Here is a 57,671-nt window from a genome sequence, read left to right as displayed (position 1 = left end):
GACCGAGGCGGAAACGCTGCGTGATCCGCGCAAGCGGGCCGAGATCACCGAACGGCTGCTCATCGCCCGTGATCAGGCCGACCAACTGCGGCAGCGCTCCGCGAACTGGCAGGTCACCCTCGTCGATGGCAGCACCGAACTGATGGCCGACATCGAACACGACCTGCGACACCGGTTGCGCAGCCTGGTCCGTGATGCCGAGGCCGAGATCGCCGACACCGATCCGGCCCGCCGGTGGAAAGAATTCGGCAGCGATCTGGACGCGCGCATCTGCGAGGCCGTCGAAGAGAACTTCGTGATGGCGCACTACCGCTCGATGGAGCTGTGCGAGCAGGTGGCCGCGCGGTTCCCGGCCGACAATCGCACCCCGCCGCTGCCGGATCTGCGGCTGACCAACCCGGGGGAAGTACTCGAGCCGGTCGCACCGCTGGAACCGCTGGTGAGCGCGAAAGCCGGTGTGTTCACCCAACTGCTGACCGCCATGCGTGGCTCCTACGGTGGTCTGCTCATGGTCGGCCTGCTCACCAGCCTGCTGAAAATGCCGCTGGTGAACTGGTATTCGGCCGCCGCCGCGGTGCTGCTCGGTGTCAACGCGCTGTGGGACGACCGCAAGGCACGTAAGCAGCGCCGCCAGGCCGAGGCCAAGGTCGCGGTCGCCAGACTGATGGACGATGTCGTCTTCCAGGTCGGCAAGGAATCGCGAAACCGGCTGCGCGCCATGCAGCGCACGCTGCGCGACCACTTCACCGACATCGCCACCGACGTGCTGCGGGCGGCCGACGAGGCGTTGCGCACCGCGGAAGAGGCGTCCGGGAAGTACGGCGACCGCAGAGAACAGCGGATCGCCGACCTGGACCTACAACTCGGAAAGCTGCGCGGGTTGCGTTCGATCGCGGACGATCTCGCTCCGGTCTGAGCGCCGGGTTCGATCCGCCTGCGCTCGATTGGCTCGGCGTGATCAGCCAGGGTGACTTGCCGGTGTGTGCGCAGGCTGGAACCCACCGGTGTGCCGCGATTCCTCGGCCCTGATCACATGCATCACCGCGTTGATCAGCGCCAGATGGGTGAACGCCTGCGGGAAGTTGCCAAGATGGCGGCCGCTGCGCGAATCGATCTCCTCGGCGTAGAGCCGCAGCGGGCTCGCGTAACCGAGCAGCCGCTCGCACAGATGCCTGGCCCGCTGCAGTTCACCGATCTCCACCAACGCCGACACCAGCCAGAACGAGCAGATGGTGAAGGTGCCCTCCTGGCCGCTGAGTCCGTCGTCGGTGGTCTCGGTCCGGTACCGCAGCACCAGGCCGTTCTCGGTGAGCCGGTCGGCGATCGACAGCACGGTCGCGCGCACCCGATGGTCGGTGGGTGGCAGGAACCGCGTCAGCACCACCAGCAGCAGTGAAGCGTCCAGGGTGTCGCCGCCGTAGGTCTGGGTGAATACCCCGTCGGCGTTCACGCCGTTGGCAAGCACATCGGCCTTGATCTGTTCGGCGATGGCGTACCACTCGGCGGCGTGCTCGAACTGACTGTGCAGTTCGGCCAGTTTCGCGCCGCGATCCAGCGCCACCCAGCACATCACCTTCGACGAGGTGAAATGCTGTGGCTCGCCACGTACTTCCCAAATGCCGCGGTCGGGATCCTGCCAGTGCGCGATGGCCGCGTGCACCTGGCGTTCCAGTAGCGGCCAGAGTGTCTCGGGAACCTTCTGGCGCGACTTCACATGCAGATACACCGCGTCGAGCATGGTGCCCCAGATGTCGTGCTGGTCCTGGTTATACGCACCGTTGCCGATGCGGACCGGGCGAGCCCCGTCATAGCCGGAGAGGTTGTCGAGGGTGGATTCGGTGATCTCCCGTTCGCCACCGATGCCGTAAAGCACCTGCAGCGGAACGGGTTCGCCGTCGTCACCGGTGGTGGCGTCGTTCAGGAATGCGAAGAAATCGTCGGCCTCGCGGTCGAGTCCGAGCGTGTAGAGGCCCCACAGCGCGAAGCTGGAGTCGCGCACCCAGCTGTAGCGGTAGTCCCAGTTGCGTTGGCCGCCAGGCGTTTCGGGCAGCGAGGTGGTGGTGGCGGCCATCAGCGCGCCGGTCGGCGCGTAGGTGAGTCCCTTCAGGGTGAGCGCGCTGCGTTGCAGATAGTTGCGCCACGGATGGTCCGGAAAATTGCCGAGCGTGATCCACTGCCGCCAGGATTCGGTGGTCGCCCACATCTTCTGGGCTGCGTCCTCGAAGGTGCGGGGCGCGGGCAGCTCCGACCAGGTCAGGGCGACGAAGACCTCGTCGCCCTCCTTCATCCTGGTCCTGGCGCGGGCCTCACGGCCCTCCAATCCCAGTCGCAGATCGGTGGTCAGCACCAGCGTCGGACCCGCGCTCGGGTCGACGCTTCGCACCGCGGTGGCCTCCTCGTACACCTTGCCGGTGTACTGCCAGCTCGCCGTCGCGCTGTGGTAGTCGAAGGCCGGTTCGCAGCTCATCTCGAGCTCCACCGTGCCGTTCACACACTTCACCGTGCGCAACAGGATGTGCTCGGCATCCCAGTCCATCGGGGTGCGGCGATGAGTCTTGCTGCGCTGATCGTTGTTGTGCCACGGCCCGAGCACCAGGGCGTCGCGCACGATGATCCAGCCGGTCTCGGTCTGCCAGGTGGTTTCCAGAATCACCCCGCCGGGTAGATACCTGCGCGCGGCAGGCACGTTGACGCCGTACGGGCCGATCCGGAAGTGACCGGCACTGCGGTCGAGCATCGCGCCGAAAATGCTCGGTGAATCCGGCCGGGGCACGCACATCCACTCGACCGCGCCGTTGCTGGCGATCAAGCAGGTGGTCTCGCAGTCCGACAGAAACGCATAATCGTCGATCGGCGGAAAGGTGGCGTGGTGTTGTGACACCGACATCGCACTGAGCAACGGCAGGCCGTCGGGTTCATGGACGGTCAGATCATCGGAAGACGCCATACCTCATCTTCGTTCCAGCGCGGCCGGACGTCTACCGGCGGCGCTGCGGGCAACGTCCCGCGCTCGTTTACGGCTCGTTTATCCGCCGTGAGTAGGCTGTGGCTGTGCATGCGATTGCTGGTTGGTGGGACGGGTTCGAGCTATGGGTGGCGGGGTTGCCGTTCATCCCACAGTTCCTCGTTGTCCTGGTCGGTATGGTCCCGATCAGTTTCGCCATCGCCTACGGGCTCGACCGGCTACTGCGCGCCACTCTGCACGTACTCGGCCGCGATCGCGCCGTTGCGCCCGCCGTGATCGAGGAACCGCTCATTCCCGTGGCCGAAGTACGCGAGCCCGTGCAGAGCGGGGCCCGTTGATGCCACGCTCACGCGTCCAACTCGCCCTGGTAGCCCTCCTCATCCTCGTCCTCGTAGCCTGGCTGTTCACTCGTTAGGTATCCATTTACCGGGGCAGTGCTCGGCGCGTCAGGTGGGGTACCCGACTTGCTCTTGGATAGGTAGGCAACGGTTTCCAGCGTGGGGACTGGCTGTGGTTGCGTTGTCGAGCATTTGAGGGCAGGCTGCGGCTGAGCCCTGCACCACTGCTCACCCTCGTTCGAGCCGCCTGGCCTGCCGTCTGAGGACTTCGCCCTTGCCGTCTACTCGGCAGGCGGCGGGTTGTCCCGATCCCCGGTGCGCCAGTCGTTGAACCGCTTGCCGATCTTCGACACGGTCTCGCCGACCTCGTGGCCGACGGTGCTCACCGCAGAACCGACGTCCTTGCCCAGGTTGCGGACGGTGCGGATGAGCGGGTCCTCGGATTGGTCGAAGTTCTGCCGATAGGTGCGCGCGGCTTCCTTCATCTCCTCGCTGATCCTGGTGTTCTTATCGTGTTCGCGGCGCGGGTATTCGCCGGCCAGGACGCGGTTGTATTCGCCGGACTGGATCCAGCGGCGCAGCTCCGCGGCCCGTAGCACCGAAAACGGGTGGCTCTGCAACTCCAGGTTGAGTAGTTTCAGCACGCCGTCGCGCAGGTCGCCGGAGCGTTCGTAGTCGTCGGCTTGGGCGAGGAACGCGCCATGGTTCATCTCCTTGATCCAGGTGCCGCCCGCGGTCTTCATGTGCACCCGCACCGACGCTTCGACATCCTGGCCGCACAGCAACCCGGCTCGGTCGCCGGACAGCTCGGATTTGCGACTCCACTCCATCAGCGCCGCCACGATGGCGCGTAATGCCCAGCCGCCCACCGGCATCCAGCCGATGCTGGACGAAAGGCGCAGCAGATGCATGAGCATCGTGCGGTACACCGCGTGGCCGGACAGTGCGTGCCCGAGTTCGTGGCCGACGATGAAGCGCAGCTCTTCGGTGTCCATCAGGTCGATGAGCCCGGTGGTCAGCACGATGAACGGTGTGTCCATGCCGATGGTGAAGGCGTTGACGTGCGGGCTCTGCAATACGAACATCTCGGGTGTGGTGCGGGCGTCGAGGATCTCGACGCAGTCCTCGCGCAACTGATGCAGCGAACGGAACTGCCGCTCGTCGACCCGGACGGCGGTCGCCAGATACAGCAGCCGATGCTGGCGTTCCTGCAGCAACCCAGACATGGCGCGCAGTATCGTGTCGAATCCGGACAGCGAGCGCAACGTCACCAGGGCGGTACGGTCGGCCGGGTGCTCCCACGCGCGCGTGCTGATGCCGGGCAGCCGGGTGCGGACCCGATCGGGGCTGGTAGTCATGGGATGAAACCCCCCTCTTCCTGGAACTCTGTCTTTGCTAGCAGTCTGCAAGCAGTCGCCGAGACAATTCGAACTAGTGGCGCACGCTCTGCTACAGTCTGCCCGTGTCTTCGAGTGCCGTCCCGCAGGTCCGCCATGAACTGGCGTTGATCGCTGTCGGCAACCTCGCGGTCGCGGATATTCTCTGTCGCTGATCGGCGACCCGGGCACTTCTGCGCGTAGTTCCCCATAGACTGGCGTGCACCTTTTTCGCAGATGTGTCCGAACCCCGGCGGCCACTCAGGCCGAGAGCCGCGCCACTGCCGCAGGGCAGGTCTACCGATCAGCATCATCTCCTCCGTCATCGATCGCCGTGCCGGCAGTGACGGTTCGCAGGAAAGGTCCACCCCTGATGTCTCGCAAATCTTGGCTCTCGCCGCGCCGACGCTATGCCGCCGCCGCCCTCACCGCGATCGCGGCGGTTGCGCTCACCGCGTGCGGCGGTGGAGCCAGCGATACCGTTGGCGGAGGTGGGGCCGACGGCAGCGGCGGCACCCTGAACTTGTTCGCCTACGCAGTGCCCAAGCCCGGCTTCGACAAGGTGATCCCCGAGTTCAACAAGACCGACAACGGCAAGAACGTCCAGATCCAGCAGTCCTACGGCGCCTCGGGTGACCAATCGCGCAAGGTCAAGGACGGCGCCGAGGCCGACATCGTGAACTTCTCGGTGGAGCCGGACATCACTCGCCTCGTCGATGCGGGTTTGGTGGACGCGAGCTGGAATGCCGACGCTACCAAGGGAATTCCGTTCGGTTCGGTCGTCGCGATCGTGGTCCGCAAGGGCAACCCGAAGGGCATCAAGGACTGGGACGACCTGTTGAAGCCGGGCGTCGAGGTGGTCACTCCGAACCCATTCAGCTCCGGTTCGGCCAAGTGGAACCTGCTCGCCCCGTATGCGGCCAAGTCCGACGGCGGCAAGAACCCCCAGGCCGGCCTGGACTACCTGAGCCAGCTCATCTCCCAGGAGCACGTGAAGGTGCAGCCGAAGTCGGGCCGTGAGGCCACCGAGACCTTCCTGCAGGGCACCGGTGACGTGCTGCTCAGCTACGAGAACGAGGCACTGTTCTCCGAGCGCAAGGGCGACCCGATCGAGCATGTCGTCCCGTCCAACACATTCAAGATCGAGAACCCGGTCGCGGTGCTGAAGAACAGCAAGAACCTCGAGAAGGCCACCGCGTTCCGCGACTTCCTGTTCACCCCGGAGGGCCAGAAGGCTTGGGCACAGGCCGGATTCCGCCCGGTCGACCCTAAGGTCGCGGCCGACTTCGCCACGGACTTCCCGACCCCGCAGAAGCTGTGGACGATCGCGGATCTCGGTGGCTGGAAGACCGTGGACAAGGAACTGTTCGCGGCGAACACCGGCTCCGTCGCCGTCATTTACGACAAGGCCACCAAGTAGCTCGGTGATCTGAGACACACGGGATACTTGGCAACTGTGACAGACAGCAGCACCGCTGGGACCGGCACCACCCCCGGTCCCAGCGTTTCCGAAGACACGGACAACTCTGTCCTCGAAGGCGGGGACAAACCCGTCGTCCTCCCGGCCACGGATAAGCCCGCGCCGCGCAAGACGGGGCGCATCAATTGGTCCTGGCTGCGGGTGACCGGTTCGGTGGGCCCGCTCGGTATCGCCACCGCGGTGCTGTGGCTCAGCATCATCGTGCTGCTGCCATTGGCCGCGCTCACCGTCGCCTCCTTCGACGACGGCTTGGCCGGATTCTGGGACGCCGTCACGGCGCCGGTGGCGCTGGCGTCACTGCGGGTCACCATCTTCGTCTCGGTGATCGTCGCGCTGATCAACGTGGTGATGGGGACGCTCATCGCCTGGGTGCTGGTGCGCGACGACTTCCCAGGGAAGGGCATCGTCAACGCACTCATCGATCTGCCGTTCGCGCTGCCCACCATCGTGGCCAGCATCGTGCTGCTGTCGCTCTACGGTCCGCAGAGTCCGATCGACATCCATCTCAACGCCACGCAGCCCGGCTTGGTGGTTGCCCTGGCGTTCGTGACCCTGCCGTTCGTAGTGCGCTCGGTGCAGCCGGTGCTCATCGAGGCCGACCGTGAAGTCGAACAGGCCGCGCTCTCGCTCGGTGCGGACAACTGGACGACCTTCCGCCGGATCGTGTTGCCCACGCTGGGGCCCGCGATCATCAGCGGTGGTGGACTGGCCTTCGCCCGCGCCATCGGAGAGTACGGCTCGGTGGTGCTGATCGGCGGCAATATTCCGCGTGAGACGCAGATGGCCTCGCAGTACATTCAGCAGCAGATCGAGATCGACCGGCCGGTGAACGCGGCCGCGGTGTCGGTCGCCCTGCTGGTCATCTCATTCGTGTCACTGCTGGTGCTGCGGCTGTTCGCGGAGCGCAGTGTGCGCAAGGAGCAGGAGGCACGATGAGACTGTCTGCGCTGTCGCGCATTTCACTGCGGACCGTCGCGCTCGGGTACCTGCTGATATTGCTGGTGCTTCCGCTGGTGCTCATCCTCTGGCGCACCTTCGAGAACGGTATCGGCGCGTTCTTCGACTCGATCACTACCCCGGCCGCGATCTCGGCTTTTCAGCTGTCGATGCTCATCGTGGCGATCGTGGTACCGGTGAACGTCGTGTTCGGGATCGTCACCGCACTCGCGGTGGTGCGTGGAAAGTTCCCCGGCCGCAATCTGGTTCAGAGCATCGTCGATCTGCCGTTCGCGGTCTCTCCGGTGGTGGTCGGCGTGGCGCTGATCATGCTGTGGGGCGCGGGCGGCTGGTTCGGTGGCGTCGAATCGCTCGGCTTCAAAGTGATCTTCGGGCTGCCCGGCATGGTGATCGCCACTATTTTCGTGACGCTGCCGTTTGTGGTGCGCGAGGTCGAACCGGTGTTGCACGAGATCGGTGACGACCAAGAGCAGGCCGCGTCCACCCTCGGCGCCTCCCGGTGGCAGACGTTCTGGCGGATCACGCTGCCCGCGATCCGTTGGGGCCTCACCTACGGCGTGGTGCTCACCGTGGCGCGCTCGCTCGGCGAGTTCGGTGCGGTGATCATGGTGTCGTCCGGCTTCCCCGGGGTCTCGCAGACCCTGACGTTGTTGGTGCACGGCCGATACATCAACGACCACAACACCTTCGGCGCCTACAGTGCCGCGACCCTGCTGATGGGCATCGCGCTCGTCACCCTCCTCTTGATGACTCTGCTCGACCGCAAGCGGGGCACCAAATGATCGCCTTTGCCGGAGACAAACAATGATTACCGTGACCAATGCGAACAAGAACTACGGTTCGTTCGCCGCCCTCGACGATGTCACCATCGACATCCCCTCCGGCGAACTGACCGCACTGCTTGGGCCATCGGGTTCGGGCAAGTCGACGCTGCTTCGGTCGATCGCGGGGCTCGAATCGCTCGACTCCGGCGTCGTCGTCATCGCCGGACGCGATGTCACCAGGGTGGCGCCGCAGAAGCGCGACATCGGTTTCGTGTTCCAGCATTACGCCGCGTTCAAACACATGACCGTGCGCGACAACGTGGCGTTCGGGCTCAAGATTCGCAAGCGCCCCAAGGGCGAGATCGCCAAGCGGGTCGACGAACTGCTCGGCATCGTCGGCCTCGACGGCTTCCAGCACCGCTACCCGGCGCAGCTGTCGGGCGGTCAGCGCCAGCGCATGGCGCTGGCGCGCGCGCTGGCCGTCGACCCGCAGGTGCTGCTGCTCGACGAGCCGTTCGGCGCCCTGGATGCCAAGGTCCGCGCGGACCTGCGAACCTGGTTGCGCCGGCTGCACGAGGAGGTCCACGTGACCACCGTGCTTGTCACCCACGATCAGGAGGAGGCGCTCGACGTCGCCGACCGGATCGCGGTGATGAACAAGGGACGTATCGAGCAGGTCGGCACTCCGGAGGACGTGTACGACCGTCCCGCCAATGAATTCGTGATGTCGTTCCTCGGCGCCGTGGCCAGGCTCAACGGACACCTGGTGCGCCCGCACGACATTCGGGTCGGCCGCGACGCGAGCATGGCGCTGGCCGCGCACGAGGGCACCGCACAATCGGCGGGCGTCACCCGCGCGACCGTCGAACGCGTCGTGCACCTCGGATTCGAGGTGCGTGTCGAGCTGCGAAACGCCGCCACCGGCGACCTGTTCGCCGCGCAGGTGACCCGCGGCGATGCCGAGGCACTGCACCTGAACGAGGGCGAAACGGTCTTTGCCCGTGCCACCCGAATTCCGGAGTTGCCCGCCGGGTAAGTCGTATTTCGCCGCGGCTTCCGAAACTCGGTACGGGGGTTGCGCCTGCGCATCTGCTCCCGCACGGTGTCGAGGGATATCAGCTGCATTTCATCCCGAGCCCGGAACACAATTGATCGACCTGCGCTACGCCATCGGCGAATTCCTCTGCGCAGTCCAGTCGCACGTGCCCGACTACATGCACGTGCCGCGCCGGCAGCCTGCTCGAGTCACCCAGCGGTCGGCGTTCCCGACGCTGTATGCCCAGTGCAAGGAGCAGGCGGCGAAATGGTGTCGGAAATCATGACGGACCAGGCGGAGCCTGGCGCACACCCGTGCGGGAGTGCCTGTGGGGTATGAGGATTCAGCCCAAGGTAGGTAACTGGGTCGGTGCTGTGTTGTTGCCGGGTCGGGCGGTGCCGTCGATACTTCCATTCGTTCCCGCGCACGTAATCGTCCGCGAATTCGAGTGGGAGCAATCAGGAATTGTGCGTTTTTTCTCGATGGCCGTACGGCGAGGAATGACGCCCGGACACGCGGTATGGACGGCTGCAATCAATGCGCTCATCCGGGATTCGTAGCGGGCGATCGGAGGTCGGTCCTGGAACGTCATCGCATGTAGGAAGGCGTATCTATGGCCGACTGGGCGGTCTTCTCGACGGCTGGCAAACGCACCGGGCATTCTCGAATTTCGCCGCGCCGTAAGGAAATCCGGCTGCGTGTCAGACAAGTGGCGTAGCGCGGCAGGTGAACGGCGATCGGTGCTTTATCTATGCGACCGGTGTCAGTGCAGGCGGCGTGCGGACAACTGTATGTCCGGTGGTTGGCAGGCGGGTCGCCGAGTGGTTGCGTTGATGGGGTTCGAAGCGACTCGGCTCGGCAATGAGGTGGATTGCGATGGCGGTTGGTCTCGGTTTGAGCATCGGCACGGTGAACACGGTTTCCGCTCTGGCGGAGGAAGGTTCGGCCAAGGCTCCGCCGGGGCGACGCTCCGCCGCCGAGCGTTCGCCCGCAGTTACCCGCCGCACCACCCTCACCTTCGACAGCACCGGAATGGCGCGGGTCGGGATGATTCCGCGGCACGGTCGCGCCATCACCGAATTCGCCGATCTCACCCAGCGCACCACCATGCGGGCCCGGGTCGGGCATCGTGCCCTGTCGCGCGCGGACCTGGTCGCGGTGGTCGTCGAGTGTCTGATCACCGAGGCGCGCCGTGATCGCCGCGCGGTCGATGCGGGGATCGCGCTGACGCATCCGGCGGGCTACACCGACAATCAGGTGGCCGAGCTGCGTGTGGCGCTGGACGCTGTCGGCTTCGGATATGTGGCGCTGGTCGCCGAACCGGTCGCCGCCGCGACCTGGCTGGAAGCCGAACGCGGCCCGCTGATGCCCGGCCTGGCGCTGGTCTACGACTTAGGCGGCTCCACTCTCGACGTCACGCTGGTCCGAGTCGGCGCGGGCTGCCCGCGCAATCCGATCGTCGGTGTGCCGCTGCGCTCGCCGAAGTTCGGCGGCCGCGCGTTCGGCGCGCTGGTCGCCGAGCGGGCGGGGCAGGGTGTCGCCGCGGCCTCGCTATCCGGGGCGGTCACCGGCACGACCGCCGATCTGTTGCGCGCCGAGCATGTGCGCGGCTCGCTCGAGTTGGTGTACCGCTGTCTTCGCATGGCCGACGTGACGATGGCCGACGTGGACTGCGTTCTGGTGGTCGGCGGCGCGGCGCGGCCGGTCGAGGTCTCTCAGGTATTGGCGGGCGAATTGGCGCGCCCGGTGATCACGGCACCCGATCCGGAGCGCACGATCGCCGACGGTGCCGCGATCATGGCGCGGCGGACTGCCGTCGCTGTCGAGGAGGCGGCGGGTGGTCATCACGGGCGTAAGCACCGCAGGGCGACGACCAGAGCCCTGTTGTTGTCGCGGCGGACCAGGCGCAGGCTGACGAAGGTTGCCATCGCGGCGGGGATGTCCGCGGGCGGTGTCGCGCTCGCGCTCGCGTTGCCCGCGGATGCGGTAGTCGCGGGATTGTCGCAGCTCGGGGTGCGATAACGCGGGGAAGAGCGGCAAGGGCGGCGGGTATCCGGCTCGCCGCCGCGGGAATGCCGATTGTGTGCCGGGTTGACTGCCGTCTCCGTTGGTGTAACTATGGGAAACAGATAACTGGTCCCACGAGGAGAGGCAGTGACGACGATGTCTACAGCCGTGACGCCCGCAGTCGATCCCGATCTGGAGAAGGCGCAGGAGTACGCAGCGAAATTGCTGCTGCTCTCCGAGGGCTCGGTCAACAAGCACTTCGACCCGTTCGAGGACATCGACTGGGACAACCCCGACTTCGCCGCGAACGCGGGCGAGGAGCGCTGGATTCTCCCGATGTCGGGCGACGCGCTGGGTCGGCACCCCTGGTACCAGGCGCTGCCCGAGGATCGGAAGATCGCCATCGGCAAGTACCGCCAGGCCAATGTCGCCAAGGTCGGTCTGCAGTTCGAATCCATCCTGATCAGCGGCATGGTGACGCACAGCTTCGGGTTGCCCAACGGTTCCCCCGAATTCCGCTACTGCTCCCACGAGATGATCGAGGAGCACAACCACACCCTGATGTTCCAGGAGATGGTCAACCGGATCGGTATCGACGTCCCAGGTATGGGCCCGCTGGTGCGCAAGTTCAAGTACATCGGCGCTCCGGTGGCCGGGCTGTTCCCGAATCTCTTCTTCATGGCCGTGCTCGCTGGTGAGGAGCCGATCGACCACATTCAGAAGGCAATCCTTCGTTCGGGCGAGGAAGTGCACCCGATCATGCGTGGCGTGATGGCCATCCATGTCGCCGAGGAAGCGCGGCACATCTCGTTCGCGCACGAATTCCTCAAGCGGCATGTGCCTGAGACGAACCCGGCCAACAAGCTGGTGCTCTCGATCGCCATGCCGATCGTCATGTTCATCTTGGGCCGATCGATCTACACCCCGCCGCGCTCGTTCTTCAAGGAGTTCGATATCCCGGAGAAGGTGCGCAAGGAACTGTTCTACGGGGCGAAGGAATCCAAGCAGGAGTTCAGCGACTTCTTCGGCGATGTGCGCACGCTGGCCAAAGACACCGGCCTGATGAACCCGATCGCCAAGGCTGTCTGGAAGCTGCTGAAGATCGACGGCCACACCACCCGATACCGTTCGGAGCCGTTGCGCGCGGTCAAGGCTGCCTGAAGTGCCCTACGTCGTCACTCAATCCTGTTGCAGCGACGCGTCCTGCGTCTACGCGTGCCCGGTCAACTGCATCCATCCCACGCCCGACGAACCGGACTTCCTGACGGCGGAGATGCTGTACGTGGACCCGAAGGCGTGCGTGGACTGCGGTGCGTGCGCCAGCGCCTGCCCGGTCGACGCCATCACCTCATCGAAGAAGCTGACCGAGGAGCAGAAGCCGTTCATCGAGATCAACGCCGACTTCTACCGGCAGGCGCGGCCACGGCCGCTGCTCGCTAAGCCGGTGCCCGCGGCCGAGATCCATACCGAACGGCAGCCACTGCGGGTGGCGATCGTCGGGTCGGGGCCGTCGGCGATGTACGCGGCCGACGAGCTGCTGACCCAGGCCGACGTGTCGGTGACCGTCTTCGATCGCCTGCCGGTGCCCTACGGGCTGGCCCGCCACGGCGTCGCGCCCGACCACGGCAAGACCAGGCAGGTCAGCGAGCTCTTCGACGTTATATCGGCGCAGCCCGGTTTCGGGTCCTACCTGAATGTCGAAGTGGGCAAGCATGTTTCGCATGAGGAACTGCTCAGGCACTTCCATGCGGTGATCTACGCGGTCGGTGCGTCCTCCGATCGCAAGCTCGGTATTCCGGGCGAGGGGTTGGCGGGCAATGTCTCCGCCACCGACTTCGTCGCCTGGTATAACGGGCATCCCGATCATGCGGGCGACACCTTCGACCTGTCGCGGCGGCGGGTCGTCATCGTCGGCAACGGCAATGTGGCGCTCGATGTCGCGCGCGTTCTCGCCAGCGATCCGGAGTCCTTGGCGGGCACCGAAATCGCGCCGTACGCCTTGCAGGCGTTGCGGCACAGCAAGATCGAGGAAGTCGTCATCCTCGGCCGCCGCGGCCCTGCCGAATCTGCCTTCACCGTCCCGGAATTCGTCGGTTTGCTCGGTGCCGACGTCGATATCGCCATCGAGGGTGAGCTGCCCGAAGCGACCGAGGGTCTGCCCTACCAGGTCGAGCAGAAGCTGCGGCTGCTGCGCAGTGTGGCCGACCGTCCGTTCGGCGCTCGCAAGCGGATCGTCTTCCGTTACCTGGCGGCCCCGACCGAGATTCTCGGCACCGACGAAGTATCCGGTATCGAGGTCGGTCGCAACAAACTCGTCACCGATGCGGACGGCCGCGTGAGTGCCGTACCGACGGGGGAGACCGAAAGGCTTGCCGCCGGACTGGTGCTCACCTCGGTGGGCTATCGCGGTGTCGCGTTGCCAGGCTTGCCATTCGACGATCAGGCCGCGGTGATCCCGAACCTGAACGGTCGCGTCCTGCACGAGTCCGGCGGACCGGTGCTATCGGGCGCCTACGTCACCGGCTGGATCAAGCGTGGCCCTACCGGCTTCATCGGCACCAACAAGTCCTGTGCGCAGGAGACGGTGCGGCAGCTGGCCGACGATTTCAACGCCGGTGTGCTGGGTGAACCTCGCAGCAGTGCCAAGGAATTCGATCGCCTGGTACGAAGCCGCCAGCCAGCGGTCCGGATGGCTGGAGCAGTAGCCCGGCCCGGCCCGGTCCGTCGTCTGTTGGCCTGGGCCTGATCCAACTGCGTCCGGCCGCGCCCGTTACGCGGTAGGGTCCTCCGAGACGGTAGTCGGCACCTCGGCTTCGGTCACGCGATGAGGGCGTGTTCGAACCGAGGCGCCGCGCCTATATACGGAGCAGTGTTGTCTACCGTGCCGTGAACCCACCATCGATGGCCAGGGCCGCGCCGGTGACGAAGCTCGCTTCATCACTGAGCAGGTATGCGCAGAACGAGGCGATCTCGTCGGGCTTGCTGATCCGGCCGAGGGGATGCAGTGCGGCAATGGCCGCTTCGCCTTCGGGGGTCGCGCCCATCGAGTTGCGGAAGGCAGGCGTGTCGATCGCGCCGGAGACGATCGCATTCACCCGCACACCCTGCTCGGCCGCCTCCAGCGCCACCGCGCGGGTCAGTCCGACCACGCCGTGCTTGGCCGCTACATACGGAGCTACCTGGCCCATGCCGACCACGCCGAGGTTCGAGGCATTGTTCAGGATCGCGCCGCCGCCGGAGGCGACCAGCGCGGGAACCTGGTGACGCAGACCGTAGAACACGCTTGTCAGGTTGAGCTCGATATCGGCGCGCCAGCCCGACTCATCGATGTCGGAGACCGGACCGAAGGCGTTCACCGCGCCCGCGTTGTTGAAGGCACCGTCCAGGCGGCCGAATTCTGTCAGCGCGGCCTGCGTCAGGCGGGCCACGTCATCCTCGACGGTGACATCGGTCGGTACGAACAGTGCCCGGCCACCCGCCGCACGAATGTCGGCGGCGACCTGCTCGCCCGCGTCTTTGCCACGTGCGCCGAGCACTACCGCCGCGCCTTCGGCGGCGACGCGCAGGGCGACAGCCTTGCCGACTCCCGAGCTTGCGCCGGTGATGAGCACGACCTTCTCCGCGAACCGTGTAGACATTCTCTCTAATTCCCTTCTAGTCCTTGGCATTTCATTTCGGATCAGGTCAACCGCCGGATCTTTGTCCCGGCCGGTCGCCGCATCGCTGTATCCAGTCAAGTCGGGGCGAGAGCGTCGTGCTGGCGGAAAACGGTCGCCACATTTGATGTGTCATCTTTGATTGAACGGCACGCGCGTGCGCGAATTGTGTAGCACTGGCAATGGTTCAGTTACCGACCGGTCGGTGTGTGTTGTCCGGGTTTGATCGGTGACTGTCGAGCGATGGCGAGATGTCGCTCCGGGGATGCATCCGGGATCGCTGTGGAGTAGCGGAAACCGGCTTATCGCAGTCGGATTGCCATCGTTCAGGGGTCTAAATCCCACTCTCGCAGCCCGTCTACCTGGCAAAACCATGGATTGTCAACAGAAGCGAAATTTTCCATATCAATTCGGCATCCGTACTGGCCGGTAAGCAGTTAACCTGTGGGGGCTGTTTGGAAGACGACCGCGGCCACATGGATCTCCTGTGTGATGGACGTGGTCACGGTGCGTTGACGGGATGGCGAATGACTACAGGCGTGGGCTTCAGCATCGGTTCAGTGAACTCCGTATCGGCTTCGGTGAGCGTGGAACGCTCCCGGCCATCGGTGCGCTCTCGGCGTTCGGCGGTGACATTCGACAGCGCCGGCGGCATCAGAATCGGTGGGATTCCCCAATTCACCATGGCGGTCAGCGATTTCGCCGATCTGGCGCGTGACCCGGAGCCGGTGATCGTCGGCGGCCAGATCTGGTCGCCGGCAAATCTGGTGGCCGCCGTGGTGAACGGCTTGATCGATGCGGTCGAGCCGACAGCGGGCGCCGTATCGACCTATCCGGCAGTGTATTCCGATAAACAGGTCGCGCTGCTGCGGCAGGCGATGGATCTATCCGGGGCAAGGGATGTGCCGCTCATGCCCGAGCCGGTGGCGGCCGCAGAGTGGCTCGAGCGCGAGCACGGTCCGCTCCAGCCCGGCTTCGTGCTGGTGTACGACCTCGGCGGCACCTGTCTGGATGTCACTGTCGTCCGGGTCGGGCCCGACTGGGAAGAACACCCGATGGTGGGAAAGCCCATGCGCTCCTACGACTTCGGTGGTCGCCCGCTTGGGTCGATGATCGCGCGATATGCACACGGCGTCGCCCCCGACCGGTCCGCGTCGCTATCGTTGATGTCGATCGTCGACATCGACGGGTTGCGTATCCAGCACATCCGGGACTCCTTCGATGTGGTGCGGGCATGTGTGGAGTCGACCGGCCTCACCCTGTCCGACATCGGGCGGATCCTGCTCGTCGGCGGCGCAGCCCGCGCCGCGGAGGTCGCGCGGACGCTCGCCGAACTCGGTCGCCCCGTGGTGATGTCGGCTGATCCTGGTCAAGTCGTGGCCACCGGCGCCGCCTATTACGCCGCGCGCACTTTGGCCCCCGCCGTCACCGGAAAGCATTTCGTCCCGCACCCCACGGTGTTCTCCAGCGCCGCAGTCGCTTCCGCGATCGCCGTGTCGGCGGTGACGGTGTTCGGCGGGCCGGTCGATACCGGATTGTCGCCAGCGCTCGAGCGATTGCCCGGCATCGATGTCCCCGCCGACGCGTTGCTGTACGAACCCAGCGGCGACATGCTGCTCGACAGCCTCTGGAGAAGCGGGGGAGTGACAACCCGGTCCGTCGCCTACACCCCCTCCGGCCTGGCGATCGCGCCCGCCACCAGGTCGACTCGGCTCGGCCCGACCATGGCCGAATCCGGCCCTCGCTCCCGATCCCACCAGGATCCGCGATCCTGCTGCGACACCGCGCAATCCAGAATCGGCACCTATGCCAACCCGGCGCAATTCATCAACCCACTGCCCTTCTTCCCCGCACCGCTCAACCTACCCGGGGTATCACCCGTCATTCCCCGCATCAGCTTCCCGGCCGACTTCCCCGGTGCGACTCCCGCTCCCGCCCAGCCCGATCCGGCCCCGGCGACCCCCGACGCGACCACCACCCCTGCCGCCGGAACCGACACCGCAGCCACCCCCGGCACGGAAACCCAGTCCGGTGGCGCTACCGGGACGCCAGCCGCTGGTGGAACCACCGACACGCCCGCCTCCGGCGGCACATCCGGTTCTACCTCGGGTGAAACATCTTCCGGAGGTAGCACTTCCGGAGGCGGAACCACTGATACAACCTCGGGCGGCGGCTCCTCCGGCGAAGCCTCGTCCGGAGGGTCGGCGTCCGGCGGACCCGGCGGCGGCGCGTCCTCAGGCGGCTCGGCGTCCGACGGTGGGTCGTCGGGCACATCGGGTGGTACGCCCTCCGGTGGTGCAAGTTCGGGTGGTGCAAGTTCGGGTGGTGCAAGTTCGGGTGGTGCGTCCTCCGGTGGCGCATCGGCCGGTGGAACATCTTCTGGCGGTGCCTCGTCGGGCGGGGTTTCCGGCGGAGCCTCGTCCGGTGGAACCTCCTCAGGTCGCTCGTCCTCGGGCGGAACCTCCTCCGGAGGCGCCTCCTCGCCAGGCGGAGCTTCGCTTGGTGGTGCCTCGTCCGGCGGTGCGTCCTCAGGCCACTTCGGCGGCTCAGGCGGTTCCGGTGGTTTCGGCGGCGGCGCGGGTGGTTCCGGTGGTTTCGGCGGCGGTGCGCGCGGCCGCTGATCAAGGCCGCTATCGCTCCCGACCATCCCTGCGGTCGTCAGCATGATCGGCTATCGCTGAGGTCGTCGGAGCCACCGAGTGCGTCGAACCGATTACCCGACATGAGATCCGGCGTCATTGCCTGATTCGCTGGTGCCGCAGCCTTTCGCTACTCCGATCGGCTGGTGCCCGTCTGCGCAGCGGCTGGTGGCGGGTAGGCCGAGATATCGGTGTTCGCCGAATGGGTGGCGATGCGCGACAGCACCGGCATGCCGCTGGCTCGGCTCCCCACCTCGGATGGTCGGGGACCGGTCTCCTAACTGGGATGGCTATTCGGTTGCCGAGGCCAGGGGCGATATCGAGCTTTTGCGCAACTCGGCAGTGCCGATGATCGCGAGGTGGCGGGTGTCACCGAGGCTGACGACCTGGCGGTTGTGGAAGTAGTCGTCCTCGCGGAGTTCGGTGATGCTGCCGGAAGCGGCTTGGAATCGGGCATAGCCGAGTGATTCGATCGGGATCTTGGTCCATGACGCCACGGCGAATGTGATTGCGCCGCCGTGTGTCACGATGACCTGGTGTTCGCAGTCGCTTTGTGCGATCGCGTGCATTGCCGCGTAGATGCGCTGCGCGAATGCCGCCATGGTTTCCGATCCCGGTATGCCTTCATCGTGTCGCATCCGCTCGCCGACAGCGGGCGGGGGTACGAACCGCTGCTTCAGCCATTCCTGGGACATGCCTTCGGCCTCGCCGTAGGACTTCTCGCGCAGTCTTCGGTCGAGGACCGGACGCACGTGGAGTAGATCGCCGATGACGAGAGCTGCCTGCGCGGCCCGTTGCAGATCCGACGAGAACAACTCCACATCGACCTGTTCGGGGATCTTTGTCCGTAGGGCCTCGGCAATGGCAGCCGCGGCGCGTGAGCCTGCCGGGGTGAGCGGCGAGTCGTACCATCCACCTACCAGTCCCTCGACGTGGTGTGTCGACTCCGGATGCGCGATGACGTAGATGGTTCGCACTGACCTGTCTCTCTCGACGGGGAAGCCTGCTAGTGGGCCGACCATCATCGCACGCTCGTCGGCCGTCATATCAGAATGTATCGACGAGGGTGAAAGTTACGTTCGCCGTTGATGTTCGGGATGTCCTCTCATCTGTGCGGAGCACTACGATTCCGTCCGCGTGACTTGCGCCGGTGTCGTGTCCGGTCTGAGATCGGATGACGTACATCGTCGTACCGATGCACAATGGGCTGGTGGTTGTAGTCGGGGGACCCCAGCTCATCGCGCTGGATGTGGACGGGACGCTGCTGCAGACGGGATCGCCGGTCACCGAGCGCGTGGCCGATGCGGTGCGGGCAGCCGTGGCGGCGGGTGCGCATGTGGTCGTGACGACCGGGCGGACGTTGCTGGCAACGCGCCCGGTGCTGGCGCAGATCGGCCTGATCGAAGGGCATGCGCTGTGCTCCAATGGTGCGGTCCACATCGATGTGGCGAGGGGCGAGCCGGTTACTGTGCAGGCATTCGACCCCGCGCCGGCCGTCACCGCGTTGCGGGCGCTGTTCCCGGACATGATCTTCGCCGTGGAGAAGGTTGGCATCGGTACCTGGGCCACCGGCATCAGCCCGGGCGCGTTCTCCATCGGTGAATATCTGCTCGTCGACGACGGTGAACTGAGCAGGGAGCCGACGCCGCGGCTGAACGGCTGGTGGCCCGAGGGCACACTGGACGAAATGCTGCGATTGCTCCGTTCGCTGGAGGTGCCCGGCGCGAGCTGGGTGCACGGCGAATTCGGTCCGTGGCTGACGGTCTCACGCCAGGGTGTCTCGAAGGGTTGGGCCCTGGAACGCCTGCGCACCTCACTCGGCATCCCTCTCGAGGCCACCCTCGCTATCGGCGACGGCTACAATGATCGCGAAATGCTGTGCTGGGCTGGACATTCCGTCGCGATGGCGAACGCACCCGACGAGATTCGCGGGCTCGCAGACGAAGTCGCCGACGACGTCATGGAAGACGGTGTCGCGCGGGTGCTCGAACGCTGGTTCCGCGACTGACAGACCGGCACGGACACCCTCGCGACGGAGGGCGGCAGCCAGCCGATTCCAGCCGAAAGATGTCTGTGCGGAAGGGTTCTGCCATCCCGCCCGCATCTCACTGGATGGCCTGCGTGGACACCTTCAGCCGGAAAAGTGTCCACGCGCCGGAGTCGGTTACGCGGGCCCGGTCTTGGCCAGCACCTCCATGTAGTGCGGGTTGCGCATCACGCCGAGCACATTGCCGAACGGATCGACCACGGAGGCCACGGCAAATCCCTGGGTGAGCTCGCGCACCGGCTGGTACTCCTTCGCGCCCAATTCCATCAGTCGGTCCAGCGCGGCCTGTAGATCGTCGACGGCCCAGTACAACACCTCGCCGCCCGGCTCGGTGGGTGCGCCCTCCGGCGCGAACTGCCGGTTGAGGATGCCGAGTTCGTGGTGGTAGTCACCGATCCGGAACTCGTAGTAGGCACCGGGCACGTGAAAGTACGGATCGACGCCGAGCAGTTCGGTGTACCAGTCCTTCGCGCCCTCGAAGTCCTCGGCCCAGTACGACACGGTTGCCATTCCACGCAGCATTTCGGATCTCCTTCGTCGGTGTTCATCTGCTTGTAGGAACCATCATCCAACCCAAAGTGCTCACGGAATGAGCACTTTTACGGGCAGAATGAAAAACATGCGAGCGGACAGATTGGTGGCGACCCTGTTGTTGATGCAGGCGCGCGGACGGGTGACGGCGGCCGAGATCGCCGAGGAACTCGAGGTCTCGGTCGCCACCGCGCGCCGCGACCTGGAAGCGCTCTCGGCGGCGGGGGTTCCGGTGTACCCGCAGATGGGGCGCGGCGGTGGTTGGTCCTTGATCGGCGGCGCACGCACCGACCTCAGCGGCCTGAACGAACCCGAGGCGCGCGCACTGTTCCTACTGGCGGGCCCGTCGGCCAACGCGGTACCCGAACTGAAGTCCGCGCTGCGAAAGCTGGTGCGCGCCCTGCCGCAGACCTTCCGCAACGATGCGCAGGCGGCGGCCGATGCGGTGGTCATCGATCCCGCGCGCTGGGGTGCACGCGATCCGGCGCGCCCGGAAATGGTCACCCTGCTGCAGCGGGCCGTCGTCGAACGCCGCAAGGTGCGCCTGGGTTACGACCGCAAGGGCGAGAAAACGCAGCGGCTGGTCGATCCGTGGGGCCTGGTCGACAAGGACGGCATCTGGTATCTCATCGCAGGTACCGATCGCGGTCAGCGCACCTTCCGCGTCGACCGCATCGTCGACGCGGAAGTCACCGACGAAACAGCCCATCGCCCTGCCGATTTCGATCTGTCCGAGGCGTGGGGTGACGTGGTCGGCGAGATGGAGCAGCGCAGGGCGGCCACGTCCGCGACCGTCCTGATCGCGGCGCCGTTGCTGCCTGTCCTGCGCAATCAGCAGGGCAGGCACTGCGTGGTGGACGGCCCGGTCGACGACGGTCGCATCCAGGTCCGCGTCACCGCGCCGACTCCTCGCATGATTGCCCAGCAATTGGCGGGCTGGGGCGCCGAAATAGAAGTGCTCGCGCCGCAATCGGTGCGCGACCAGTTGGCGGTACTCGGCGCCGAACTTGTCGATAGATATCGAACGTGAATCGTCGACCGTCAGAATGAGTCATTCACATCGAATCATCAATTGTTCGTCATCGACTCGTCATCGGCATTGCGGACCGGTGCCGTTCGGGGACGTGTGGCCCGCGATCGTTCAGCAGCCGACCGAGTGGAAAGGGTCCCCGCGCCGGTATTGCCCCGAAAAGAGTTGTGGCAGAACAGTTTGAAATCTGATCAGACGTCCGATACTTTGAGCTGTTCGGATCATCCTGAGCCGAACAGCAATTCGGAGACGTTCGATTCGATATCGGGGGTCGGGGAGAAATGAGAAAGACATGGTCCGTCGGACCTTTGTAAACAAGTTGGTTGCCGCAGTGATGCCGTTGGCGGTTGCCGTCGCCGTCGCCGGAGTGGCTTCGGCCGATCCGGTACAGGTTGCCCAGGCGCCTGCACCGGCCGTGCAGCTGGTCGCCGAGCCGGTAGTCACACCGGTGGCAGCCGGGATCCCGCTGGAAGAGATCGCGACCAACCCGGAAGCGACCAACCACGATCCGCTGGCGAACGGCGCCGCAGGCGGTGCCCTCGCTGGTGCCGCGGGTTCGGGAGTCCTCGCGGGTGTCGCGTGCCTGCCGGGCTTCATTGTCGCCGCGATCCCGTGTGCGATCAGCGGCGCGCTGAGCGGTGCGGTGTGGGGCGCCGTGATCGGCCTGCTGGTCGGTGCACTCGCTCCGGAGATGGTGCCGCAGGTGCTGCCCTGATTCTGGGGTCGAAGTAAGAAATGCTGGGCCGTGCCGGACGAAGTGTCGGGCACGGCCCAGTGTCGTTGAAAGAGCGCCGCTTCGGGATCAGCGTGCAGGTTCTTCGGTACGCGCCGACAGGTGATTGTGGAGTGCGCGCACCATCTCACCGGCTACCACGGCATATCCGCTCGTCGTGAAGTGGATGAGATCGGCGCTCATCAGATCAGGACGCAGCCGCACCGGGTGGTCCCAGAATTCCACCAGGATCGCGTCGTACCGTGCCGCCAATTCGCGCACCACATCATTGAGCGCAGCCATCCGGTCGCGCATCGGGCGCATCGGCAGCATTCGCTCGACCTCCCACACGTCTGCCAGTGTGAAGGTACAGATCTGAGCGTTGCTGCGGGCCAATGCGCCGAACAGCGCATCCAGATTCGTACGTAGTTCGTCGAGACTGCCGCCCTGCAGGAACAAATCGTTGCCGCCGCAATTGAGGTGCACCAGGTCGGGCTCGAAATCGAGGACCGGCTGCAACTGCTCGGCGAGCACCTGCGCGGTGGTGGCGCCGATCCGGCCGGTATTCAAGTAGGCCAGACCGGGATTCGACGACGAAAGCATCGCTGCGACGCGGTCGGCCCATCCTTTACTCTCATAGCCGGGGCTCGGATCGCCGACGCCTTGGGCGATGGAGTCACCGAGCACCGCGTATCGCTGCCACGGCGCATCGGCCAACAGACGGCGCGCTTCGTCGGCGGGCAGCAGCATCGGATCATTGGCTTCGGTACGGATATCGTTGTCGGTCAAGGTAACTCCCAAATCTCGATCGGTAGGTCCGGCGGCGTCTTCGGGTCGAATGCTGTTGTGCGGTACGCATGTTCCTACTGCGTGGCCGATACGGCGGTTGGCGTGCGACTGGGGATCGCGATGAGCAGCGACGCAGCGACGCCGATGCCCGCGCAGACGGCGAATACGGTGTGGAACCCGCCGAGCTGATCGCCGGGATGCGCGGCGAACACGGCGGCAAGTACCGCGATACCCAGTGCGCCGCCGACTTGCCGCGCGGTCAGGTTCATCCCGATTCCCGCGGCAAACTGTTGCGGTGGAAGGGAACTCGCCACGGCTGTGCCGAGCACCGTGACGACGATCCCGACGCCGCCACCGCCGAGCAATCCGGCGGGGATCCACGCCGACCACAGCGCCGGTGTCGTACCGAAGGCATCGGTACTCATCCATGCTGTGCTGGCGGTGTACATCAGCGCGCCGAGCACGCCGACCCAGCGGCGCGTCACGGGCGAGGTGATGCGACCGGCGAGGGTGGCGGTCACCATCGAAGACACCGCACCGACGGTCAACGCGGCGGCCGACTCGAGCACCGAGTACTCCCAAATCGCATCCAGGAAGAGCGGTCCCGTCAAGAGCCAGGCGAACATGGTCGCGCCGAACACGAAGGACGACGCGTTGGCCAGCGCATACGGCCTGCTCTGCCACAACTGGACGGCGATTGCGGGATTGTGATGGCGGATCGAGCGCAGCAGTGCGGCGAGGATCAGCAGGACGCCGCCGATCAGCGCGATCAGGGTGGCCGGTGCGGTCCAACCCCACCGCTGGCCCTCTGTGACCCCGGCGACAAGGCCGCCGAGTCCGAGCGCAATGGCGATCGTCCCGAGCGGGTCGGGCATGGCGCTGCCCGGCTGCCGTGTGTCGGGCACCGGAATGCGCAGACCGGGCACCATGAGCACGATCGCGACCGGAATGTTGATCATGAACACCGAGCGCCAGCCGAAGGCCTCGACCATGGCGCCGCCGATCGCGGGACCGACGACCGCGGCGAATCCTCCTGCGGCAGACCAGGCTCCGATCGCCGCGCCGATCCGCTCGCGTGGGGTGACACTGAGCACCAGTCCGAGCGCGGACGGCACCATGAGTGCCGCCGTCGCGCCCTGCAGCAGGCGACCGGCGATCAGCCATGTCGCGCTTGGTGCGAGCCCGCACAGCAGTGAAGTCAGCGCGAAACCGGCCATGGCGATCAAGAACAGTTTGCGCCTGCCGAGCGTGTCCGCGAACCGGCCCGCTGGGGTGAGCAGCGCCGCGAATGCGACAGCGTAACCGCTGACGATCCAGGTCAGCGTTGTGGTCGGGGTGCCGGGAAAGTCGCGGGCGATCGAAGGGAATGCGATGTTGACTACGGAGAGGTCGAGGAACGCGATGAACGCCGCGCCGCAGGCGATGAGGAGTGTGCGGGCGGCGGCGTTCGTGGTCGGCGGCTTGTCGATCCGTGCGGACACTTCGGTCATGGGGGAGATCCTTCAGCGGGAGAGTGCAAACAAAGCGTACGATCGTTCGTGCAACTAACGTACGACCGTACGTTCGTATTTGCAACCCCAGGTGGAACAATGGAACTCATGGCCGAGTCGACAACCCCTTCGGAACAGCAGTCCGGCACCGACCAACGCTTGGTCAAGGGCGCTCGGGCCAGGGCATCCATTGCCAGGCACGCCGCGGACGTGGCCTCCGTCGAGGGGTTGACCGGGGTCAGTATCGGCAGGCTCGCCGCCGATCTCGGCCTGAGCAAGAGCGGCATCGCGACCCTGTTCGGCACGAAGGAGGCTCTGCAGGTGGCCGCGGTGAAGTCCGCTCGCGAAGCATTCATCGAGCGAGTCATCGCGCCGACCATGTCGCACCCGCGCGGCCATGACCGCCTCCGTGTCCTGATCGACCTATGGTTCGATCACATCACCGACCCGACGTTCCCCGGCGGTTGTTTCCGCGTCGCCACGATTTCCGAATTCGACAGCAAGCCGGGCCCCGTCCGCGACGCCATCATCGACGATCGCCGAGACTGGATGGCGTTCCTGGCCAAGGAGATTCGCCGCGCCCAAGAGCAGGGTCATCTCGGCGAACGCGACGCCGATGTCATCGCCTTCGAACTAGAGGCCGTAGTCAGCGCCGCCAACACCGCCCAGCAGATGGGCGACGACTGGGGTGTCGCCACCGCCCGTGCCATCGTCGACAACCTCATGGGCGAGGCCGCGGACTGATCAGTCGAAATGAAGCGGGCGCCCAGATGGGCGCCCGCTCGAGGTTGGTTCAGTTGTGGTGAGTGAGTTGGATCGTGCGCCGCGCGGCGGGCTTTCAGTGCTGATGTGTGAGAGTAGCGGTCAGTGTGAAAGCGGCGGTGCGGACGGTGTCACCGTGCTTGAAGTCCAGGAAGAGGCGATAGGTTCCGGGGCCGGGAACAACTGTGTGGAAGGTGATTTCGGGTCCGGCCGGGGTGATTCCGTCGCCGGGTTCGCCGTTCGGGTGGACGTGGACATAGGCCAGATCGCCTGCGCGCAGCACCACGAGATGTCCGAAGGCGGCCAGGTAGGGCTGCAGATCGGTCACCGGCTCGCCGTCCTTGCGCACGGTGAGCGTGACCAGACGGCCCTCGCCGGGAACCAGGTCGCCCTCCAGCGCAACCTCATACCCGTCCACCACGAAGGTGCGAGCCGCCTCGGGCGTGGGCAGCGGCGCATAGTCGCCCGCGACCGCGAGATCCGCCCCGAGCGTGATCGTCCGCCCGAGAGCCCGCGGCGCGATATCGGTGAACACTCGATACGCGCCCGCCGCGGGCAGATTCAGCCGCACCGACCAGGTACCGTCGGCCGCACGCTCGGGATGCACATGCCAGAACCCGGTCAACTCGCGCTGCGCGACGATCAGATGCAGCTCTTTGTCGTGGATCGAGGTGTAATCCGTGACCACCTGTCCATCCGGCCCGACAATCCGGAACCTGAAGTCGATCTCACCGGGCAGCGCAATCGTGCTATCGAGCTCCAGCGTGTACCCATCCTGGGTGATCTGCAGTCCACCTGGCCCCGCCGCCGCGTGTCCCGCATGAGCGCCGTGCTGACCGTGCTCGCCGTGACCCGAGTGCTCGCCAAGACTCGCGTGACCCGAGTGATCCGCATCGCCCGCGTGAGCCGCGTGGTCGGCGTGCGTTCCACGAGTGACTCGGTTTGTCTGAACGGTGTTGGCCGCGTGCGCTCCGAGTGCAGCGTGACCGGCTTCAGTCGCATGATTCGAATGGTCGGACGAGCCCGCATGGTCGACGGGGGTGTGGTGCTGCGTGGTGTTCGCCTTGGTGCTCATTGCTCGGCCTCTCTTGCCTACATCCTTCGTTCCGACAACCAAAACATATACCCCTAGGGGGTATCTGACAATCCGGCCTGATGTGAGCTGCCTCACGTCAAATCGGGGGTAGTCGGCTACATCAACCGATCTCCGCCGCGCGGTGAGCCAGCTCGGTCAATCGCTGTGCCGGAGAACCAGCAGTCGGATCCAATGACATGGATGGAGGCTGACGAAGTCCGGCAAGGTGCTCGGCCGGCTCTTGCCACTGCCTGCAAACCCGCCAGACCTTCGACCCCGCCAAAGCCTTCGAACAACCTGCCGACACACCGACAGAACGTTCCGCCGACGCTATCCGCTCAGGCCGAAAGGTCGAGGGCCGCGGTGTGCGCTGTGGCGTAGCGATCCAGGATTACGTCGGCGAGAAGGGGATGGGCGCCAATGGTGTTCGCGTGCACGAGGTTTGGTTCGGCGGCGCAGAGTCGGTCGGTGAGGAGGCCGGGGGCGAGGAACCAGGGGGCGACGAGGACACGGGTCGCGCCGCGGGCTCGCAGGCGGGAAACCGCTTGCGTCAGTGAGGGTTCGGTGGTGGCGAAGCAGGTGGTGGTATGCCAGGCGGTGCCGGTTGTCAGCACGCGGGCCACGGTGGTGGTGCGGGCGTTCGCTTCGCGTGACGAGGAGCCGACGGCGGCGACCGCGATGCCGAGGCGGTTGTCGGTCGGGTCGGCGCCGGCGGTCAGCGCTCTGGTGCGGACCGCGGTGATCAGTCGGGCGTCGGTGCCGAGGACGTCGGCCTGGGTCAGCTGCAACTGTGGATGCCGGGTCCGCGCCGAGGCGAGCAGGCTCGGCAGATCGACCCTGGCGTGGAAGGCGCTGCCGAGCAACAGCGGCACCACGACCGCGTGCGTGTACCCCTGTTCGGCAACCTCATCCACGATCTGCTCCACGGACGGGGTGTTGAGATCGAGGAACGCCAGCCGCACCGTGAGTTCCGGTCGCGCGGCGGCGATCTCCGCGACGACAGCGGACATGGTCGCGGCCGAGCGTGGATCGCGGCTGCCGTGCGCGACGGCGATCAGCACGGGCGGTGAAGATGCCGTGATTTGTACTGCTGCTGGTGTGGGTGGTGATGCTGTGGTGATTCGTGCCGCCGCAGTCGGTGTTGCCGTGTTCGCGGTTGGTGGTTGGGCTGCCGTGACCTGTGCCGGTACGGCTGCGGGCATGCTGGTCCGCGCCGGCGCGGGGTCGAAAAGTGCTGGCGCGGACCACATGTCAGACTCCGGTTCCGACCTCGACCGTCGACAGCACGTCGCCGACCAGGCCTGCGGCCAGGGTGTTGCCGCCTGCGGGATCGATGAGCAGGAAGCTGCCGGTGTGCCGGTTCACGCGGTAGTCGTCGGCCGCGACGGGCTCGGCGACGCGCACGGAGATGCGGCCGATGTCGTTGAGTTCCAGCGACTCCGGGTTCGGGTCCGCGGCAAGGCGCTGCTCGTCGAAACGCTCCAGCAGGGCACCGACGATGGCCTGTGTGGTGCGGGTGCCGTGCTTGAGCAGCAGCCGGGCGCCGGGGCGCAGCGGCTTGTCGCCCAACCAGCACACGGTCGCGTCGAAGGCATCGATCGGCTCGGGGGCATCGGCGACGGAGGCGATGATGTCGCCGCGGGAGATGTCCACGTTGTCGGCGAGGATCAGCGTGACGCTGCGCCCGGTCTGTGCCACCGCGAGCTCACCGTCGGGAGTGTCGACCCGCTCGATCGTGGAACGGATACCCGAAGGCAGCACCACGATTTCGTCGCCGGGAGCCACCGAGCCCGCCGCGATCTGACCGGCATAACCGCGGTAGTCGGGGTATTCGGCGGTGCGCGGCCGGATCACGTACTGCACCGGAAAACGCAGGCCGAGTGAGTGCGCGCCCGAGCTGTCGGCGTCCACCGGAACCGATTCCAGATGCTCGATCAGCGAAGGCCCGTCGTAGTACGGGGTGTTCGCCGAGCGGGTGGCGACATTGTCGCCGTTCAGCGCGGAGACCGGGATCTCCTGCACATCCTCGCTTGACCACCCGAGAGTGCTGGTGAGCTGGTTGAACTCGGCGGAGATCTCGGCGAATACGCTCGCGGCGTCGTCGACCAGGTCGATCTTGTTCACCGCGAGTACCAGCTTGGGCACTCCGAGCAGCGCCAGTACCGCGGCGTGCCGACGCGTCTGCTCGATAACACCTTTACGAGCATCGACGAGCAGGATCACCAGCTGTGCGGTGGACGCGCCGGACACTGTATTGCGGGTGTACTGCACATGCCCAGGGGTGTCCGCGAGCACGAAAGACCGCTGCGGCGTAGCGAAGTAGCGGTAGGCGACATCGATGGTGATGCCCTGCTCACGTTCCGCCCGCAGCCCGTCCACAAGCAGCGAAAGGTCCGGGGTGGCAAGACCCTTGTCCACCGACGCGCGGGTGACGGCGTCGATCTGATCGGCAAGCACGGACTTCGTGTCGTAGAGCAGGCGTCCGACCAGAGTGGACTTGCCGTCGTCGACAGAACCGGCGGTGGCCAGCCTCAATAGGTCGGACATATCAGAAATAACCCTCTCGCTTGCGGTCTTCCATCGCGGCTTCCGACACTCGGTCGTCACCACGGGTAGCACCGCGTTCGGTCAGTCGGGAGGCGGCCACCTCGGCGAGGATCGCCTCGTTGTCGGCCGCCTCGGAAAGAATCGCGCCGGTGCTGGATCCGTCGCCGACGGTGCGGTAGCGCACCGAACGGGTCTCCAGTACCTCGCCGTCGCGCGGGCCGCCCCACACGCCCGGCGTCATCCACATGCCGTCGCGCTGGTAGACCGGGCGCTCGTGCGTGTAGTAGATGCTCGCCAGGTCGACATCCTCACGCGCGATATAGCGCCAGATATCGAGCTCGGTCCAGTTGCTCAGCGGGAATACCCGCACGTGCTCGCCTGGTGCGTGCCGCCCGTTGTACAGGTTCCACAGCTCGGGGCGCTGCCGCTTCGGATCCCACTGCCCGAAGGCGTTGCGCAGCGAGAAGATGCGCTCCTTGGCGCGGGAGCGCTCCTCGTCACGGCGGCCACCGCCGAACACCGCGTCGAAGCGGTGCTCGGCGATGCCGTCCAGCAGTGGAACGGTCTGCAATGGGTTGCGGATACCGTCGGGGCGCTCGGCCAGCCGCCCGTCGGCGAGATAGTCCTCGACCTTCGCGACATGCAACCGCAGGCCGTACTTCTCGACGATCTTGTCGCGGAACTCCAACACCTCGGGCAGGTTGTGCCCGGTGTCGACGTGCAGCAGTGCGAACGGCAGCGGCGCGGGCCAGAAGGCCTTCAGCGCCAGGTGCAGCAGCACCGTCGAGTCCTTGCCGCCGGAGAACAGGATCACCGGCCGCTCGAATTCGCCTGCCACCTCACGGAAGATGTGGATCGACTCGGATTCGAGCGCCGCGAGGGTGTCGAATTCGGTAATGCCAAGGGCACGTTCGGCAATGTTCGATGATTCGTTCACAAATTCACCCACGATGGTTTCGGTCATGACTGATGCAACCCGCATTCGGTCTTGGCGAGGCCGGCCCAACGGCCGCTTCGCGGATCGGAACCCGGCTCCGGCTTCCGTGTGCACGGAGCGCAGCCGATGGACGGATATCCCTCTTCCACCAGGGGATTGACGAGGATGCCGTGTTGTTCGATGTAGGCCTGCATCTCGTCGTCGGACCAGGCGGCGATCGGGTTGATCTTCACCAGGCCGAACGCCTCGTCGAACGAGATGAGCGGTGCGTTGGCCCGGGTCGGTGCTTCCACCCGGCGGATGCCGGTGACCCAGGCGTTGTAGCCGCCGAGCGACTTCTGCAGCGGCACAACCTTGCGCAGCCGGCAGCACTCGCCGGGATCGCGCGCGAACAGATCCTTGCCGAGCAACTGATCCTGTTCGGCCACCGAGTGTTCGGGCCGCACATTGATCACGTTCACGCCGTACACGGCCTCGACCGCGTCGCGGGTGCCGATGGTTTCGGCGAAGTGGTAGCCGGTATCGAGGAAAAGTACGTCGACACCCGAACGGACCTGCGCGGCAAGGTGAACCAGCACGCCGTCCTGCATGTTCGAGGCGACGATGTAGCCTGCGCGGTCACCCTGCGCGCCGGTCGACCCGGTGCCGAAATTGTCCTCGGTCCACCGCAGCAGCTCGGCGGCTGAAGCGCCGTCGAGCTCCGCGGCGCCGCGCTCGGCGATCGCCCGCAGCTCGTCCTCGGACAGCTTGTCCATCAATGGTGTTGTCATGTCAGATCTCCCGTACCGAGCCATCGCTCAGCTCTGCTCGATCGCCGCTGTTCGCTGCGCTCGTCACTTCAGGTCGGCCTCGTCGGCGCGAACCGCCCACTGTGCGAACCGTTCGCCGCCCTCGCGGTGCTTGATGAAGTTGCGCACCACCCGCTCGATGTAGTCACCGAGTTCGTCGCTGGTCACCTTGTGCTGGCGCAACTTACGACCGAATGCGCTGTCGAATCCGAGGCTGCCACCGAGGTGAACCTGGAAACCCTCGACGTGATTCCCGGTGCCGTCGTCGACCAGCTGCCCCTTGAACCCGATATCGGCGATCTGCGAGCGCGCGCACGAGTTCGGGCAGCCGTTGATGTTGATGGTCACCGGAACGTCCAGCTGTGCATTGAGATCCGCGAGCCGCTCTTCGAGCTCGGGCACCAGCACCTGGGACCGCTTGCGCGTCTCGGCGAAGGAGAGCTTGCAGAACTCGATACCGGAGCACGCCATCAGGTTGCGCCGCCACAGTGACGGACGAGCCTGCAGGCCGAGGGGTTCCAGCGCGTCGATGAGCTCATCGACCTTGTCGTCGGCGACGTCGAGCACGATCAGCTTCTGGTACGGGGTGAACCGGATCCGATCCGATCCGACCTCGGCCGCCGCGTCCGCGATCTTGGTCAGGATGGTGCCCGACACCCGGCCCGCGATGGGGGAGAAGCCGACGGCGTTGAGCCCGTTGCGCAGCTTCTGCACGCCGACATGGTCGATCGGTTTGGTCGGCTGTTCCGGCGCGGGACCGTCGATCAGCTTGCGCTTCAGGTACTCGTCCTCGAGCACCTGGCGGAACTTCTCGATGCCCCAGTCCTTGATCAGGAACTTCAGCCTGGCCTTGGTGCGCAGTCGGCGGTAGCCGTAGTCGCGGTACAGCGAGACAACGGCCTCCCACACGTCCGGCACCTCGTCGAGCGGCACCCACGCGCCGACGCGCTGCGCCAGCATGGGGTTCGTCGACAAGCCGCCGCCGACCCACAGGTCGAGACCGGGGCCGTGCTCGGGATGGTTCACGCCGATGAAAGCGATGTCGTTGATCTCGTGCACCACATCCTGCTGGCCCGAGATCGCGGACTTGAACTTGCGCGGCAGGTTGGAGTACTCCTTCTTGCCGATATAGCGGCGCACGATCTCGTCGATCGCGGGCGTCGGGTCGATGATCTCGTCCAGCGACTCGCCTGCCAGCGGTGAACCGAGCACCACGCGTGGGCAGTCGCCGCACGCCTCGGTGGTCTTCAGGCCGACCGCCTCGATCCGCTTCCAGATCTCGGGGACGTTCTCGACCTCGATCCAGTGGTACTGGACGTTCTCGCGATCGGACAGGTCGGCGGTATCGCGTCCGAACTCGGTCGAGATCTGGCCGAGGGTGCGCAGCTGCTCGACATTGAGCGCGCCCGCGTCGCAGCGGATGCGCATCATGAAGTATTTGGCCTCGAGAATGTCGATGTTCTCGTCGCCGGTCCAACTACCGTCGTAGCCCTGCTCGCGCTGGGTGTAGAGACCCCACCAGCGGAACCGGCCACGCAGGTCGCCCTTGTCGATGCTGTCGAAGCCTTGCTTCGAGTAGATGTTCTCGATCCGGGCGCGGACGTTGAGCGGGTTGTCGTCCTTCTTGGACTGTTCGTTCGGGTTCAGCGGCTCGCGGTAGCCGAGTGCCCACTGGCCCTCCGCCTTGCGGCGAACGGGCTTACCGGTGCGGGCGCGCGGTGCGGCGGCCGCGTCGGTGCGGGGACGGTCCGGTCGAACGCGTCGCTCGGAGGCCGGACGGTCCTGGCGTGCGTGATGCCCGGGCCTGGACTCCGGCGAAGGCTGATCGATCGGACCGGCGTCGGTGCTCGACGTCATGGGGTCGCTCCTGCGGGGTGGGTGAACATCCGTGCTGAGGGCGCCTAGGGGATGGCAGCTGGCGGAGTCAGCGGGGTTGGTAGGCGCTGTGCTGACTCACGCCTGCGGTGTCAGCGGGCCGATGTCATCGAAATCGGAAGATCGCCGGGGAGACCCGGGAATGCGCGCCGCTGAACTACCGGGGAGAGCCGGGCAGACAGCAGGCGCTACAGACGCGCTTGAAGTCGACGTGGCGACGTGCCACAAGTCGTACTCCAGATCCGCGCATGGGCCCATTGTGCCACGTCAGGATGGACGTTCCGACCGCGCGGCCATATTTCCCGCAAAATTGAGGGAAATTCCCTGGATCAACGATGGCAACTGTGATGGCTGTCATAGTTCGCATCGCGAATGCGGGCGGTGATGCGTCTGATTCGCCCATTGTGAGCGTTCGCACATCCCTTGACCTGAAGTTAACTCGAGGTAGCAAGCTCGGCTTCATGAGCACCGCAGCTGTCTACGCAGACATCGAAATCGAAGCGATCCGCCAGGTGGTCGCCACCATCCAGCACTCCCAGCAGAACGAACTCGTCGACGAATTCGTCGGCCTTTTCCGCGAAGACGCGATCTGGACCACCGGTGGCGGCAAACGACTGTTCGGCCGCGCCGCCATTGCCGAATTCACCGCCCAGGTCCTGCCCGGCGCAATGCGGACAGGCACCGCGACCTACGAGGTGGAGCACGTGCTGTTCATCCGCCCCGACGTCGCCGCCGTCAAGGTCGTCCAGCGCTACTTCGACGAGACCGGCCAGTTGTCCGGTCAGGGCTCGCCGATGTACGTCATGTCCAAGGAAGACGGCCACTGGCTCCTCACCGCCAACCAGAACACCGTCGTCGCCGACTCCTGATCCCGCTGAACGCCCCGCCGGCCGGCTCGACACCCGCACTCTCGATTGCCGCACCCCTCGCGGATGCCGAGAAGGGCTGCGGATTCCGGTAACGGGCGAGGATCCTCGGGTAGCCGCCGAGCGGTTGTCGGGCTGCCCGGGGGTGGGTGGCAGGTGGGAGGCGTTCACACTGGTGGGGTGAGTTCAGCTGCTGCCGTGACCGACGCCGAGACCTCTGACCTCGTGCTGCGTGATTTCGGGGGCGGCGCGTTCGGGATCTATGTTCACGTCCCGTTCTGTGCGACTCGGTGCGGGTACTGCGACTTCAACACCTATACGGCGGGGGAGCTCGGGACTTCGGCCTCTCCGGAGTCCTGGCTGGAGGGGCTGCGGGGTGAGCTGGCCACGGCGGCCGAGCAGTTCGCGGCGTTGCCGACAGCGACTCCGGATGTGGCCACGGTCTTCGTCGGCGGCGGGACACCCTCGCTGCTCGGTGGCGATGGGCTCGCCGCGGTGCTCGCCGCGGTGCGGTCGAACTTCACCCTCGAGTCCGATGCCGAGGTGACCACCGAGTCGAATCCGGAGTCGACCTCGCCCGAGTTCTTCGAGCGGATCCGCGCGGCCGGGTTCACCAGGGTGTCGTTGGGCATGCAGTCCGCGGCACAGCATGTGTTGAAGGTGTTGGACCGCACGCACACGCCGGGCCGGGCTGTCGCCGCTGCCAAGGAGGCACGTGCGGCCGGGTTCGAACACGTGAATCTGGATCTGATCTACGGCACCCCCGGCGAGCGCGACGGCGATCTCGACGCCAGCCTGGACGCGGTGCTCGACGCGGGCGTCGACCACGTCTCGGCGTATTCGCTCATCGTCGAGGACGGCACCGCCCTCGCGCGCCGAGTGCGTCGCGGTGAACTACCCGCTCCCGATGACGACGTACTTGCGTCGCGCTACGAACGCATCGACGCGCGACTGAGCGCGGCCGGCCTCACCTGGTACGAGGTATCCAATTGGGCCGCAGGCGATTCCGCACGCTGCCGCCACAACCTCGGCTACTGGGACGGCGGCGACTGGCTCGGCGCGGGCCCCGGCGCGCACAGCCACGTCGGCGGCGTCCGGTGGTGGAACATCAAACATCCTGCCCGCTATGCAGATACCGTCGCCCAGGGCGGTCTGCCCGCCGCAGGCTGGGAAACACTGACCGCCGACGAACGCCACACCGAACGAGTCATGCTCACCGTCCGCCTGCGCACCGGCCTGTGCCTTGCTGATCTCGAGCCGTCCGCGATGGAAGCCGTCGACCAGGTAATCGCAGCCGGACTGGCTGTCCGCGCAGTCGATCGACTGGTGCTGACCGATCGCGGCAGGCTGCTCGCCGACGGCGTTGTCCGGCAATTGCTGGGCTGATCGACGCACCCCGCGGCGTTCACGGGGCTTGTTGACTCGTCGGTGCCCGCGGGTCGCGGGTTGTGGGCGTGTTGGGTTGGTTGCACTATCACGGTTCGGTCAACCCGCGTAGGCTCCGAAGTAACCCAAGGAGTCTTATGCCCCCGGCACGACACATCACTCTTATTCACGAACAAAGCGACTTCGCCGAGGCGCGGGCCGCGGAAAAAGCAGAAACCGCGCGACAGAGCGCGATAGCGGCCAGGACGGTCGCCAGCCATTCCGAGAACGCCGAGGACTGCGTGTCCCTCCTGGCGATGCTCGGCTTGGACGCTCTTGCCGGCAAGCTCGCCAGGGTCACCGCCAGCCCCGAGCTCTAACTCCACCATCGGGTCGCCGAACGGGACATTGCCGAGGCCTTTTCTCGACTGCTACCTCGGCCATGTCCCGCCTCGATGCGGCACGACTCAGGGGACAGCGTCCTCCAGCGCTGCTCGACGCCATTCTCGTGGTGACATGCCGTAGGCGGCGCGGAAGCGACGCGCGAAATGCGACGGGTCGCGGAAACCCCATCGGCGCGCGACCATCGCGATGGAACGGTGCCTGGTGTCAGAGCGAGCGAGTTCGGCACGCACCTGATCGAGCCGCTGGCTGATGATCCACTGCTCGAGGCTGTATTCGGCGCTCGCGCAGATTTTGTACAGATGCCGCACCGACACGCTGTGCGCGCGGGCGATCTGTTCGGCGCTGAGATCGGGGTCGGTGAGGTTGCGCCGCACGTACGCGCGGATCCGGCTCAACATGATGTCGGCGGGGACCGCGCCACCGTCACTGCCGGTTCCGCTCGCCGAAAGCAGCAGTCCGCGAACGAGTTCGATACTGGCGCAACCCGATAGCGGCGCCGCGGGATCAGCGCTGAGCGAATCGGCGTCACGGGTCAGCTGGGTGATGTGGTTGGCGACCAGCCGGTAGTGCGGGCTCTGCTGAACGTGCGGGGCGGCCCGGCGGATCACCTCGACAGGCAGTCCGAGCTGGTCGAGCGGCACATGCAGGCATGTCGACGCGCCGTCTCCGCTCCATTGGAAGTCGTAGGGCGCATTGAGATCCATGACATGCAGCTCGCCGGGCGCGACCACGCGCTGGATCTCGCCCTGCTGGTAAAGCCCGTTGCCGCTCTGCTGTACGGCAACCGCCAGCACCGGCGCGGGCGTGGTCAGCACCTGTTTCGGCGTGCGGATGAGCTGGATGCCCGATGTCTGCGCACGGAAAACGCTGGCGTCGCCGAATTGCCACACATCGAACAGGGCGTGCACGTCGTCGTCCGGATTCTCGTGGATGACATACGACGGGGCCGATGCTTCCTGCATGGCCGTCGACACCGCGTCGGCCCGTTCCTCGGGTGCGATGGCGTCGGAATCGAATACCACTGCCATAGCGACCTCCATCCTGGACAAATCGTAATCGCCGCACGCGCATGGGCGTTTCGGCCGTGCACGCTGAGCCGAGGATCGTGCACACTGAGTCCGTTTTCGCGGTGCGCAGGACCCTACGCTGTCAAACAGGCGTCGACCTGCGTTGATTCCCGTGCCGGTATCGCGCTGGACTTCCTGACCAAGAACGGCTTGTCCGGTCGGGTCGAGGTCTGAATCCCTATTCCAACCCCACCAACAGGAGGACAACCATGCCTGCGATCACCACGTCCGATGGTGTCGAGATCTTCTACAAGGACTGGGGATCAGGCCGCCCCGTGGTGTTCAGCCACGGGTGGCCGCTCAACGGCGACGCCTGGGACAACCAGCTGAATCTCGTCGCGAACAACGGCTACCGGGCCATCGCGCACGACCGTCGCGGGCACGGCCGCTCCAGCCAGGTCTGGGATGGTCACGACATGGATCACTACGCCGACGATCTCGCCGCGCTCATCGAGGAGCTGGATCTGACCGATATCGTCCTGGTCGGCCACTCGACCGGAGGCGGCGAGATCACCCGATACATGGCACGGCACGGCACCGGCCGGGTGGCCAAAGCTGTTCTGCTCGGCGCGGTTCCGCCGCTGATGGTGCGGACCGAAGCCAATCCGGAAGGCACTCCGCTTGCCGCCTTCGACGACATTCGGGCCGGTGTCACCGCGGACCGCTCGCAGTTCTATCAAGATCTGAGCGTTCCCTTCTTCGGCGCGAACCGCGAGGGCGCGACGGTGTCGCAGGGTCTGCGCGACAGCTTCTGGCTGGCGGGCATGCAGGTCGGGATCAAGGGTGCGCTCGACTGCGTCAAGGCGTTCTCGGAGACCGATTTCACCGAGGATCTACGAGGTATCCAGGTACCGGTGCTGGTCGCACACGGTGATGACGACCAGATCGTGCCGATCGCGGCGTCAGGCGCGAAATCGGTGAAGCTGCTGCCCAACGGTCGGTTGCAGACCTACCCTGGTGCACCGCACGGATTGTGTGGCGCGTTCGAACAGACCTTCAATGCCGACCTGCTCGATTTCCTCGAAAACGGATAGGTGGGAACCGATGAACATCGCCCGTAGCCTGCGCGCCGGTCTGGTCGCGCTGACTGTCGCTCTCACGCCCGTCCTGGCGACCGCACCCGCGACCGCCGCGCCACTGCCGACGATCGTGCTGGTGCACGGCGCGTTCGCCGACACGACGAGCTGGGACGGTGTCGCGTCCCTGTTGCGCGCTCGTGGCTATCAGGTGGTGACACCGGACAACCCGTTGCGCGGCCCCGCCAACGACGCCGCGGCCGTGCAGCGGACCCTGGACACCATCTCGGGACCTGTGGTGCTCGCTGGACATTCGTATGGCGGGTTCGTCATCAGCAATGTGCACGACCCGAAGGTCGAATCGCTGGTCTACATCGCGGCCTTCGCGCCGGTGCAATCGGAGATCGCCCAACTCGCGCTGGATCCGATCCGCTTTCCAGGCAGCCGATTGCTGCCGCCGGTGCTGCAGGTCAAGGTCGTTGACGACCCCCAGGGCATCGCGGGCAAGAACATCGACGGTTACGTCGCGCCCGCCAGCTTCCATGAAGTCTTCGCCCAAGATGTCAGTGACGCGACTGCCGCCGACATGCTCGCCCACCAGCGTTCGATCGCCGTGGCCGCGAACCTCGAACCGTCCGGTCCGCCGTCCTGGGCCTCGACACCGAGTTGGTTCCTGGTCTCCGGCGGTGATCGCATCATCCCGCCTGCGTCCCAACGGTTCATGGCGAACCGGATGGGTGCTCGTACCAGCGAAATCGACGCGGCCCACGCATCGTTGGTCTCTCGCCCCGACGAAGTAGCGGCCGTCGTCGAAGCGGCCGCCGCCCGCTGAGCCTGGATAGGGAGTCAAGCGTGGCACACCGTGGCGAGGTTTCCGCCGCGGTGTGCCACTCTGCTCCGTCGGACAACGCTCCGTCGAAAGGCGATATGCGCTGCTGGAAGTGGTCGACACCGGTCGCGCCGGTGTCCCCAGGTGCGTGAACGGGCGCTCGGCGGCCTGGCAATTAGACTGGGTAAACAGCGAACCGGAATTCCGGCCGTGCCATCAGTGCGGGGCGTACCCGTGGACGAAGCGAGGAGGTGGGGCCGATGTCGAGCACCGAGGATCGGCGCTTCGAGGTCCTGCGCGCCATCGTCGCGGACTATGTCGCGACCAAGGAGCCGATCGGCTCCAAGACCCTGGTGGAGCGGCACAATCTGGGTGTGTCCAGCGCGACGGTCCGCAACGATATGGCGGTGCTGGAGGCCGAGGGCTACATCACCCAGCCGCACACCAGCTCGGGCCGCATCCCCACCGACAAGGGCTACCGGCAGTTCGTCGACCGGATCTCCGAGGTGAAACCACTATCGGGGGCCGAGCGTCGGGCGATCATGGACTTCTTGGAGTCGGGGGTCGACCTCGACGACGTGCTGCGCCGCGGTGTGCGCCTGCTTGCCCAGCTGACCAGGCAGGTCGCGGTGGTGCAATACCCGACGGTGTCCGCGTCCACGGTGCGTCATATCGAAGTCGTGGCGCTGAACCCCGCTCGGTTGCTGCTCGTTGTGATCACCGACACCGGGCGCGTCGATCAGCGTCTGGTGGAACTGGGCGCCCTCATCGGTGACGACGACCTGGCCGCACTGCGCGGCATGCTCGGTGGCGCGATGGACGGTAAGCGGCTGTCCGTGGCGTCGGCGGCGGTGGCCGAACTGCCTGAGCGGGCGCCGCAGCGGCTGCGAGACGTGCTGGTGCGAGTGTCGACCGTGCTGGTCGAGACGCTGGTGGAACATCCGGAGGAGCGCCTCGTCCTAGGCGGTACCGCCAACCTGACTCGCAATGCCGCGGACTTCGGTTTCCCCGGCTCGCTGCGCGCGGTGCTGGAGGCGCTCGAGGAGCAGGTGATCGTGCTCAAGCTGCTGGCCGCCGCGCAGCACCCCGGTACCGTGACGGTGCGCATCGGTGAGGAGACCCAGGTCGAGCAGATGCGCGGAACCTCGGTAGTGTCGACCGGCTACGGTGCGGCCGGCGCGGTGCTCGGCGGTATGGGTGTGCTCGGTCCGACACGGATGGACTATCCGGGAACGATCGCCTCGGTCGCCGCCGTTGCTCGGTATATCGGTGAGGTTCTGGCCGAGCGCTGAGGGGATCGGCGTCCGTCGACGGCGCTGCTACCCTCGAAATTTCGGCCGGATAAAGTTGAGTCCATCCGACTAATGCTGTTGCAAACCAAGGACTAGAGAACTCAAGTGGCACGGGACTACTACGGACTGCTCGGCGTCGCGAAGAACGCGACCGACCAGGAGATCAAACGCGCCTATCGCAAGCTGGCGCGCGAACTGCATCCCGACGTCAACCCCGACGAGGTGGCGCAGGCCAAGTTCAAGGAAGTGTCGGCGGCCTATGAGGTGCTGTCGGACTCCGAGAAGCGGCGCATCGTCGACATGGGTGGTGACCCGCTCGAGTCAGGCGGTGGTGGCGGCTACTCCGGCGCCGGTTTCGGTGGTCTCGGCGACGTGTTCGAGGCGTTCTTCGGTGGGATGAGCGGGTCAGGCAACGCACGCAAGCCGCGCGGCCGCGTGCAGCCCGGCGCCGATTCGCTGCTGCGGACCAGGTTGAGCCTCGCCGAATGCGCGGTCGGTGTCACCAAGCACCTGACCGTGGACACCGCCATCCTCTGCGACGTGTGCACGGGTGCGGGCACCAACGGCAATTCCAAGCCGGTGCGCTGCGAAACCTGTGGCGGTGCGGGTGAAGTGCAGTCCGTCCAGCGCTCGTTCCTCGGTCAGGTGCTGACCTCGCGTCCGTGCCCGACCTGTCGCGGCGCGGGCGAGACGATCCCCGATCCGTGCCACAAGTGCGGTGGCGACGGCCGCGTGCGGGCGCGCCGCGAAATCGCCGCGCCGATTCCGGCCGGTGTCGCCAACGGCATGCGGGTGCGGTTGGCCGCGCAAGGCGAGGTCGGTCCCGGCGGCGGGCACGCGGGCGATCTGTACGTAGAGATCGTCGAGCAGCCGCACGATGTCTTCGTCCGCGACAGCGACGACCTGCACTGCACCGTTCGGTTGCCGATGGTCGACGCGGCGCTCGGCACCACCGTGGTCATCGACACCATCCTGGACGGCCCCACCGAGCTCACCATCCCGGCGGGCACCCAACCCGGCGAGATATCGGTGCTGCGCGGCCACGGCATGCCGCGCCTGCGCTCGGGCGCGCGCGGCGACCTGCTCGCACACCTCGACATCGTGGTGCCGACCAAGCTCGACGCCAAGCAGACCGACCTGCTGCGCAAGTACAAGGGCACTCGCGAGCGGGAGCGCGCCGAGGTGATGTCGGCTCAGTCCGAGCACAACAGCGGCCTGTTCGCCCGGTTGCGGGCGTCCTTCAGCGGGCGATAGTCGTTGGCCGCCACGGTCTTCTACCTCGACGACATCCCGGAACCGGGTTCGATCGCGGTACTAGACGGCCCGGAGGGACGGCACGCCGCCACGGTGCGCCGGACCCGGGTCGGTGAGCCGATCACCCTCTCCGACGGCCGTGGCCTGCTCGCCGAATCGGAAGTCGTTGCGGCACAAAAGGACCGACTCGAGCTGAAGGTGCACAATCGAGTGCTGGCCGCACCGGCGTCGCCGCGCGTGACCGTCGTGCAGGCGCTGCCGAAATCGGACCGCTCCGAGCTGGCGGTCGAGCTGATGACCGAAGCGGGCGTCGACTCGATCATCCCGTGGCAGGCATCTCGCTGCATCGCCAACTGGGAAGGCAAGGCGGGCAAGGCCGTCGATAAATGGCGCGCCGCCGCCCGCACGGCCGCGCGCCAATCTCGCCGGGCGTACATCCCCGAGGTCGCCGACCTCCACCGCACCCGCGACGTCCTCGACGCGATTCGCACGGTGGTGGAGTCGGGCGGAATCGTGGTGGCACTGCACGAATCCGGCGTCGCCCGCTTCGTCGAGTTGCCCTTCGCCGGGGCCGCCGAGATCATGCTGATCGTCGGCCCCGAGGGCGGCCTGGTCGATTCCGAACTCACCACATTCGCCGACGCTGGAGCCGCGGTAACCCTGCTCGGCCCGACCGTCCTGCGCACCTCCACCGCCGCCGCCGTTGCGCTAGGCGCCCTAGGCGCCCTGACGCCCCGCTGGTAGTTGTGATGGCTTGGTTGCCCGGGGTGACCGGGTTGCCAAGGTGTACACCAGGACTGCGGCGAGAGCGATGAGTGCGGCGACGCAACCGGCCAGGCCGATCCAGCCGCACTCGGCGTAGGCGAAGCCTGCCGCGCCGCCGATGATGGCGCTGCCCAGGTAGTAGGAGAACAGGTACAGCGATGATGCTGCGCCTCGGTTTTCGGCCGCCATGGTGCCGACCCAGGCGCTCGCCACGGTGTGTGCACCGAAAAAGCCTGCGGTGCAGAGTAATACGCCCAGGATGACGGTGAACATGTGGTTGGGGATGGTCAGCACGAGCCCGAAGCCCATGGTGGCCACCGACGCGGCGAGCACCCGGTGCCTGCCGAGGTGATCGGCCGATCGTCCCGCGGCCGCCGAGGCCGCGGTTCCCGCGAGATACAGCAGGAAAACCAATCCCGTTACGGTTGCGGGCAATTCGAATGGTGGTTGCGTCAGGCGGTAGCCGAGGAAGTTGTAGACCGAGACGAAGCCGCCCATCAGGACGAAGGCAAGGCCGAAGAGCGCGAGTAGACCGGGGTGCCGCAGGGGAGTGCCGAGATCGCCGAGGACGGTACGGATTCCGGCGGGGCGGGCGACGAAGCCGCGGGAGGGTGGCAGCCCGCGCACGAACCAGATGGTGCAGGCGGCCGCTGCCACCGAAACAGCGGCTTCGGCCGAGCGCCAGGAGACCAGGTCGAGTGTGAAGGCGGGGATCAGCCGACCGGCCAGCCCGCCGATTGTCGTGCCCGCGACGTAGACGCCCATGGCGGCGCCGAGCCCTTCGGTCCCGATCTCCTCTGACAAATAGGCCATCGCGACCGCGGGCACTCCGGCCAGCGCGACACCCTGTAGCGCGCGCCCGGCGAGCAGCACATCGAGCGATGGGCTGAATGGAAGCAGTAGGCCGATGACGGCCGAGGTGACGGCGGAGCCGATCATCACCCGGGTCCGGCCGATCCGCGATGACAGCGCGCTCACCGGGACGATGGCCAGCGCGAGAAACCCGGTGGTGAGCGAAACCGCGAGCGCCGCGCGCGCGGGCGTGGCGCCGAACGCGCTGGACAGGCTCGGCAACAAGGCCTGAGCGCTGTACATCGACGCGAAGGTCGTCAGCCCCGCGGCGAACAATGCGGTGGTGATCCGGCGCTCGTGCGACGTTTCGGTGGCGGATACCGCGGTCGTGGTCATGGCTCCTCCTCGAGTCCAGGATTGCCACCCACCCTTATAAAGGGAAATGAATAATAATGAGCCTGTTGATGCATTCGGTGCATATAGGGAGGCGGGCCGTGCTTGGTGAGGATCTGGAGTGGTTTACGACACTCGCCGAATTGGAGCGGGTGGGCGTCGCCGCCGAGCGGCTGCACATCGCGCAGCCCACACTGTCGCGCATGCTCGGCCGGCTCGAACGCAGGCTGGGTGTGGAATTGTTCGACCGCAACGGAAAACGCATCGCGCTCAACGATTTCGGTCGGATCTATTACGAGCACGCGCGCCGCGCCCGCGCCGAGCTCGATGCTGCGGCGCACGCCATTGCCGATCTGGCCAACCCGGCGAAAGGCGTTGTGCGACTTTCTTTTCTGCATTCCTTCGGCGGCTGGTTGGTGCCGCAGCTTATCGGCGGATTTCGCCGTAATTCCGGCCGTGTCACTGTCACCCTGCATCAGGCGGCCGCGGAGGTAGTGACCGCGCAGGTGCTCGACGGCGAAGCCGATCTCGGCATTGTCTCGCCGCGTCCGACCGAAGCCGGTATCGGCTGGCGCAGTCTGCTACATCAACCGTTGGTGCTGGCCGTACCGGCCGACCACCGGCTGGCAGGGCGTCGGCAGGTCCGGCTCGCCGACGTCGCCGACTCGGAGTTCATCACGATGCATCCTGGCTTCGGCATGCGTCGAATCTTCGACGAAATGTGTGCCGCGGCTGATCTCCGTCCCCGCATCGCGTTCGAGTCGAGCGATCTCGTCACCGTCGCGGGTTTGGTGGCCGCTGGCCTCGGCGTCGCGGTACTGCCGCTCGAGGATCCGGCTCCGCTGCCGGGGCTGGTTGCCCTGCCGTTGGCCGACACGGGCTCGGCCCGGGATGTCGGGCTGATCTGGTCGGCGGCGGGCCCGACCTCGGATGCGGTGCGACGGTTCCGTGATTTCGCCGAGGATTGGGCCGTGCGCAGGCGGGGAATCCCATTACCACGGCGGTAATCGGGTGCCCTGTGGTAGCGGCTTATTCACTGTGTGTTGTCAGTGGGGCGCGTTAAACTTTCATCAAACAAAGCAGTCGAGACCGGAAAGCAGGCTGTAGCCACTTTTGAGAACACAAGGCGAGATCGGCGACCCATCCACATCCACGGCAGGCATCGGTGCCGGTGACGACGGTACGGGTCCCGCAGCACGCACCGTGCGTTCCAGCATCGAACTCGCTCCAGAATCCGTGTTCCCGTTCCTCGGTTCGGCTGATCAGAACCTGCGTGAACTCGAGCGGCTGCTGGATGCGGACATCCACGTTCGCGGCAACTCCGTGACCCTCACCGGCAAAGCGGCCGATGTCGCGCTCGCTGAGCGGGTCATCGACCAACTCATCGCGCTGACCGGCCGCAATCGGGTGGTAACACCGGAGGCGGTGCGGCACACCTTCTCGATGCTCACCGAGGGCGCCTCGGAGTCGCCCGCGGAGGTGCTGAGCCTGGACATTCTGTCCCGGCGCGGCAAGACGATTCGGCCCAAGACACTCAACCAGAAACGCTACGTCGACGCGATCGATGCCAACACCGTCGTGTTCGGCATCGGTCCCGCCGGTACCGGCAAGACGTATCTGGCGATGGCCAAGGCCGTGCAGGCGTTGCAGACCAAGCAGGTCAACCGGATCATTCTCACCCGTCCCGCGGTGGAGGCAGGCGAGCGTCTTGGCTTCCTGCCCGGCACGCTCAACGAGAAGATCGACCCGTACCTGCGCCCGCTCTACGACGCACTGCACGACATGATGGATCCGGAGGCCATTCCGAAGTTGATGGCGGCCGGTGTTATCGAGGTCGCCCCGCTGGCATACATGCGCGGTCGCACGCTGAACGACGCTTTCATCATTCTGGACGAGGCGCAGAACACCACGGCCGAGCAGATGAAGATGTTCCTCACCCGCCTCGGCTTCGGCTCGAAGATCGTGGTGACCGGTGACGTCACCCAGGTCGACCTGCCGGGTGGCGCCCGCTCCGGCCTGCGGATGGCCAGCGAAATCCTCACCGAGATCGACGATATCCACTTCGCGACGCTCACCAGCAGCGACGTGGTGCGGCACCGGTTGGTCGCGGACATCGTGGACGCCTACGGTCGGTTCGAGGAAGAGAACAGGCCACAGGTCGCTCCGCACTATGCGGGCAACCGGGCGCAGCGCCGCGCCGCGGGCCGCAACGATCGGCGATAGTCAGCGCACAACGGCCGACGCCACCTCGACGAGGCGGCGTCGGCCTTCTTGTCGGCCGTGATTTCGATGCGCCACGCAGCCTCCGGTCCGATCTCACAACCGCCGGGCCGTAGTCTTATCGGGTGAGTATCGAGATCGCCAACGAATCGGGTATGGACGTACCCGAAGAAGACCTCGTCAGTGTCGCGCGCTTCGCCATCGCCCAAATGGACGTGCATCCGGCGGCCGAGCTGTCGATGGTGCTCGTCGATCTCGACACCATGGCGGACCTGCACATGCGCTGGATGGACCTACCGGGTCCGACCGACGTGATGTCGTTCCCGATGGACGAGCTGGAGCCGGGCGGACGCCCCGACAGCCCGGAACCCGGTCCCTCCATGCTCGGCGACATCGTGCTGTGCCCCGAGTTCGCGGCGGGCCAGGCCCGTAAGGCGGGTCATTCGCTCGATCACGAACTCGCGCTGCTCACGGTGCACGGCGTGCTCCACCTGCTCGGCTATGACCATGCCGAGCCGGAGGAGGAGAAGGAGATGTTCGCGCTGCAGGCCCGACTGCTCGAGGAGTGGTACGAGAGCCTGCGCGAGGAGCAGCGCCGCGCCGAACTCGCCGCCCGCGACGCCAGGTTGCTGGGGAAGGCGGGTTTCACCACACCGGGTGACACGCTGGGCCCCGCGTGAATTCGCTGACCCTCATCCTGTTGGCAGTCCTGCTGGTTCCGGTGGGCGGCGTATTCGCCGCCGTGGACGCGGCGCTGAATACCGTCTCACCCGCCCGGCTCGACGATATGGTTCGCGTCGAACGGGCCGGCGCGGTCCGGCTGAGCCGGATCGTGTCCGACCGGCCCCGGTACGTGAATCTCCTTGTGCTGCTTCGTATCCTGTGCGAGATCAGCGCGACGGTGCTGCTCGCGGCGGCGTTGATCCCGCTGTGGCAGGACGATTGGGCGCTGCTGTTCACCGCCGTCGTGATGGTGCTTGTCGACTACGTCGTGATCGGGGTAGGGCCACGCACGCTCGGTCGCCAGCACGCGTACTCCATCGCCTTGGCCGCGGCGCTGCCCTTGCAGTTCATCGGCGCCCTGCTCGGCCCGGTGAGCAGGCTGCTGATTCTGCTCGGCAATGCGATCACGCCGGGTAAGGGATTTCGCAATGGCCCCTTCGCCTCCGAGATCGAACTGCGCGAGGTGGTCGAGATGGCCTCCGAGCGTGGCGTGGTGGCCGACGACGAACGCCGGATGATCCAGTCCGTCTTCGAACTCGGCGACACCCCGGCCCGCGCGGTGATGGTGCCGCGCACCGAGATGGTCTGGATCGAGGCCGATAAGACCGCGGCCCAAGCGATGTCGCTCGCGGTGCGCAGTGGGCACTCCCGTATTCCGGTGATCGGCGAGAACGTCGACGACATTCTCGGCGTGGTGTACCTGAAAGACCTTGTGCCGTACGCGGATCGGAGCAAGAAGGTGCATGTGCTCGATGCGATGCGCCCGGCAGTTTTCATGCCGGACTCCAAGCCGCTCGACAGCCTGCTCGACGAGATGCAGCGCAGACGCAACCATATGGCGCTGCTGGTCGACGAATACGGCGGTATCGCTGGGTTGGTGACCATCGAGGACGTGCTGGAGGAGATTGTCGGCGAGATCGCCGATGAATACGACACCGACGAGACCCCGCCCATCGAAGACCTCGGCGAGGGCCGGTACCGGGTGTCGGCTCGGCTGTCGGTGGACGACCTCGCCGAGCTCTACGGTCTGGAGATCGAGGAGGAGGACGTCGATACCGTCGGCGGCCTGCTCGCGCACGCGCTCGGCAGGGTGCCGCTGCCCGGCTCGAAGGCCGCCGCCCACGGCCTGTTGCTGCGCGGTGAGGGCGGCCCGGACGCCCGCGGTCGGGTGCGGGTGAACACCGTCGTGGTGCGCAAGGAAAAACCACCGAGCGACAAAGCCGAGACCGAGAAATCGAACGGCAGGCGCAAAGCCAACGGATCGGAGCGGGAGATCGTGCCCGATCGGGACCAGGATGGAGACAGCGATGACTGAATTGGATGCCGAGGACAGCAAACTCGTGGTTCTGGCGCGAGGTGCGTTGGGCCGCACGGGCGGCGCCAGCGGCGCGGCGATCCGCGACACCGACGGCCGGACCTACGCGGCGGGTGAGGTCGCACTGCAGTCGCTGCGGCTGACCGCACTGCAGGCCGCCGTCGCCGCCGCGATCTCCAGTGGCGCAGAGGGGTTCGAGGCGGCTGTGGTTGTCGGCGGCAGGTTCTCCGACGCCGGAGTCATGGCGGTCCGGGAAGCGTCCGCCGAGGCGCGGATCGTGTTCACCGACCGGGACGGCGCGGTCTTCGAGATCGTCGACGACGCCGACACCACCGAGGTGCACGGTGGCTGAATTCCGTTCCGGCTTCGTCTGTTTCGTCGGTCGCCCGAATACCGGCAAGTCGACGCTGACCAATGCGCTGGTCGGCTCGAAGATCGCGATCACCTCGTCGCGCCCGCAAACCACCCGGCACACCATCCGCGGCATCGTGCACCGCGAGCACGCCCAGCTGATCCTGGTCGACACCCCCGGTCTGCACCGTCCGCGCACCCTGCTCGGCCAGCGACTCAACGACCTGGTGCGCGACACCTATTCCGAGGTCGACGTCATCGCGTTGTGCATCCCGGCGGATGAGAAGATCGGCCCGGGCGACAAGTGGATCGTGGCGCAGATCAGGCAGATGGCGCCGAAGACCACCGTCCTCGGTGTGGTCACCAAGATCGACAAGGTGAGCCGCGACCAGGTTGCCGAGCAGCTGATGGCGCTCTCGAGGCTGCTCGGCCCCGACGCCGACGTAGTGCCGGTATCGGCCGTCAAGGGCGAACAGGTCGAGGTCCTCGTCGACGTCATCGCCTCGAAAATGCCTGAGGGACCGGCCTTCTACCCCGACGGCGAGCTCACCGACGAGCCCGAAGAAACCCTCATGGCCGAGCTCATCCGCGAAGCGGCACTCGAGGGCGTGCGCGACGAACTGCCGCACTCGCTGGCCGTCGTCATCGAAGAGGTGCTCCCGCGCGAGGAGAACGAGGACATGCTCGACGTCCACGCGCTGCTCTATGTCGAACGGCCCAGCCAGAAAGCCATCATCATCGGCAAGGGCGGAGCCCGCCTCAAAGAGGTGGGCACCAACGCCCGTCACCAGATCGAACACATCCTCGGCGTCCGCATCTATCTACACCTGCACGTGAAGGTAGCCAAGGACTGGCAGCGCGACCCGAAGCAGCTCGGCAAGCTAGGCTTCTGAAACACCCCGCAGCGCTGGGGGTTTGCTGAGCGCCGATCCATCTTGTCCGATGTGGCGGCGCGGGTGCGCTGCTATAGTCGGCCAGTGGTCGGCTGCTCGGTGGCGTACCCGGGGAATGGTCGGTTCTCGTCCCGTAGAGCAGCTCGATTGTGCTGCAAGTATTTCGGCAGGCTGCCGAACGCGGGAGGGAAATCTGGTGGGTGTGGTCGAGGGGCAGATCTTTGCCGGGTACCGCATAGAGGGTCGTTTGGGGATCGGGGGGATGGGCACGGTTTTTCTCGTGCAGCATCCTCGGCTGCCGCGCAAGGATGCGCTGAAGATTCTGTCCGACGCGCACGCGGACGAACCGGAATTCCGGGCCAGATTCCTGCGTGAAGCGGAGGTTGCCGCACGGCTGCAACACCCGAATCTCGTCGCCGTTCGCGATCGTGGCGAACAGGACGGGCAACTGTGGATCGCCATGCAGTACGTCGAGGGCACGGATGCGGCCGAATTGCTCCGGCGCGGATCGGGCGGTCTCGATCCGGAGCGCGCGGTGCGGATCGCCACCGAGGCGGCCAAGGGCCTGGACGAGCTGCACCGAGCGGGACTGCTGCACCGTGACGTGAAGCCTGCCAATATCCTTGTCTCAGAACAGGACGGCAGGCTCGACCGCGTGCTCGTCACGGATTTCGGCATCGCCCGTCCTGCCGACGATTCGCCGACGCTGGCGGGCTCCGGCGGGTTCTCGGCCAGTCTGGCCTATGCCGCGCCGGAGCAGATCGGCGGTGACCCGATGGATCATCGTGCCGATGTCTACTCCCTCGGCTGCACGCTCTACCAGATGCTCACCGGGGCGGTTCCTTTCCCGAGGGACAGCCCGGGTTCGATCTTGTACGCGCATCTCAACGAGCCGCCGCCGCGGCCGACGCTCACGAATCCCGAAGTGCCCGCTGGGTTCGATGCGGTGATCGCCACGGCCATGGCCAAGGACCCGGCGCGGCGGTATCCGAGCTGCGGCGCGCTGGCCGCCGCGGCGGCAGCCGCGCTGGCCGGTACCGAGCTCATCGACGGTGTCCCCGATCGAGGACACTCACCCTCCCCGCGACGGGACAGGTTGCTTGCGATCGGCGCGGCAACGATCGCCGTTGCGGCGGTAGCGGTTTCGGCACTGATCTGGATCGGTCGCAGCGGGTCCACTACGCCGTCGCCGACTCCGGCCGCGGCTCCCCCGATACGCGTGAACGCCGCCGAGTGGGGTGCGTACGCCTACGTAGTCCAGGCATTTCCCGAACTCATGCCCGCGTCGCCCGCCGCATCCGGCTATCAGGAGATCGCCAGCTGCCTTCCGATCGACGAGCGGGGGACCCCCGTTTCCTTCGATCTACCCGCGCCGAAAGCCAAATTGTTCTGCATTGGTAACAGAGACCCGGCCATGACGGTGTCCCTTGTATGCAACGCCGATCGGTCGCCCTTCCTCCCCGGACGCTACTTTGCTCGCCAGGAGGGCAATGAGGCCTGGACCAGGACCTCCGGCACGGGGCATGTGAACTGGGGCACCGACACCGGCCTCGACGGGAAACCTCAGGGCCGGTTGGAGGTGTACTTCGACGATTCGAGCCGAAGCTTCTGCGCGGTGCAGGTGATCGGCGGCGGGTCGGGTTCGGTACTGCGCAGTGATTGGTGGCCTGATGCGCCGCTGTGACGAGGTGAAGAGATGAACGCGCGCATCGGCAAGATCCGCGCCGCTGTGGCGCTCACGGCGGCCACGCTGGCTTTGGCCACCGGCTGTACCGCGCCGGGGAATCCGATACCGCGACTCCCCGACCTGAGCGCGCTCGATGTCGGCGAGTTCGGCCTCGAACCGCTCGCCGAACCGGCCAACGGCAATGAGGGGTACGGGCGAGCGCTGGAATCGGTGCGGCTGGCGGAGGTGATGGCCGATCCGCTCGAGGTGGATCCGACGCTGAAATTCTCCAGCGGAGGATTCGGCGCCACTCCGCTGCCGACTCCCGCCAAAGCTGTTGCCTTTCTGGCGGATCCAGTCCGCGCGGTGCTGCAGCGGAACGGGATGGTGGCCGGTTTCGCGGTCGGCGCCACCGACAAGGATTCTGGTCGCACTCCACCGGTAGGCAGTGCCCGCCTGCTGACCATCATGGTGTTGCGATTTCCGGACGCCGCGACCGCAACCAGGGCCGCGGAGGAGATCGATACCGTCGATGCCGCGGTGAATCCGGAGAATGTGGCGGTTGGAATTCCCGAATATCCGGCGGCACACGGGCATTGGCGTCCGAATGTGCCGACGCTCGCCGTCACGGTCGCGCACGAGTCGTTCGTCGTCAGCGTGCTCGCCGGTCTGACCGCGCCCGATCTCGGCGCACTCACCGCGGTGGCGCGCAAGGCATTCGCCGCCCAGCTGCCTCGGCTGCGCGATTTCGTCGCAACGCCCCGCGAGGAATTGGCCGCCATCCCGCTCGACCGCGACGGCATGCTCGCTCGAATGGTGCCGCATGCGCCAGGGCGATGGCCGTTTCCCGCAGTGAACTATGGGAGCGGACAGCAGGATGCGGGGTGGGATTCGGCGGTGCAGGGGACCGGTGTCGTGTACGGCCCGCGCGGCTCCCTGCTGTGGACCCCGGAGAAGAAGGCGAAGCCGGAGCTGATCGCGATCAACGGTCTCGATGTGCTCTTTCGGTTCCCGAACGTGACTGCCGCCCGCGAGAGCTTCACCGCTGTGGCGCGGAAAGACAAAGAGGATCCAAAGACCGGTGTGTCCATTCCGAGTCCGGCAGGGGTCGATGACGTCTCGTGCATTCAGGACCCGACGATGACCGAACCGGCGGTGTTTCATTTCATCTGCCGTGTTCTGTACGGCCGGTACGTCGCAACGATTTTCGGTCGGAGCTCGAAGTCGATTCAGCAGCGGGCCGCGGCACAGTACGCCCTGCTGGTGAACAGTGAGCGCGGCGAATGACCGAGATCATCACCCCCGGTTCGGTGTTCGCGGGCTACCGTATCGAGCGCGTGCTCGGCCGCGGTGGCATGGGGACCGTGTATGTGGGCGTGCACCCGAGGCTCCCGCGCATGGACGCGCTGAAGGTGCTGTCGGAGAATTTCAGTGCCGACGCGGAGTTTCGGGCACGGTTCGTCCGTGAGGCCGAACTCGCCGCTCGGCTGGAGCATCCCAATATCGTTGCGGTACACGACCAGGGTGTGGCGAACGGTCGACTGTGGATTGCGATGCAGTTCGTGGACGGGCCCGATGCCGCCGAGCTCATCCGCCGCGGTGCGGCCGAGTTGCCGCCGGAGCGGGTGCTGCACATCATCGGTGAGACCGCGCGTGGACTCGACGAGGCGCATCGGGCAGGGATGCTGCACCGGGATGTGAAACCGGCGAATATCCTGCTCGAGCCGAGGCCAGGGCAGCCGGAGCGCGTCTACGTGACGGATTTCGGGATCGCAAAGGCAGTAGGGGAAGCCACCGCGCTGACCGATGTGGGGTCGGTGCTGGCAACCCTCGCCTATACCGCACCGGAACAGCTGATGGCGCAGGCCGTCGATCATCGGGCCGATGTCTACGCGCTGGGCTGCACGCTGTACGAACTGCTGACCGGAGGGAAACCGTTCCCGCGCGCCACCGCCGTTTCGGTGATGCAGGCGCACCTCCAGGACCCTCCGCCGTGCCCGACCGCGGTGAATCCCGCGCTCCCACCGGCCATCGACAATGTGGTTGCCCGGGCGATGGCGAAGAACCCCGACGACCGATATCCCTCCTGTGGTGCGTTGGCGAACGCGGCGGCGGCCGCTCTGCGCGGCAGCGCGGACACTCCCACCTACCGAGTGAGCCGCCCGGTGCGTCGGCGGCGTCCCGTGCGCACCATCGCGGTCGCCGCAGCGGTCACCCTCGCCGCAGTGGCTTTCGTGAGTCTGTTTGTGTTGAGCCGGAATTCGGATGTAGCCGCGCCGAGCCCGAGTGCGCGAGGGACGACAAGCGCCGGGGCGGCCGCCTCGGCAACGACGGCGGCCGCCGGACCCGTGTCCTGGGGCAATTACAGCTACATAGCGCAAGCGTTGCCCGAACTCTTACCTGCTTCGCCATTCGACAGCGGCTATCAAGGCTTGCGATGTGTTGCGGCGGACAAGGACGACAATCCGGTCGATGTGAACCAGCCTGCGGCTGCGATCGGGACGATGTCGTGCACCGGGAATCGGGATCCGGTGTTGTGGATTCGGGTGGGCTGCAACGCGAATCGCAATCCGACGTACGTGCGTCCGTCCGTCGACAGTGCCCCCAGCGGCGACCAGCGATGGGAACGCGCATCCGGTCGCGGCCGGGTGCTCTGGCAGGACAGTGTCTACGCACAGGGTGGGTCGGCCGGTGTGTTGAAGATCGAATTCGAAGGTTCGACTCGAAACTTCTGTCAGGTGACCGTATTCGGCGGGAACTCGGGACAGGACCTGTACGACCGCTGGTGGCCCAGCGCGCCGTTCTAGAGCCCGAGGACGAGAGGAGACGTCGTGGATTTTGCCGAGGGCACGGTATTCGCCGGGTATCGCATCGAGCGCCGCCTTGGCGGCGATGGGATGGGCACGGTCTTTCTTGCACAGCACCCGCGGCTGCCGCGCAAGGACGCGCTGAAGGTCCTGTCCGATGTGCACTCCGGCGATGCCCGGTTTCGCGCTGCCTTCCTGCGCGAGGCCGAGGCCGCCGCTCGGTTGCAGCATCCTAATCTGGTCGCCGTTCGTGACCGGGGTGAGCAGGACGGCCTGCTGTGGATCGCGATGCAGTATGTCGACGGCGTCGATGTCGCGGAGCTGATGCGGCGTGATTCGGAGGGGCTCGATGTCGCACGTGCGGTCCACATCATCGGGGAGGCCGCGCGCGGTCTCGACGAGATCCATCGCGCGGGATTGCTGCATCGCGATCTGAAACCGGCGAGCATTCTCGTCGCCGCACAGTCCGATGGTCCGGACCGGGTGCTGGTGACCGGATTCGGAATCGCAAGGTCCGCCGATGATTCGACGACGCTTGCGGCAGGCGGTACGACAGCCACGCTTGCCTACGCCGCACCGGAGCAGATCAGCGGTGACCCGACGGACGATCGCGCAGATGTCTACGGCCTCGGTTGCACGCTCTATCAGATGCTCACCGGCTCGGTCCCGTACCCGAGGGACAGTCCGGGGGCAGTCATGTTCGCGCAGCTGAACGAGCCGCCCCCGCGACCCTCGCTCGAGAACTCCAAGGTGCCTGCGGGATTCGATGCGGTGATCGCCAAGGCGCTCGCCAAGGATCCCGCGGACAGGTATCCGAGCTGCGGCGCGCTCGGTGCGGCGGCAGCGGCGGCGCTGCACGGGGTGTACGCGGTTGCCGCCGCACCGAAGTCGGGTGCCGTCCATCCCGCGAGGTGTCGTGGTCCACTCCTCGGTGCGGCAGCAGTGGTGATTTCCCTTGTGATGGTTGTGGTTTCGGTGCTGTTGAACATGGACCGAGGCGAGCGGAGCGGCACCGCGTCGGCAGTGCCTGCCACGACCGCCCCCGATCCGTCGGCCGTGTCTTCGGCTCGATGGGGCAACCATGCCTTCGTCGTGGAGGCTCTGCGTGAGCTGCTACCCGCGACGCCCCTCGGCATCGGCTATCGGGAGCTGAACAGCTGCCGGCCTGTCGACAGCAGGGGTAAGCCCATTCCGTTCGGGGCGGCGACTCGGGTCGAGCGGCTGTCCTGTATAGGCGACCAGGATCCGATGGAGGCGTTGGACATCGAGTGCAACACCGACCGTTCGCCCATCGGACCAGGGCCTGCGGTCGAGCGGATCGAGGGGGAGGAGCGCTGGACGCGGCCCTCCGGCGCGGGCCGGCTGCAATGGGGCAACTTTACGAATATTTATGGAGATGTCTTGGGCGAGCTGGAAGTGTCATTCGAGAATCCGAATCGGAACTTCTGTCGGCTGCGCGTCGTCGGCGCCGAGTCCGGTGCTCAACTCCGCACCAAGTGGTGGGCCGATGCGCCGCTCTGACACGATTCGCGCGCTCGTAGCCGTACTGGTTGCGGCCACCGCACTCGCGGTCACGTCCGGCTGTGCGGTGCAGGGGAATCCGCTACCCGCGACGCCGGATCCGCGATCACTCGACATCGGCTCGAACAGCAGCGAACCGCTGGTCGAGCCGCGCAACGACAACGAGAGTTATGGGCGGACACTGGAATCCATCCGGATGGCCGAGGTAATGATCGATCCGGTCGAGGCCGACCCGGCCCTCGGCTTCGAAATCGTCGGCGGTATCGCTCCGCTGCCGACTCCCGCGAAAGCGACCCGATTCCTGGCGAAGCCGGTTCGCGCGGTGCTCGAACGGCATGGCATGCTCGCGGGTTTCACGGTCGGCGGCAGTGACAAGGAGGAACTCGACGCGCTGCCGATGGCGGGGCGGGCGCGCTTGCTGACGGTGTTGCTGCTGCGGTTCCCCGACGCCGCCGCGGCGCAGCAGGCGGCTCGCGAGATCGATGCGGTCGATGCCGCGGTCAGTCCCGACAATGTCGCCGTCCAGATCGCGGGCCATCCATCGGCACTCGGCCATTGGCGCCCGACCTTACCCACGCTGGCGGCCACGATCGCGCACGAGTCATTCGTCGTCACCATGCTCATCGGGCATACGTCGCCGGATCTCACCGCGCTGTCCGGACTGGCGCGTAAGGCGTTCGACGCTCAGTTACCGCGGTTGCGTGAGTTTCAGGCCACTGCGCCGGACAAGCTCGCGACCCTGCCGCTCGACCGCGATCGTATGCTCGCCAGGATGCTGCCGGAACTGCCTGGGCGATGGCCTTTTCCCGCGGTGATCACGAAGGCCTATGACAAGAATGCGGGATGGAAGGCCAGTATCGCCGTGACAGGTGTCGTATTCGGCCCGCGTGGCTCCCACCTGTGGAGCGAGCGTGGGAAGAATCTACCGATCGAACTGGTCGCGGTGAACGGACTGAACAGTCTGGTGCGGTTTGCCGACGCGCGTGCCGCCCGCACGTATATCTCGGATCACGCGAGCGTGGCGGACCCCGCGTTGCGGCCCGTGCCAGGACCCGAGGGGGTCATCGACTCGAGGTGCGCTGAACAACTCGACGTACCACCACAGCTCCCGCTGGGGTTCACCTGCGAGGTTATGTACGGTCGCTATGTCGCGCTGACTCGCGGCCGTGATCTGAAAGACGCCCATCAGCAGGCCGCGGCGCAACTCGCGTTACTGGTGAACGGCGAGTAGAGCGCATGGCTGGGATGTTGCTTCCTGGAACGGTTTTCGCCGGATACCTCATCGAGCGGAGGCTGGGCAGTGGTGGCATGGGCGCGGTATATGTAGCCAAACATCCGAGGCTGCCGCGTCGGGACGCGCTGAAAGTGCTGTCGGAGAACTTCAGTGCGGACGCGGAATTTCGGGCACGGTTCATCCGTGAGGCCGAACTGGCGGCCCGGCTCGATCATCCGAATATCGTTGCGGTGCATGACCGGGGCGTCGAGTACGGCCGACTGTGGATCGCGATGCAGTTCGTGGACGGGCCCGACGCCGCCCAGCTCATCGCCCGCGGTGCGGCCGAACGGCCGCCCGAGCGGGTGCTGCACATTGTCGGCGCGGCGGCGCGTGGTCTGGATGAGGCGCATCGGGCCGGGATGCTGCACCGAGATGTGAAACCGGCCAATGTCTTGCTCGAGCCCCGGCCTGGTCAGTCGGAACGGGTCTTCGTGACCGACTTCGGGATCGCAAGGGCCGCAGCGGAGACCACCGCGCTGACCGAAGCGGGATCGATCCTCGCGACACTTGCCTACGCCGCACCCGAACAGCTGACGGCGCAGGCGGTGGATCATCGCGCCGATGTGTATGCGCTCGGCGGGACGCTCTACGAACTTCTGACCGGCGTCAAGCCCTTCCCGCGCGATACGCCGACCGCGGTGATGCAGGCGCACCTCCAGGAACCGCCACCGAGCCCGACCTCGGTGAATCCGCTCTTCCCACCATCGATCGATGACGTGATCGCCCGCGCCATGGCGAAGAATCCCGACCATCGCTATCCCTCGTGCGGCGCCCTCGCGGCCGCGGCGTCGGCGGCCTTCGGGCTCGACCCGGATCAGGCCGCGCTCGATCCGCGGCCACCCGTTGCCGCGGGCCGCATGCGCAAGCGGGGCACGAAGTTCGCCGTCGCCGCCGGTGTCGCCCTGACGATTGTGGCGGTGGCCGCCGCGAGTGCTGTTGCGCTGACGAGGAATTCGAGCGGGACCAGGGCGCAGCAGAGTGTGGCGACGTCGACGAGCAGCACGACCGCGGCCACTCCGTCCACCAAGGCCGCCGCGGTGGCGTCGTGGGGTAGTCACAACTACATGGTCAAGGCGCTATCAGACCTGCTCCCCAAGACGCCTGCGGACAGCGGCTATCAGGGAATCCGATGCATAGCGGTCGACAAGGATCAGCGTCCGGTCGAGGTGGACCAGCCTGCCGGGCCGACAACCATACTGTCGTGCAACGGAGACCGCGACCCGGTGTCGATCCTCCGCGCGGAGTGCAGTTCCAGTCGGTCTTCCCGCGAGATCCGGCCGTACGCCAATGCTCCCGTCGGTGGCGATCAGCAGTGGGAACGCCCATCCGGCCGGGGCAGGATGATCTGGCAGGACGTCATCGACCCCGTCGGTCGGTCCGCGGGGGCGCTGCAGATCGGGTTTCAAGGTGGCGGCCGAGCATTCTGTGAGCTGCGGGTATTCGGCGGTACCTCCGGTCAGGATCTCGTCGACCGCTGGTGGCGGGACGCACCCCTCTAGTGCCGGGCGACAGGTCGGTTTCACCACCACAGATCGGGACGGTGCCGGTCCCAGCGCAGTTCTGATTCCAGTTGGGCCGCAACGGAAACGAGCATCGGCTCCGAGTTCGCGGTGCCCATCAGCTGGGCGCCGACGGGCAGGCCTGCGTCGGTGAAGCCCGCGGGGACGTTCACGCTCGGCCAGCCGAGGACGTTCCATGGCCAGGTGTAGGGGCAGGCGGCGGTGATGAGGTTGTTGGTGGCGTTCACACCGATGCCGTCGATTTCTTCGGCGCGGGGTGGTGGCGTTGCGGTGGTCGGGGCGAGGACGAGGTCGAAGTCGCGGAAGAAGCCACCGATTTGCTTGTGCAGCAACGGTTCCGCCTGACGGGCCGCGAACAGGGCCGGTCCGCTGAGTAGTTGGCCGAAGCGGACGTTGGCGCTGGTGCGTGAGTCGACGACAGCGCCTGGCATCTTGTCGTGCCGTTCCCGGATGCCCGCCATCGAGCGTGGCAGGAAGGTGGCGCCGATCATGACGCCGTAGTTCACGTCGGCGACGGTGACCGAATGGCCGAGCCCGCGCAGCGCGGTTGCGATGCCGTGTACGGCGGCTTCGACCTCGGGGTGCAGCGCAGTCTTGGTGGCGGTGAAGGGAATGCGCAGCGACAGCGCGATGCGCAGCCGTCCGGGATCGCGGCCGACCGCGTCGGAGACCTGCAGTGGGGCTGGGGTGTGCTTATCGCCGGAATGCGGGCCTGCGGCGAGGTCGAGCAGCAGTGCGGCATCGGCGACGGTGCGGGCGAGTGGACCGTTCACCGTGAGCCCGTAGAACGCTTCGGCCTCCGGCCAGGTGGAGATTCGGCCGCGCTGCGGCTTGATGCCGACGAGGTTTGTCCACGAGGCGGGGATCCGAATCGAGCCCGCGCCATCGGAACCCAGTGCGGCGGGCACCAATCCGGCGGCGACCGCGGCCGACGAACCGCCGGAGGAGCCGCCGGGCGTGTGCGCGGCGCTCCACGGGTTGCGGGTGTGCCCGAAGGCGGCGCCGCTGGTGAAGGGCAGCTGTCCGAGTTCGCAGGTGTTGGTCTTCCCGACGATCACCGCGCCGGCCGCGCGCAGTCGTCGAACCGATTCGGCGTCTTCGGTTTTCGGCGTGAAGTCGCCACCGCAACCGAATGCCGTCGGCGTACCGGCGATATCGGTGTCGTCCTTCACCGCGATCGGCACGCCGAGCAACGGAAGTCGTTCGCCCGCGGCCAGCCGCCGATCCGCCTCGGCCGCTTCGGCGAGCGCCGCTTCGCGCCGCACGATGCGAAAGGCGTTGAGTGTCTTCTGGCTTGCTTCGATGCGCTCGAGGACCGAGCCGACCGCCGCGGCGGAACTGACGGTGCCCCGTGCGATCGCGGCCGCGAGGTCGGCGAGTCCGAGGTCGCCGATCGGCGACCGGTCGGCCCAGCGGGCAGTCTCCGGCGGTAGTGGGGTGTGGTCAGATACCGCCATGTGAGCTCCGTCTCCTCGTTCTCCAGATGTGCACCGTAGCGCGCATCTGGTCAACCGTCCACATCGTCGCGGTCTGT

52 protein-coding genes (1 of these 52 cut by a window edge) are annotated in these 57,671 nt (G+C 66.4%); 35 read left to right on the top strand and 17 right to left on the bottom strand.

Annotation, left to right across the window (positions count from 1 at the left end; all coding sequences use genetic code 11):
• Positions 1-916, top strand: the 3' portion of a protein-coding gene (locus ACFQZZ_RS15815) for a dynamin family protein (protein WP_378680284.1). Its footprint begins 881 nt before the window's first position; only the last 916 of its 1,797 coding nucleotides appear in the window; its start codon lies off the left edge, out of view; it ends in the stop codon at positions 914-916.
• 42 nt (positions 917-958) lie between these two features.
• Here the strand turns inward: ACFQZZ_RS15815 and ACFQZZ_RS15810 are convergent, their stop codons facing one another.
• Positions 959-2,947 (bottom strand): glycoside hydrolase family 15 protein, encoded by a 1,989-nt coding sequence (locus tag ACFQZZ_RS15810; protein ID WP_378680281.1) that lies wholly within the window; start codon positions 2,945-2,947, stop codon positions 959-961.
• 104 nt (positions 2,948-3,051) lie between these two features.
• Between ACFQZZ_RS15810 and ACFQZZ_RS15805 the strand changes: the two genes are divergently transcribed.
• Positions 3,052-3,303 carry a hypothetical protein gene (locus tag ACFQZZ_RS15805; RefSeq protein WP_378680279.1) on the top strand — a complete coding sequence of 84 codons (252 nt, stop codon included), beginning with the start codon at positions 3,052-3,054 and terminating at the stop codon, positions 3,301-3,303.
• Between the two features lie 281 nt (positions 3,304-3,584).
• Here the strand turns inward: ACFQZZ_RS15805 and ACFQZZ_RS15800 are convergent, their stop codons facing one another.
• Entirely contained in the window at positions 3,585-4,661 is a 1,077-nt protein-coding gene (locus ACFQZZ_RS15800) for a M48 family metallopeptidase (RefSeq protein WP_378680277.1), read from the bottom strand.
• 104 nt (positions 4,662-4,765) lie between these two features.
• Between ACFQZZ_RS15800 and ACFQZZ_RS15795 the strand changes: the two genes are divergently transcribed.
• The 8 genes from ACFQZZ_RS15795 to ACFQZZ_RS15760 all read left to right on the top strand — a co-directional run bounded on the left by ACFQZZ_RS15795 (position 4,766) and on the right by ACFQZZ_RS15760 (position 13,669).
• Complete coding sequence (locus ACFQZZ_RS15795) at positions 4,766-4,855, top strand: Ms4533A family Cys-rich leader peptide (RefSeq protein WP_309546086.1); 90 nt, start codon at positions 4,766-4,768, stop codon at positions 4,853-4,855.
• A gap of 197 nt (positions 4,856-5,052) precedes the next feature.
• On the top strand, positions 5,053-6,099 hold the full coding sequence (locus ACFQZZ_RS15790; protein WP_378680273.1) for a sulfate ABC transporter substrate-binding protein: 1,047 nt from the start codon (positions 5,053-5,055) through the stop codon (positions 6,097-6,099).
• Between the two features lie 180 nt (positions 6,100-6,279).
• The gene (cysT, locus tag ACFQZZ_RS15785; protein WP_378680576.1) at positions 6,280-7,095 is read left to right on the top strand and encodes a sulfate ABC transporter permease subunit CysT; all 816 of its coding nucleotides are present in this window, start codon (positions 6,280-6,282) and stop codon (positions 7,093-7,095) included.
• Complete coding sequence (gene cysW / locus ACFQZZ_RS15780; RefSeq protein WP_378680271.1) at positions 7,092-7,898, top strand: sulfate ABC transporter permease subunit CysW; 807 nt, start codon at positions 7,092-7,094, stop codon at positions 7,896-7,898. Before cysT ends, cysW begins: the two co-directional genes overlap by 4 nt.
• 22 nt (positions 7,899-7,920) lie before the next feature.
• On the top strand, positions 7,921-8,916 hold the full coding sequence (locus ACFQZZ_RS15775) for a sulfate/molybdate ABC transporter ATP-binding protein (RefSeq protein WP_378680269.1): 996 nt from the start codon (positions 7,921-7,923) through the stop codon (positions 8,914-8,916).
• Between the two features lie 876 nt (positions 8,917-9,792).
• Positions 9,793-10,938, top strand: coding sequence for an Hsp70 family protein (locus ACFQZZ_RS15770; RefSeq protein ID WP_378680267.1), 1,146 nt, complete (start codon positions 9,793-9,795; stop codon positions 10,936-10,938).
• A 141-nt stretch (positions 10,939-11,079) separates the two neighbouring features.
• Positions 11,080-12,084, top strand: coding sequence for a diiron oxygenase (locus ACFQZZ_RS15765; RefSeq protein ID WP_378680265.1), 1,005 nt, complete (start codon positions 11,080-11,082; stop codon positions 12,082-12,084).
• A gap of 1 nt (position 12,085) precedes the next feature.
• Complete coding sequence (locus ACFQZZ_RS15760; protein WP_378680263.1) at positions 12,086-13,669, top strand: FAD-dependent oxidoreductase; 1,584 nt, start codon at positions 12,086-12,088, stop codon at positions 13,667-13,669.
• 130 nt (positions 13,670-13,799) lie between these two features.
• Here ACFQZZ_RS15760 and ACFQZZ_RS15755 read toward each other — a convergent pair whose 3' ends face one another.
• On the bottom strand, positions 13,800-14,561 hold the full coding sequence (locus tag ACFQZZ_RS15755; protein ID WP_378680260.1) for an SDR family NAD(P)-dependent oxidoreductase: 762 nt from the start codon (positions 14,559-14,561) through the stop codon (positions 13,800-13,802).
• A 578-nt stretch (positions 14,562-15,139) separates the two neighbouring features.
• Between ACFQZZ_RS15755 and ACFQZZ_RS15750 the strand changes: the two genes are divergently transcribed.
• Entirely contained in the window at positions 15,140-17,200 is a 2,061-nt protein-coding gene (locus tag ACFQZZ_RS15750) for an Hsp70 family protein (RefSeq protein ID WP_378680258.1), read from the top strand.
• 308 nt (positions 17,201-17,508) lie between these two features.
• Here the strand turns inward: ACFQZZ_RS15750 and ACFQZZ_RS15745 are convergent, their stop codons facing one another.
• Positions 17,509-18,195, bottom strand: a complete 687-nt coding sequence (locus ACFQZZ_RS15745; RefSeq protein ID WP_378680255.1) for a histidine phosphatase family protein — start codon at positions 18,193-18,195, stop codon at positions 17,509-17,511.
• Positions 18,196-18,392: 197 nt separating this feature from the next.
• Between ACFQZZ_RS15745 and ACFQZZ_RS15740 the strand changes: the two genes are divergently transcribed.
• A complete protein-coding gene (locus ACFQZZ_RS15740; RefSeq protein ID WP_378680250.1) occupies positions 18,393-19,226 on the top strand; it encodes an HAD family hydrolase in 834 nt (277 codons plus the stop codon).
• A 156-nt stretch (positions 19,227-19,382) separates the two neighbouring features.
• On the opposite strand, the gene ACFQZZ_RS15735 is transcribed toward ACFQZZ_RS15740, so the two are convergent.
• A complete protein-coding gene (locus ACFQZZ_RS15735; protein ID WP_378680247.1) occupies positions 19,383-19,787 on the bottom strand; it encodes a VOC family protein in 405 nt (134 codons plus the stop codon).
• A gap of 97 nt (positions 19,788-19,884) precedes the next feature.
• Here ACFQZZ_RS15735 and ACFQZZ_RS15730 point away from each other — a divergent pair, with 97 nt between their 5' ends.
• Both ACFQZZ_RS15730 and ACFQZZ_RS15725 read left to right on the top strand, forming a co-directional pair.
• Positions 19,885-20,826: a helix-turn-helix transcriptional regulator gene (locus tag ACFQZZ_RS15730; RefSeq protein WP_378680244.1), complete on the top strand. Its 942-nt coding sequence runs from the start codon at positions 19,885-19,887 to the stop codon at positions 20,824-20,826.
• A 292-nt stretch (positions 20,827-21,118) separates the two neighbouring features.
• A complete protein-coding gene (locus ACFQZZ_RS15725; RefSeq protein ID WP_378680242.1) occupies positions 21,119-21,541 on the top strand; it encodes a hypothetical protein in 423 nt (140 codons plus the stop codon).
• 87 nt (positions 21,542-21,628) lie between these two features.
• On the opposite strand, the gene ACFQZZ_RS15720 is transcribed toward ACFQZZ_RS15725, so the two are convergent.
• Complete coding sequence (locus tag ACFQZZ_RS15720) at positions 21,629-22,327, bottom strand: SGNH/GDSL hydrolase family protein (RefSeq protein ID WP_378680240.1); 699 nt, start codon at positions 22,325-22,327, stop codon at positions 21,629-21,631.
• Between the two features lie 74 nt (positions 22,328-22,401).
• Positions 22,402-23,817 carry an MFS transporter gene (locus tag ACFQZZ_RS15715; protein ID WP_378680237.1) on the bottom strand — a complete coding sequence of 472 codons (1,416 nt, stop codon included), beginning with the start codon at positions 23,815-23,817 and terminating at the stop codon, positions 22,402-22,404.
• A 108-nt stretch (positions 23,818-23,925) separates the two neighbouring features.
• Here ACFQZZ_RS15715 and ACFQZZ_RS15710 point away from each other — a divergent pair, with 108 nt between their 5' ends.
• The gene (locus ACFQZZ_RS15710) at positions 23,926-24,561 is read left to right on the top strand and encodes a TetR/AcrR family transcriptional regulator (protein ID WP_378680235.1); all 636 of its coding nucleotides are present in this window, start codon (positions 23,926-23,928) and stop codon (positions 24,559-24,561) included.
• Positions 24,562-24,655: 94 nt separating this feature from the next.
• Here ACFQZZ_RS15710 and ACFQZZ_RS15705 read toward each other — a convergent pair whose 3' ends face one another.
• From ACFQZZ_RS15705 to ACFQZZ_RS15675, 7 genes are all read right to left on the bottom strand, one after another.
• Positions 24,656-25,654: a hypothetical protein gene (locus ACFQZZ_RS15705; RefSeq protein WP_378680233.1), complete on the bottom strand. Its 999-nt coding sequence runs from the start codon at positions 25,652-25,654 to the stop codon at positions 24,656-24,658.
• 338 nt (positions 25,655-25,992) lie between these two features.
• Positions 25,993-26,715, bottom strand: coding sequence for a sirohydrochlorin chelatase (locus ACFQZZ_RS15700; protein ID WP_378680230.1), 723 nt, complete (start codon positions 26,713-26,715; stop codon positions 25,993-25,995).
• 190 nt (positions 26,716-26,905) lie between these two features.
• A complete protein-coding gene (locus tag ACFQZZ_RS15695; protein ID WP_378680227.1) occupies positions 26,906-28,201 on the bottom strand; it encodes a sulfate adenylyltransferase subunit 1 in 1,296 nt (431 codons plus the stop codon).
• 1 nt (position 28,202) lies between these two features.
• Entirely contained in the window at positions 28,203-29,183 is a 981-nt protein-coding gene (gene cysD, locus ACFQZZ_RS15690) for a sulfate adenylyltransferase subunit CysD (protein WP_378680225.1), read from the bottom strand.
• Positions 29,162-29,908 (bottom strand): phosphoadenylyl-sulfate reductase, encoded by a 747-nt coding sequence (locus tag ACFQZZ_RS15685; protein ID WP_378680223.1) that lies wholly within the window; start codon positions 29,906-29,908, stop codon positions 29,162-29,164. The genes cysD and ACFQZZ_RS15685 overlap by 22 nt, the downstream gene beginning before the upstream one ends.
• 63 nt (positions 29,909-29,971) lie before the next feature.
• Positions 29,972-31,783, bottom strand: a complete 1,812-nt coding sequence (locus ACFQZZ_RS15680) for a nitrite/sulfite reductase (protein WP_378680220.1) — start codon at positions 31,781-31,783, stop codon at positions 29,972-29,974.
• A gap of 175 nt (positions 31,784-31,958) precedes the next feature.
• On the bottom strand, positions 31,959-32,051 hold the full coding sequence (locus ACFQZZ_RS15675; protein WP_378680218.1) for an Ms4527A family Cys-rich leader peptide: 93 nt from the start codon (positions 32,049-32,051) through the stop codon (positions 31,959-31,961).
• Positions 32,052-32,262: 211 nt separating this feature from the next.
• Here ACFQZZ_RS15675 and ACFQZZ_RS15670 point away from each other — a divergent pair, with 211 nt between their 5' ends.
• The 3 genes from ACFQZZ_RS15670 (at position 32,263) to ACFQZZ_RS15660 (ending at position 34,412) form a co-directional block, all read left to right on the top strand.
• On the top strand, positions 32,263-32,670 hold the full coding sequence (locus ACFQZZ_RS15670; protein WP_378680216.1) for an SgcJ/EcaC family oxidoreductase: 408 nt from the start codon (positions 32,263-32,265) through the stop codon (positions 32,668-32,670).
• 222 nt (positions 32,671-32,892) lie between these two features.
• Positions 32,893-34,053, top strand: a complete 1,161-nt coding sequence (gene hemW, locus ACFQZZ_RS15665) for a radical SAM family heme chaperone HemW (protein ID WP_378680573.1) — start codon at positions 32,893-32,895, stop codon at positions 34,051-34,053.
• Positions 34,054-34,190: 137 nt separating this feature from the next.
• Positions 34,191-34,412, top strand: coding sequence for a hypothetical protein (locus tag ACFQZZ_RS15660; RefSeq protein ID WP_378680213.1), 222 nt, complete (start codon positions 34,191-34,193; stop codon positions 34,410-34,412).
• 87 nt (positions 34,413-34,499) lie between these two features.
• On the opposite strand, the gene ACFQZZ_RS15655 is transcribed toward ACFQZZ_RS15660, so the two are convergent.
• Positions 34,500-35,465: a helix-turn-helix domain-containing protein gene (locus tag ACFQZZ_RS15655; protein WP_378680210.1), complete on the bottom strand. Its 966-nt coding sequence runs from the start codon at positions 35,463-35,465 to the stop codon at positions 34,500-34,502.
• A gap of 248 nt (positions 35,466-35,713) precedes the next feature.
• On the opposite strand from ACFQZZ_RS15655, the gene ACFQZZ_RS15650 reads away from it, so the two are divergent.
• From ACFQZZ_RS15650 to ACFQZZ_RS15630, 5 genes are all read left to right on the top strand, one after another.
• Positions 35,714-36,538: an alpha/beta fold hydrolase gene (locus tag ACFQZZ_RS15650; protein ID WP_378680207.1), complete on the top strand. Its 825-nt coding sequence runs from the start codon at positions 35,714-35,716 to the stop codon at positions 36,536-36,538.
• A gap of 10 nt (positions 36,539-36,548) precedes the next feature.
• Positions 36,549-37,352: an alpha/beta fold hydrolase gene (locus tag ACFQZZ_RS15645; protein WP_378680205.1), complete on the top strand. Its 804-nt coding sequence runs from the start codon at positions 36,549-36,551 to the stop codon at positions 37,350-37,352.
• Between the two features lie 257 nt (positions 37,353-37,609).
• Entirely contained in the window at positions 37,610-38,641 is a 1,032-nt protein-coding gene (hrcA, locus tag ACFQZZ_RS15640) for a heat-inducible transcriptional repressor HrcA (RefSeq protein WP_378680201.1), read from the top strand.
• 105 nt (positions 38,642-38,746) lie between these two features.
• Positions 38,747-39,895 carry a molecular chaperone DnaJ gene (gene dnaJ, locus ACFQZZ_RS15635; protein WP_378680198.1) on the top strand — a complete coding sequence of 383 codons (1,149 nt, stop codon included), beginning with the start codon at positions 38,747-38,749 and terminating at the stop codon, positions 39,893-39,895.
• A 3-nt stretch (positions 39,896-39,898) separates the two neighbouring features.
• Complete coding sequence (locus ACFQZZ_RS15630; RefSeq protein ID WP_378680196.1) at positions 39,899-40,639, top strand: 16S rRNA (uracil(1498)-N(3))-methyltransferase; 741 nt, start codon at positions 39,899-39,901, stop codon at positions 40,637-40,639.
• Here ACFQZZ_RS15630 and ACFQZZ_RS15625 read toward each other — a convergent pair.
• Positions 40,613-41,848: an MFS transporter gene (locus tag ACFQZZ_RS15625; RefSeq protein ID WP_378680193.1), complete on the bottom strand. Its 1,236-nt coding sequence runs from the start codon at positions 41,846-41,848 to the stop codon at positions 40,613-40,615. The genes ACFQZZ_RS15630 and ACFQZZ_RS15625 overlap by 27 nt on opposite strands.
• Before the next feature lie 98 nt (positions 41,849-41,946).
• Here ACFQZZ_RS15625 and ACFQZZ_RS15620 point away from each other — a divergent pair, with 98 nt between their 5' ends.
• From ACFQZZ_RS15620 to ACFQZZ_RS15565, 12 genes are all read left to right on the top strand, one after another.
• Positions 41,947-42,852, top strand: a complete 906-nt coding sequence (locus tag ACFQZZ_RS15620; RefSeq protein ID WP_378680190.1) for a LysR family transcriptional regulator — start codon at positions 41,947-41,949, stop codon at positions 42,850-42,852.
• 154 nt (positions 42,853-43,006) lie between these two features.
• Positions 43,007-44,068: a PhoH family protein gene (locus ACFQZZ_RS15615; protein ID WP_378680571.1), complete on the top strand. Its 1,062-nt coding sequence runs from the start codon at positions 43,007-43,009 to the stop codon at positions 44,066-44,068.
• 122 nt (positions 44,069-44,190) lie between these two features.
• Entirely contained in the window at positions 44,191-44,745 is a 555-nt protein-coding gene (gene ybeY / locus ACFQZZ_RS15610; protein WP_378680187.1) for an rRNA maturation RNase YbeY, read from the top strand.
• The gene (locus tag ACFQZZ_RS15605) at positions 44,742-46,103 is read left to right on the top strand and encodes a hemolysin family protein (protein ID WP_378680184.1); all 1,362 of its coding nucleotides are present in this window, start codon (positions 44,742-44,744) and stop codon (positions 46,101-46,103) included. The genes ybeY and ACFQZZ_RS15605 overlap by 4 nt, the downstream gene beginning before the upstream one ends.
• Positions 46,096-46,455 carry a cytidine deaminase gene (locus tag ACFQZZ_RS15600; protein ID WP_378680181.1) on the top strand — a complete coding sequence of 120 codons (360 nt, stop codon included), beginning with the start codon at positions 46,096-46,098 and terminating at the stop codon, positions 46,453-46,455. The genes ACFQZZ_RS15605 and ACFQZZ_RS15600 overlap by 8 nt, the downstream gene beginning before the upstream one ends.
• Positions 46,448-47,347, top strand: coding sequence for a GTPase Era (gene era / locus ACFQZZ_RS15595; protein ID WP_378680178.1), 900 nt, complete (start codon positions 46,448-46,450; stop codon positions 47,345-47,347). The genes ACFQZZ_RS15600 and era overlap by 8 nt, the downstream gene beginning before the upstream one ends.
• A 196-nt stretch (positions 47,348-47,543) precedes the next feature.
• Positions 47,544-49,031 carry a serine/threonine-protein kinase gene (locus ACFQZZ_RS15590; RefSeq protein WP_378680175.1) on the top strand — a complete coding sequence of 496 codons (1,488 nt, stop codon included), beginning with the start codon at positions 47,544-47,546 and terminating at the stop codon, positions 49,029-49,031.
• A 12-nt stretch (positions 49,032-49,043) separates the two neighbouring features.
• Positions 49,044-50,300 carry a hypothetical protein gene (locus ACFQZZ_RS15585; protein ID WP_378680171.1) on the top strand — a complete coding sequence of 419 codons (1,257 nt, stop codon included), beginning with the start codon at positions 49,044-49,046 and terminating at the stop codon, positions 50,298-50,300.
• A complete protein-coding gene (locus tag ACFQZZ_RS15580; protein WP_378680169.1) occupies positions 50,297-51,820 on the top strand; it encodes a serine/threonine-protein kinase in 1,524 nt (507 codons plus the stop codon). The genes ACFQZZ_RS15585 and ACFQZZ_RS15580 overlap by 4 nt, the downstream gene beginning before the upstream one ends.
• A gap of 24 nt (positions 51,821-51,844) precedes the next feature.
• Positions 51,845-53,341 carry a serine/threonine-protein kinase gene (locus ACFQZZ_RS15575; protein WP_378680166.1) on the top strand — a complete coding sequence of 499 codons (1,497 nt, stop codon included), beginning with the start codon at positions 51,845-51,847 and terminating at the stop codon, positions 53,339-53,341.
• Entirely contained in the window at positions 53,328-54,572 is a 1,245-nt protein-coding gene (locus ACFQZZ_RS15570; protein WP_378680163.1) for a hypothetical protein, read from the top strand. Before ACFQZZ_RS15575 ends, ACFQZZ_RS15570 begins: the two co-directional genes overlap by 14 nt.
• A 5-nt stretch (positions 54,573-54,577) precedes the next feature.
• On the top strand, positions 54,578-56,116 hold the full coding sequence (locus ACFQZZ_RS15565; RefSeq protein WP_378680160.1) for a serine/threonine-protein kinase: 1,539 nt from the start codon (positions 54,578-54,580) through the stop codon (positions 56,114-56,116).
• Between the two features lie 20 nt (positions 56,117-56,136).
• Here ACFQZZ_RS15565 and ACFQZZ_RS15560 read toward each other — a convergent pair whose 3' ends face one another.
• On the bottom strand, positions 56,137-57,594 hold the full coding sequence (locus ACFQZZ_RS15560; RefSeq protein ID WP_378680158.1) for an amidase: 1,458 nt from the start codon (positions 57,592-57,594) through the stop codon (positions 56,137-56,139).
• Between the last annotated feature and the right edge of the window lie 77 nt (positions 57,595-57,671).

It is taken from the genome of Nocardia sp. GCM10030253 (genome assembly GCF_042675075.1).
GTDB lineage: Bacteria > Actinomycetota > Actinomycetes > Mycobacteriales > Mycobacteriaceae > Nocardia.
Note: the sequence above shows the minus strand (reverse complement) of the source record. Positions and strands in the feature narration are given on the sequence as shown.

Coding starts and splice junctions, on each gene's coding strand:
- ACFQZZ_RS15810 (WP_378680281.1), bottom strand. CDS start 2,947: ATGGCGTCTTCCGATGATCTGACCGTCCATGAACCCGACGGCCTGCCG.
- ACFQZZ_RS15800 (WP_378680277.1), bottom strand. CDS start 4,661: ATGACTACCAGCCCCGATCGGGTCCGCACCCGGCTGCCCGGCATCAGC.
- ACFQZZ_RS15790 (WP_378680273.1), top strand. CDS start 5,053: ATGTCTCGCAAATCTTGGCTCTCGCCGCGCCGACGCTATGCCGCCGCC.
- cysW (WP_378680271.1), top strand. CDS start 7,092: ATGAGACTGTCTGCGCTGTCGCGCATTTCACTGCGGACCGTCGCGCTC.
- ACFQZZ_RS15775 (WP_378680269.1), top strand. CDS start 7,921: ATGATTACCGTGACCAATGCGAACAAGAACTACGGTTCGTTCGCCGCC.
- ACFQZZ_RS15770 (WP_378680267.1), top strand. CDS start 9,793: ATGGCGGTTGGTCTCGGTTTGAGCATCGGCACGGTGAACACGGTTTCC.
- ACFQZZ_RS15765 (WP_378680265.1), top strand. CDS start 11,080: ATGTCTACAGCCGTGACGCCCGCAGTCGATCCCGATCTGGAGAAGGCG.
- ACFQZZ_RS15755 (WP_378680260.1), bottom strand. CDS start 14,561: ATGTCTACACGGTTCGCGGAGAAGGTCGTGCTCATCACCGGCGCAAGC.
- ACFQZZ_RS15740 (WP_378680250.1), top strand. CDS start 18,393: ATGACGTACATCGTCGTACCGATGCACAATGGGCTGGTGGTTGTAGTC.
- ACFQZZ_RS15735 (WP_378680247.1), bottom strand. CDS start 19,787: ATGCTGCGTGGAATGGCAACCGTGTCGTACTGGGCCGAGGACTTCGAG.
- ACFQZZ_RS15730 (WP_378680244.1), top strand. CDS start 19,885: ATGCGAGCGGACAGATTGGTGGCGACCCTGTTGTTGATGCAGGCGCGC.
- ACFQZZ_RS15725 (WP_378680242.1), top strand. CDS start 21,119: ATGGTCCGTCGGACCTTTGTAAACAAGTTGGTTGCCGCAGTGATGCCG.
- ACFQZZ_RS15715 (WP_378680237.1), bottom strand. CDS start 23,817: ATGACCGAAGTGTCCGCACGGATCGACAAGCCGCCGACCACGAACGCC.
- ACFQZZ_RS15710 (WP_378680235.1), top strand. CDS start 23,926: ATGGCCGAGTCGACAACCCCTTCGGAACAGCAGTCCGGCACCGACCAA.
- ACFQZZ_RS15705 (WP_378680233.1), bottom strand. CDS start 25,654: ATGAGCACCAAGGCGAACACCACGCAGCACCACACCCCCGTCGACCAT.
- ACFQZZ_RS15695 (WP_378680227.1), bottom strand. CDS start 28,201: ATGTCCGACCTATTGAGGCTGGCCACCGCCGGTTCTGTCGACGACGGC.
- cysD (WP_378680225.1), bottom strand. CDS start 29,183: ATGCGGGTTGCATCAGTCATGACCGAAACCATCGTGGGTGAATTTGTG.
- ACFQZZ_RS15685 (WP_378680223.1), bottom strand. CDS start 29,908: ATGACAACACCATTGATGGACAAGCTGTCCGAGGACGAGCTGCGGGCG.
- ACFQZZ_RS15680 (WP_378680220.1), bottom strand. CDS start 31,783: ATGACGTCGAGCACCGACGCCGGTCCGATCGATCAGCCTTCGCCGGAG.
- ACFQZZ_RS15675 (WP_378680218.1), bottom strand. CDS start 32,051: ATGCGCGGATCTGGAGTACGACTTGTGGCACGTCGCCACGTCGACTTC.
- ACFQZZ_RS15670 (WP_378680216.1), top strand. CDS start 32,263: ATGAGCACCGCAGCTGTCTACGCAGACATCGAAATCGAAGCGATCCGC.
- ACFQZZ_RS15660 (WP_378680213.1), top strand. CDS start 34,191: ATGCCCCCGGCACGACACATCACTCTTATTCACGAACAAAGCGACTTC.
- ACFQZZ_RS15655 (WP_378680210.1), bottom strand. CDS start 35,465: ATGGCAGTGGTATTCGATTCCGACGCCATCGCACCCGAGGAACGGGCC.
- ACFQZZ_RS15650 (WP_378680207.1), top strand. CDS start 35,714: ATGCCTGCGATCACCACGTCCGATGGTGTCGAGATCTTCTACAAGGAC.
- ACFQZZ_RS15645 (WP_378680205.1), top strand. CDS start 36,549: ATGAACATCGCCCGTAGCCTGCGCGCCGGTCTGGTCGCGCTGACTGTC.
- hrcA (WP_378680201.1), top strand. CDS start 37,610: ATGTCGAGCACCGAGGATCGGCGCTTCGAGGTCCTGCGCGCCATCGTC.
- ACFQZZ_RS15625 (WP_378680193.1), bottom strand. CDS start 41,848: ATGACCACGACCGCGGTATCCGCCACCGAAACGTCGCACGAGCGCCGG.
- ACFQZZ_RS15600 (WP_378680181.1), top strand. CDS start 46,096: ATGACTGAATTGGATGCCGAGGACAGCAAACTCGTGGTTCTGGCGCGA.
- ACFQZZ_RS15585 (WP_378680171.1), top strand. CDS start 49,044: ATGAACGCGCGCATCGGCAAGATCCGCGCCGCTGTGGCGCTCACGGCG.
- ACFQZZ_RS15580 (WP_378680169.1), top strand. CDS start 50,297: ATGACCGAGATCATCACCCCCGGTTCGGTGTTCGCGGGCTACCGTATC.
- ACFQZZ_RS15570 (WP_378680163.1), top strand. CDS start 53,328: ATGCGCCGCTCTGACACGATTCGCGCGCTCGTAGCCGTACTGGTTGCG.
- ACFQZZ_RS15565 (WP_378680160.1), top strand. CDS start 54,578: ATGGCTGGGATGTTGCTTCCTGGAACGGTTTTCGCCGGATACCTCATC.
- ACFQZZ_RS15560 (WP_378680158.1), bottom strand. CDS start 57,594: ATGGCGGTATCTGACCACACCCCACTACCGCCGGAGACTGCCCGCTGG.